This is a genomic window from Arthrobacter sp. lap29 (assembly GCF_032458965.1).
Lineage (GTDB): Bacteria > Actinomycetota > Actinomycetes > Actinomycetales > Micrococcaceae > Specibacter > Specibacter psychrochitiniphilus.
The window spans coordinates 1-56,568 of the sequence record NZ_JAUCEK010000007.1; the positions used below are offsets into that span (position 1 = coordinate 1).

General features: G+C 60.4%; 54 protein-coding genes and 1 riboswitch (1 of these 55 only partly in view). Of the genes, 22 read left to right on the forward strand and 32 right to left on the reverse strand.

Annotated elements, in window-relative coordinates:
• Positions 1-213 precede the first annotated feature (213 nt).
• The 4 genes from RY113_RS12605 to RY113_RS12620 form a co-directional block, all read right to left on the reverse strand.
• Entirely contained in the window at positions 214-2,979 is a 2,766-nt protein-coding gene (locus RY113_RS12605) for a molybdopterin cofactor-binding domain-containing protein (protein ID WP_315914838.1), read from the reverse strand.
• A gap of 3 nt (positions 2,980-2,982) precedes the next feature.
• Positions 2,983-3,915 (reverse strand): FAD binding domain-containing protein, encoded by a 933-nt coding sequence (locus RY113_RS12610; RefSeq protein WP_315914839.1) that lies wholly within the window; start codon positions 3,913-3,915, stop codon positions 2,983-2,985.
• Between the two features lie 103 nt (positions 3,916-4,018).
• Positions 4,019-4,507 carry a nucleoside deaminase gene (locus tag RY113_RS12615; protein WP_110107108.1) on the reverse strand — a complete coding sequence of 163 codons (489 nt, stop codon included), beginning with the start codon at positions 4,505-4,507 and terminating at the stop codon, positions 4,019-4,021.
• A 341-nt stretch (positions 4,508-4,848) separates the two neighbouring features.
• A complete protein-coding gene (locus RY113_RS12620) occupies positions 4,849-5,604 on the reverse strand; it encodes an IclR family transcriptional regulator (RefSeq protein ID WP_110107109.1) in 756 nt (251 codons plus the stop codon).
• A gap of 205 nt (positions 5,605-5,809) precedes the next feature.
• Between RY113_RS12620 and RY113_RS12625 the strand changes: the two genes are divergently transcribed.
• The 10 genes from RY113_RS12625 to sucB all read left to right on the forward strand — a co-directional run bounded on the left by RY113_RS12625 (position 5,810) and on the right by sucB (position 18,741).
• Positions 5,810-7,216: an NAD-dependent malic enzyme gene (locus tag RY113_RS12625; protein ID WP_110107110.1), complete on the forward strand. Its 1,407-nt coding sequence runs from the start codon at positions 5,810-5,812 to the stop codon at positions 7,214-7,216.
• Positions 7,213-8,820, forward strand: coding sequence for a malate synthase A (gene aceB / locus RY113_RS12630; RefSeq protein ID WP_315914840.1), 1,608 nt, complete (start codon positions 7,213-7,215; stop codon positions 8,818-8,820). The genes RY113_RS12625 and aceB overlap by 4 nt, the downstream gene beginning before the upstream one ends.
• Positions 8,821-8,822: 2 nt before the next feature.
• A complete protein-coding gene (locus RY113_RS12635) occupies positions 8,823-10,091 on the forward strand; it encodes a DUF6986 family protein (protein ID WP_315914841.1) in 1,269 nt (422 codons plus the stop codon).
• Positions 10,092-10,103: 12 nt separating this feature from the next.
• A complete protein-coding gene (locus RY113_RS12640) occupies positions 10,104-10,916 on the forward strand; it encodes a bifunctional allantoicase/(S)-ureidoglycine aminohydrolase (protein WP_315914842.1) in 813 nt (270 codons plus the stop codon).
• Between the two features lie 228 nt (positions 10,917-11,144).
• Positions 11,145-11,939: a TIM barrel protein gene (locus RY113_RS12645; protein WP_315914843.1), complete on the forward strand. Its 795-nt coding sequence runs from the start codon at positions 11,145-11,147 to the stop codon at positions 11,937-11,939.
• 49 nt (positions 11,940-11,988) lie between these two features.
• Positions 11,989-12,867, forward strand: a complete 879-nt coding sequence (locus tag RY113_RS12650) for a 2-hydroxy-3-oxopropionate reductase (protein ID WP_315914844.1) — start codon at positions 11,989-11,991, stop codon at positions 12,865-12,867.
• A 142-nt stretch (positions 12,868-13,009) separates the two neighbouring features.
• A complete protein-coding gene (gcl, locus tag RY113_RS12655; protein WP_110107115.1) occupies positions 13,010-14,788 on the forward strand; it encodes a glyoxylate carboligase in 1,779 nt (592 codons plus the stop codon).
• A 9-nt stretch (positions 14,789-14,797) separates the two neighbouring features.
• Positions 14,798-15,955 carry a glycerate kinase gene (locus RY113_RS12660; RefSeq protein ID WP_315914845.1) on the forward strand — a complete coding sequence of 386 codons (1,158 nt, stop codon included), beginning with the start codon at positions 14,798-14,800 and terminating at the stop codon, positions 15,953-15,955.
• Positions 15,948-17,339, forward strand: a complete 1,392-nt coding sequence (gene allB / locus RY113_RS12665) for an allantoinase AllB (RefSeq protein ID WP_315914846.1) — start codon at positions 15,948-15,950, stop codon at positions 17,337-17,339. The genes RY113_RS12660 and allB overlap by 8 nt, the downstream gene beginning before the upstream one ends.
• Positions 17,332-18,741: a 2-oxoglutarate dehydrogenase, E2 component, dihydrolipoamide succinyltransferase gene (sucB, locus tag RY113_RS12670; protein WP_315914847.1), complete on the forward strand. Its 1,410-nt coding sequence runs from the start codon at positions 17,332-17,334 to the stop codon at positions 18,739-18,741. Before allB ends, sucB begins: the two co-directional genes overlap by 8 nt.
• 159 nt (positions 18,742-18,900) lie before the next feature.
• Here the strand turns inward: sucB and RY113_RS12675 are convergent, their stop codons facing one another.
• From RY113_RS12675 to RY113_RS12685, 3 genes are read right to left on the reverse strand one after another with little or no spacing between them, the layout of a single operon-like run.
• Positions 18,901-19,704, reverse strand: coding sequence for an SDR family oxidoreductase (locus RY113_RS12675; RefSeq protein WP_315914848.1), 804 nt, complete (start codon positions 19,702-19,704; stop codon positions 18,901-18,903).
• A gap of 12 nt (positions 19,705-19,716) precedes the next feature.
• On the reverse strand, positions 19,717-20,256 hold the full coding sequence (locus RY113_RS12680) for a MarR family winged helix-turn-helix transcriptional regulator (RefSeq protein ID WP_315914849.1): 540 nt from the start codon (positions 20,254-20,256) through the stop codon (positions 19,717-19,719).
• Positions 20,249-20,992, reverse strand: a complete 744-nt coding sequence (locus RY113_RS12685) for an SDR family NAD(P)-dependent oxidoreductase (protein ID WP_179442354.1) — start codon at positions 20,990-20,992, stop codon at positions 20,249-20,251. The genes RY113_RS12680 and RY113_RS12685 overlap by 8 nt, the downstream gene beginning before the upstream one ends.
• A 257-nt stretch (positions 20,993-21,249) precedes the next feature.
• On the opposite strand from RY113_RS12685, the gene RY113_RS12690 reads away from it, so the two are divergent.
• Both RY113_RS12690 and RY113_RS12695 read left to right on the forward strand, forming a co-directional pair.
• On the forward strand, positions 21,250-22,104 hold the full coding sequence (locus RY113_RS12690; protein WP_315914850.1) for an HAD-IIB family hydrolase: 855 nt from the start codon (positions 21,250-21,252) through the stop codon (positions 22,102-22,104).
• A 45-nt stretch (positions 22,105-22,149) separates the two neighbouring features.
• Positions 22,150-22,608 carry a hypothetical protein gene (locus RY113_RS12695; RefSeq protein ID WP_315914851.1) on the forward strand — a complete coding sequence of 153 codons (459 nt, stop codon included), beginning with the start codon at positions 22,150-22,152 and terminating at the stop codon, positions 22,606-22,608.
• Between the two features lie 102 nt (positions 22,609-22,710).
• On the opposite strand, the gene RY113_RS12700 is transcribed toward RY113_RS12695, so the two are convergent.
• From RY113_RS12700 to RY113_RS12715, 4 genes are all read right to left on the reverse strand, one after another.
• Positions 22,711-24,015, reverse strand: coding sequence for an LLM class flavin-dependent oxidoreductase (locus tag RY113_RS12700; protein ID WP_315914852.1), 1,305 nt, complete (start codon positions 24,013-24,015; stop codon positions 22,711-22,713).
• 35 nt (positions 24,016-24,050) lie between these two features.
• Positions 24,051-24,815, reverse strand: coding sequence for a 3-oxoacyl-ACP reductase (locus RY113_RS12705; protein ID WP_315914853.1), 765 nt, complete (start codon positions 24,813-24,815; stop codon positions 24,051-24,053).
• Between the two features lie 75 nt (positions 24,816-24,890).
• Positions 24,891-24,984: riboswitch (TPP riboswitch) on the reverse strand.
• Positions 24,985-25,066: 82 nt separating this feature from the next.
• Positions 25,067-25,546: a hypothetical protein gene (locus RY113_RS12710; RefSeq protein WP_179442352.1), complete on the reverse strand. Its 480-nt coding sequence runs from the start codon at positions 25,544-25,546 to the stop codon at positions 25,067-25,069.
• A 131-nt stretch (positions 25,547-25,677) separates the two neighbouring features.
• Complete coding sequence (locus RY113_RS12715; protein ID WP_110107126.1) at positions 25,678-26,241, reverse strand: ferritin-like domain-containing protein; 564 nt, start codon at positions 26,239-26,241, stop codon at positions 25,678-25,680.
• Between the two features lie 433 nt (positions 26,242-26,674).
• On the opposite strand from RY113_RS12715, the gene RY113_RS12720 reads away from it, so the two are divergent.
• From RY113_RS12720 to RY113_RS12730, 3 genes are all read left to right on the forward strand, one after another.
• Positions 26,675-26,944 (forward strand): GlsB/YeaQ/YmgE family stress response membrane protein, encoded by a 270-nt coding sequence (locus RY113_RS12720; protein WP_110107127.1) that lies wholly within the window; start codon positions 26,675-26,677, stop codon positions 26,942-26,944.
• Between the two features lie 51 nt (positions 26,945-26,995).
• On the forward strand, positions 26,996-27,490 hold the full coding sequence (locus tag RY113_RS12725; protein WP_315914854.1) for a pyridoxamine 5'-phosphate oxidase family protein: 495 nt from the start codon (positions 26,996-26,998) through the stop codon (positions 27,488-27,490).
• An 87-nt stretch (positions 27,491-27,577) separates the two neighbouring features.
• Complete coding sequence (locus RY113_RS12730) at positions 27,578-27,862, forward strand: YtxH domain-containing protein (RefSeq protein ID WP_315914855.1); 285 nt, start codon at positions 27,578-27,580, stop codon at positions 27,860-27,862.
• A 99-nt stretch (positions 27,863-27,961) separates the two neighbouring features.
• On the opposite strand, the gene purU is transcribed toward RY113_RS12730, so the two are convergent.
• From purU to glyA, 7 genes are read right to left on the reverse strand one after another with little or no spacing between them, the layout of a single operon-like run.
• Positions 27,962-28,918: a formyltetrahydrofolate deformylase gene (purU, locus tag RY113_RS12735; RefSeq protein ID WP_315914856.1), complete on the reverse strand. Its 957-nt coding sequence runs from the start codon at positions 28,916-28,918 to the stop codon at positions 27,962-27,964.
• 3 nt (positions 28,919-28,921) lie between these two features.
• Positions 28,922-30,295 (reverse strand): L-serine ammonia-lyase, encoded by a 1,374-nt coding sequence (locus tag RY113_RS12740; protein WP_315914857.1) that lies wholly within the window; start codon positions 30,293-30,295, stop codon positions 28,922-28,924.
• Positions 30,286-30,924 carry a sarcosine oxidase subunit gamma family protein gene (locus tag RY113_RS12745; protein WP_315914858.1) on the reverse strand — a complete coding sequence of 213 codons (639 nt, stop codon included), beginning with the start codon at positions 30,922-30,924 and terminating at the stop codon, positions 30,286-30,288. Before RY113_RS12745 ends, RY113_RS12740 begins: the two co-directional genes overlap by 10 nt.
• Positions 30,917-33,889, reverse strand: a complete 2,973-nt coding sequence (locus RY113_RS12750) for a sarcosine oxidase subunit alpha family protein (protein ID WP_315914859.1) — start codon at positions 33,887-33,889, stop codon at positions 30,917-30,919. Before RY113_RS12750 ends, RY113_RS12745 begins: the two co-directional genes overlap by 8 nt.
• Before the next feature lie 2 nt (positions 33,890-33,891).
• Positions 33,892-34,257 (reverse strand): sarcosine oxidase subunit delta, encoded by a 366-nt coding sequence (locus RY113_RS12755; protein WP_315914860.1) that lies wholly within the window; start codon positions 34,255-34,257, stop codon positions 33,892-33,894.
• A 47-nt stretch (positions 34,258-34,304) separates the two neighbouring features.
• Positions 34,305-35,525: a sarcosine oxidase subunit beta family protein gene (locus RY113_RS12760; RefSeq protein WP_315914861.1), complete on the reverse strand. Its 1,221-nt coding sequence runs from the start codon at positions 35,523-35,525 to the stop codon at positions 34,305-34,307.
• Positions 35,522-36,847, reverse strand: a complete 1,326-nt coding sequence (glyA, locus tag RY113_RS12765) for a serine hydroxymethyltransferase (protein WP_315914862.1) — start codon at positions 36,845-36,847, stop codon at positions 35,522-35,524. Before glyA ends, RY113_RS12760 begins: the two co-directional genes overlap by 4 nt.
• Positions 36,848-37,086: 239 nt before the next feature.
• Here glyA and RY113_RS12770 point away from each other — a divergent pair, with 239 nt between their 5' ends.
• The 4 genes from RY113_RS12770 (at position 37,087) to RY113_RS12785 (ending at position 40,964) form a co-directional block, all read left to right on the forward strand.
• On the forward strand, positions 37,087-38,463 hold the full coding sequence (locus tag RY113_RS12770; RefSeq protein WP_315914863.1) for an MFS transporter: 1,377 nt from the start codon (positions 37,087-37,089) through the stop codon (positions 38,461-38,463).
• Between the two features lie 70 nt (positions 38,464-38,533).
• A complete protein-coding gene (locus RY113_RS12775) occupies positions 38,534-39,790 on the forward strand; it encodes an aminopeptidase P family protein (RefSeq protein ID WP_315914864.1) in 1,257 nt (418 codons plus the stop codon).
• Positions 39,791-39,908: 118 nt separating this feature from the next.
• Positions 39,909-40,718 (forward strand): IclR family transcriptional regulator, encoded by an 810-nt coding sequence (locus tag RY113_RS12780; RefSeq protein WP_315914865.1) that lies wholly within the window; start codon positions 39,909-39,911, stop codon positions 40,716-40,718.
• 6 nt (positions 40,719-40,724) lie between these two features.
• A complete protein-coding gene (locus RY113_RS12785) occupies positions 40,725-40,964 on the forward strand; it encodes a hypothetical protein (protein WP_315914866.1) in 240 nt (79 codons plus the stop codon).
• A 27-nt stretch (positions 40,965-40,991) separates the two neighbouring features.
• Here RY113_RS12785 and RY113_RS12790 read toward each other — a convergent pair whose 3' ends face one another.
• On the reverse strand, positions 40,992-41,564 hold the full coding sequence (locus tag RY113_RS12790; protein ID WP_110107188.1) for a MarR family winged helix-turn-helix transcriptional regulator: 573 nt from the start codon (positions 41,562-41,564) through the stop codon (positions 40,992-40,994).
• 106 nt (positions 41,565-41,670) lie between these two features.
• Between RY113_RS12790 and RY113_RS12795 the strand changes: the two genes are divergently transcribed.
• Positions 41,671-43,977, forward strand: a complete 2,307-nt coding sequence (locus RY113_RS12795) for an MMPL family transporter (protein WP_315914867.1) — start codon at positions 41,671-41,673, stop codon at positions 43,975-43,977.
• Between the two features lie 27 nt (positions 43,978-44,004).
• Here the strand turns inward: RY113_RS12795 and RY113_RS12800 are convergent, their stop codons facing one another.
• The 8 genes from RY113_RS12800 to RY113_RS12835 are packed head-to-tail and all read right to left on the reverse strand — an operon-like array spanning position 44,005 to position 51,411.
• The gene (locus RY113_RS12800; protein WP_315914868.1) at positions 44,005-45,534 is read right to left on the reverse strand and encodes a deoxyribodipyrimidine photo-lyase; all 1,530 of its coding nucleotides are present in this window, start codon (positions 45,532-45,534) and stop codon (positions 44,005-44,007) included.
• 37 nt (positions 45,535-45,571) lie between these two features.
• Entirely contained in the window at positions 45,572-46,429 is an 858-nt protein-coding gene (locus tag RY113_RS12805) for a prenyltransferase (RefSeq protein ID WP_315914869.1), read from the reverse strand.
• Positions 46,430-46,432: 3 nt separating this feature from the next.
• Positions 46,433-46,822 carry a lycopene cyclase domain-containing protein gene (locus RY113_RS12810; protein WP_315914870.1) on the reverse strand — a complete coding sequence of 130 codons (390 nt, stop codon included), beginning with the start codon at positions 46,820-46,822 and terminating at the stop codon, positions 46,433-46,435.
• Positions 46,819-47,202, reverse strand: coding sequence for a lycopene cyclase domain-containing protein (locus tag RY113_RS12815; protein ID WP_315914871.1), 384 nt, complete (start codon positions 47,200-47,202; stop codon positions 46,819-46,821). The genes RY113_RS12810 and RY113_RS12815 overlap by 4 nt, the downstream gene beginning before the upstream one ends.
• Positions 47,199-48,863, reverse strand: coding sequence for a phytoene desaturase family protein (crtI, locus tag RY113_RS12820; protein WP_315914872.1), 1,665 nt, complete (start codon positions 48,861-48,863; stop codon positions 47,199-47,201). Before crtI ends, RY113_RS12815 begins: the two co-directional genes overlap by 4 nt.
• Complete coding sequence (locus RY113_RS12825; protein ID WP_315914873.1) at positions 48,860-49,792, reverse strand: phytoene/squalene synthase family protein; 933 nt, start codon at positions 49,790-49,792, stop codon at positions 48,860-48,862. The genes crtI and RY113_RS12825 overlap by 4 nt, the downstream gene beginning before the upstream one ends.
• Positions 49,793-49,795: 3 nt before the next feature.
• Positions 49,796-50,923: a polyprenyl synthetase family protein gene (locus RY113_RS12830; protein ID WP_110107138.1), complete on the reverse strand. Its 1,128-nt coding sequence runs from the start codon at positions 50,921-50,923 to the stop codon at positions 49,796-49,798.
• On the reverse strand, positions 50,920-51,411 hold the full coding sequence (locus RY113_RS12835; RefSeq protein ID WP_110107139.1) for a MarR family winged helix-turn-helix transcriptional regulator: 492 nt from the start codon (positions 51,409-51,411) through the stop codon (positions 50,920-50,922). Before RY113_RS12835 ends, RY113_RS12830 begins: the two co-directional genes overlap by 4 nt.
• Before the next feature lie 83 nt (positions 51,412-51,494).
• Here RY113_RS12835 and RY113_RS12840 point away from each other — a divergent pair, with 83 nt between their 5' ends.
• A complete protein-coding gene (locus RY113_RS12840; RefSeq protein WP_315914874.1) occupies positions 51,495-52,967 on the forward strand; it encodes an SDR family oxidoreductase in 1,473 nt (490 codons plus the stop codon).
• Here the strand turns inward: RY113_RS12840 and RY113_RS12845 are convergent.
• From RY113_RS12845 to RY113_RS12860, 4 genes are read right to left on the reverse strand one after another with little or no spacing between them, the layout of a single operon-like run.
• Positions 52,964-53,623 carry an ABC transporter permease gene (locus RY113_RS12845; protein ID WP_315914997.1) on the reverse strand — a complete coding sequence of 220 codons (660 nt, stop codon included), beginning with the start codon at positions 53,621-53,623 and terminating at the stop codon, positions 52,964-52,966. The two genes, RY113_RS12840 and RY113_RS12845, sit on opposite strands and share 4 nt — an antisense overlap.
• 49 nt (positions 53,624-53,672) lie before the next feature.
• Positions 53,673-53,930, reverse strand: a complete 258-nt coding sequence (locus RY113_RS12850) for an ATP-binding cassette domain-containing protein (RefSeq protein ID WP_315914875.1) — start codon at positions 53,928-53,930, stop codon at positions 53,673-53,675.
• A 31-nt stretch (positions 53,931-53,961) separates the two neighbouring features.
• Complete coding sequence (locus RY113_RS12855; protein WP_110107143.1) at positions 53,962-54,327, reverse strand: DUF1048 domain-containing protein; 366 nt, start codon at positions 54,325-54,327, stop codon at positions 53,962-53,964.
• Positions 54,324-54,659, reverse strand: a complete 336-nt coding sequence (locus tag RY113_RS12860) for a PadR family transcriptional regulator (protein ID WP_110107189.1) — start codon at positions 54,657-54,659, stop codon at positions 54,324-54,326. Before RY113_RS12860 ends, RY113_RS12855 begins: the two co-directional genes overlap by 4 nt.
• Positions 54,660-54,933: 274 nt before the next feature.
• Between RY113_RS12860 and RY113_RS12865 the strand changes: the two genes are divergently transcribed.
• The gene (locus RY113_RS12865) at positions 54,934-56,082 is read left to right on the forward strand and encodes a PQQ-dependent sugar dehydrogenase (RefSeq protein ID WP_315914876.1); all 1,149 of its coding nucleotides are present in this window, start codon (positions 54,934-54,936) and stop codon (positions 56,080-56,082) included.
• A 156-nt stretch (positions 56,083-56,238) separates the two neighbouring features.
• Here the strand turns inward: RY113_RS12865 and RY113_RS12870 are convergent, their stop codons facing one another.
• Positions 56,239-56,568, reverse strand: the final stretch of a protein-coding gene (locus RY113_RS12870; RefSeq protein ID WP_315914877.1) for a PhzF family phenazine biosynthesis protein. The gene runs 507 nt beyond the window's last position; the window shows 330 of its 837 coding nt (coding positions 508-837); its start codon lies off the right edge, out of view; the stop codon is at positions 56,239-56,241.

A 56,568-nucleotide genomic window follows, 5' to 3' on the forward strand; every position in this document is an offset into this window, starting at 1 on the left:
GCCCTCCCGTTGTTTAGCTCGCAAGCGAGCTAAACAACGGGCCCCACGGGCGCGGGGCCCCACCCACCGACTCACCCTCGCCGGCGTGGGCCCACCCACACCCGCCCCACGGGCGCGGGGCCCCACCCACCGACTCACCCTCGCACTCCTCATAGAAGCAGCCGCCCGGTCTCACCAAAACGGTGGACCGGGCGGCTGCTTTTGTGCTTGCTACTATTCCACGCCCTGACTCTCTCTGGCTGCCTTCAACCCAAGATAAATCACGTCCCGGGCCAGCGGCAGCGAGGTGAAGCGCACACCCGTAGCATTGCGGATGGCGTTGGCCAGGGCCGGTGCCACAGGGTTAAACGGGCTTTCACTCATGGACTTCGCCCCGAGCGGGCCCACTGTGTCATGGGTTCTGGCGAAGTAGACTTCGCTGCGCGGCACGTCAGCAAAGGTAGGAATATGGTACTGACGCAGGATGTCTGAGGCCACCGACCCGTCGGGGCGAATCAATACCTCCTCATACAAGGCAGCGCCTAGAGCTTGGGCTATCCCGCCCTCGATCTGGCCTCGGCATTGCCTCGGGTTGACCACCACCCCTGCATCCGCTGCCTGCACGCTTTGAAGGATGCGTAATTCTCCCGTCCCGGTGTTGACGGCCACCCGGAAGCCTTGGACGTTGAAGGCCACCGAACGGGGTGTCCCACCCCAGCGCCCATCTGCGAGCAGTGTTTGCTTGTTGGACGCCGCCAACGAAAATACTCTGGTCAGGGGCAGCAGTGTCCCGCCGCAGTCCACACCATCTGGCACCAGCGTGCAATCAGCCGCGGCGGTTCCACTCATGGCTGCCGCCGCCTTGGTGATCTGCACCGCCAGCTCCTCGGCCGCCAACAGTGTGGCCTTGCCCGCCACCACGGTACCCGTGGAACCAAAGGCTCCTGTGTCATGTTCAGTCAGGTCAGTGTCAGATTGGCGAACAGAGACAAGGTCGGCGCGGCTGTTCAGCGCCGTCGCCGCTATTTGGGCATGGACTGTGGTGGTGCCGTTGCCGAATTCGGCCGTGCCCACCCTCACCTCAAAGCTGCCATCGGCCAACAGTTCCACCGCGGAGTGGGCAAAGTGTCCACGCGGCGGTACGGTGTCAATCATGCACAGCGCCGTACCCGTCCCAACGGCCCAATCGGGACCCAGATCATTTTGTCCGGCCTCTGCATACCGTTGTTCACCGCGGGCCAAGGCGTCGGCAACGAGTTCCACACACTCATCCAGTCCATAGCTGCCGTAGTGAACGTCTGCCTGCGGTTCTTCCGAGGCCGAAAGCATGGGCGTCCCATCCCGCACCATATTGCGACGGCGGAATTCCAGCGGGTCCATGCCCAGTGCAACGGCCAGCTCGTCCATAGCCGATTCCACGGCAAAAAACATCTGGCTCAGTCCGTAGCCGCGGAATGCTCCCGAGGGCAGGGTGTGCGTGTACACGGCACGGGCGTCGATCTTCTTATTGGGGCATTGATAGAGGGCCAAGGATTCCCCGCAGCCGTGGAACATGACCCCGGGGGCATGGTTGCCGTAGGCGCCGGTGTTCGTCACCACATCCACAGCGAGGGCGGTCAGTGTGCCGTCATTTCTGGCCCCGGCAGCGATCTTGATGGTGAAGGGGTGGCGTGTGGTGGAGGCTGTGAGCTGCTCGGTGCGTGTGTATTCAAGTTGCACGGGGCGGCGCAGAGCCAGCACCGCGAGCGCCACAATATCCTCCGTGAGCATCTCCTGCTTGCCGCCAAATCCGCCACCTACACGCCCCGCAACAACGCGCACATCCTCCTCGGGCAGACCGAACACACGGCACAGTGCCCGCCGGGTCAAAAAAGGGGTCTGCGTCGAGGACCGCACGTGGAGCCGCCCACCGGCGTCGAGGGTGCCAATGGCGGCGTGCGTCTCCAGCGCCGTGTGCTGCACCCGCTGAGTTGTGTAAATTTCCTCATGGAGCACGTCGGCGCCAGCCAGGCCCGCCGCCACATCGCCGAGCTCTGTGTGCAATTCCGCCACAATGTTCCGCACCGGGTCCCCAATACGGCTGGCTTTGGCGTCCTTGTCTCCGTGGACTGCCGCAGCTCCCGGACGCAGGGCCTCCTGCGGGTCAAAGACGGCGTTGCGTTCCTCATAGTTAACGACCAGGGCCCGGACGCCGGCTTCGGCCTCATGCACGGAATCGGCCACTACGGCGGCCACCCGTTGACCCACATAACGCATGATGGAATCCAGCACGAGGGTGTCATCCGGGTCATCGGTGAACAACTCGTGCTGGGCGGTGGAAAAAAGCTGTGCGGGTGAGTCGTGGTGAGTGAAGACGGCGCGCACGCCAGGCAGTGCCAGCGCTGCCGTGGTGTCGATGGAGAGTACCTTGGCGTGCGCGTGCGGGGAACGCAACAATTTCATGTGGAGCAGGCCGGGGTAGTCTGCGGGGTCCACATCGAGGGTGTACCGGGCTGCCCCTGTCACCACTGCTCGGCCGGCGGGAGCTCCCGGGCTGTCCCCCACATGCCCGCCGCAGCTTTGCTCTGTTTCCGTGGACACCCCGAGCACAGCGTCCTCTATGGCCCGGTAACCGGTGCAGCGGCACAGATTCCCCTTGAGGTTACGCGGTAGGTTCTCTTTTTGCTTCTGGTCGAAGGTGACTGCCGTCATGAGCATTCCCGCCGTGCAGAAACCGCATTGGAAGCCCTGTGCAGCCAGGAACTGTTCCTGGACGGGGTGCAAGGTGCCGCCGTCGGCCAGGCCTTCCACCGTGGTGATGGATTTACCCTGCGCACGCACGGCGGGATAAAGGCAGCTGTGGATGGGGGTGCCGTCCACGTGGACAGTACAGGCACCGCAGTCACCGCCGTCGCAACCCTTTTTGACGCCTAGCGCGCCTTCTTCGCGCAGGAAGGTGCGCAGGCATTGGCCGGGTCGTGGCTCATTACCGTGGTGTGTTCCGTTGATGTCCATAGCCATGGTTCAGTTTCCTTCCGGCAAGTAACCATCCGCCAGCGGCGCGTCCGGCAGGTGGCTCTGCAGCAATTCGATCCGTATTTCCTCGGCCAGCCGGTAAGTCATGTCGCGGCGCCAGAGCGGATCTCCGTGGACGTCGTCGTGGTACAGGGTCCCGGGGATGGCCTCGTCCAGAGCCCGCCGAAGCGCCGCTGCGTCCGGACGGGGATTCTGCGGGAAAAGATGGCCGTGCACCACGGCCGCACCGGGCAGCGGCTGCACTGCCGCCGCACCGAAGCGCAACTGAACGGGGTGCTTCGTTGAGGCGGTCACGGTGATGACCAGCCCGCCCTCGTCCCCCAGCCTGCCAATCAACAGCACCCCGGAGCGCCCCAGATTACTCAGGGAAAGCCTGCGGAAAGCCGTTGTGGCGCGCAGTGCCGCGGCCGGCAGGTGAATGCTACGTAGTAACTCCCCCGCGGCCAAGGAGGTGCTGGCATCCCCCACCACAAGATCGGCCACGGGTACCTGACGCTGCCCGCCGGCGGGCGTCATCACCGTCGCCACGCCGTCCAGTGCGGAGCAGAAGCTTGTCATGGGCCCGGCGGGCAGTGCCGTGCAGATGTTCCCGCCCACGGTGGAAACGTACCAGATTTTAAAGGACGCTACAAAGGCCTCGCAGCACTGGCGTACCAGTTCCAGTGCGGGCCAGTTGTTGGGCAGGCCCGCATGGGTGGGCAGTTCGTACAGTTCAGCAACAGTACAACTGGCGGCTAGATCCACCCCGTCCGGGGTGCTGGAGATCGCCACCCAGCCGGCCGTGGTGAGATCCAACAGGCGGCGTATGGAGACGCTGCCATAGGAAAATAACACCGTACCTCCTGCAAGCCAGGCATCACCCGCGCGCCATTGGGCGGGATCTGTTGTGGGGACCACCGCCTCAATCGTGTTCATATCCATGATTCACTCCTAGGAGAGCTGGGAAAATGTGGCCATGAGCGCCTTGCGAAAACGGATGCTGCATTCGCACACGGGCACCTTACCCCCGGTTCATGGAGCGGGCCTAGTAATCAATCCGGGTCTCAAGCGCGTTCCAGGCGTTGAAGGGCGCTAACGCGTCCACGGCCCCTGGCTCTAGCTGGCGCACGGGCAGGGGACGCAGTTCCACAGGCGTATCGAAGTACTCGTAGAAGGCGGCATCGTCAAAGCCGGCCCGGGCGGCGTCGTGCCTGTCAGCGGCAAAGTAGATCTTCTCCACGCGTGCCCACAACGATGAAGCCAGGCACATGGGGCAGGGCTCGCAACTGGTATACAGCGTGGCCCCGGAGAGGTCGAAGGTGCCCAAACTGGCGCACGCGTTGCGGATGGCGGTGACTTCGGCATGAGCGGTGGGATCATTATTGGCCGTCACCCGGTTGATGCCTTCGAATACCTGGCCGTCCGCTGTGACAACAATGGCACCAAAAGGCCCGCCCTTGCGCAGAACATTTGCCGTGGCTAAATCTACTGCCTGGGCCAGAAAATCCTGGCTGTTGCTCTCGTTGCTCTTCATGATGACTTCCCTTGTCATTGGGGCAACCGGCGGCGTTGGTCTTGGCGGATGCGCAAGCAAACAACAACGGACCGGTTTGCGCTTGGACGTATTCAAGACTCGGACATATTCAAGAACAGCCCGGTAGATAGCCACCTCGAAGGGCGCCCGCCATAGACATGGTCATGACACTAACATCGCACTGTGAGCTACGCAACAACATACGGGAAACCAATTTCATATGCCGGAAACAGCGGGTGGCCAAGGGCGCTAGCTCTGACGGAGCCTCACCTGCTCTGCAGCGGCCCTGCAGCGGCCCTGCTCTGCTTGCGCCTGTTTTGCAAGCGCCGCTTCGCTGCGCGTTAGTTTCGGTTGAGTTCGGCGGAAATGACCGCCGCAGCCCTGCGCAGCATGGGAACCGCCCGCTCGGCAAAGGACTCATCAACGCGTTGGACAGGTCCCGAAACGGAAATCGCCGTCGGTGTGGGTGCATCGGGAACAGCCATGGCGAAGCAGCGGACGCCAATTTCCTGCTCTTCCTCATCGATCGCGTAACCGCGCTCCCGGATAACATCCAAATCTGCCAGCAGGCTCTCAACGGTGCCGTGGCTCTTGATGGTGGGGGTGGGCATCCCGGTCCGTGTCACAATGTTTCGCACAACGTCATTCTCAAGCTGCGCCAGCAGCGCCTTGCCCACGCCGGTGTCGTGAGTATGCGCACGGCGTCCCACCTCCGTGAACATGCGCATGGAGTGAGGCGAGGGAACCTGGGCAATGTAGATGACCATGTCAGTGTCCAGCACAGCCATGTTGGCTGTCTCTCCCAATTGCTTTACCAAACTATCCAGCTGCGGCATGGCCATGGCGCCTAGTTGCTTCGTGGCGCCTTCGCCGAGGCGGATCAGGCGGGGCCCCAAAGCGTACCTGCGGCTGGGAAGCTGGCGGATGTAACCCAGAGACACAAGAGTGCGCAACAGCCTGTGGATGGTGGGAAGGGGTAGTTCCGTGGAGGAGGAGAGCTCGCTGAGGGTCACATTGCCACCAGCTTCAGTGATGAGCTCTAGCAGTTCAAAGACGCGCTCCACGGACTGGACGCCGCCGCTAGCTTTTGCCGCCATGGTCAGTCTCCTACTAAGGGGTATATTTCAACGATTAATTCGCATGATGGTATTCAAGTTCCAAATCCCCAACATACATCATTCCGCACAGCGGAAGATAAACGCGGGCAGGGCTTGAATTTCCACCAGATAGATAATAATATCCATTCTACGAGAACAATCGTAAATGTCGACCGCCCTCACGGGCCTACCTTAAGGACCTTCAATGGCGAATCCTAGCCCCGGCAACTCCATCACCCTTCGCGTTAGCGCTCCCTCCAACTTCACGGTCACCAGCGAGCTCGCAGCAGCAGCCGCTTCGGCCGGCGCCGCAGTCACAGCCCTGGACATCGTGGAGTCCCAGCATGAGAGCATCGTTGTCGACATCACGGCCAACACCACCGACGACGCCCACGCTGACCGAGTCAAGGATGCCTTGGAAGCACTTGACGGCGTTCATGTTCAGCACGTCTCGGACCGCACCTTCTTGATGCACCTCGGTGGCAAGCTTGAGGTCAACTCCAAGTTCGTCATCCGTAACCGCGATGACCTCTCCCGCGCCTACACCCCCGGTGTTGCCCGTGTCTGCATGGCCATCGCCGAGGATCCTTCCGCTGCCCGTAACCTTACGATCAAGCGCAACACCATCGCTGTTGTCACCGATGGCACCGCCGTCTTGGGCCTGGGCGATATTGGCCCCGCCGCAGCACTGCCCGTCATGGAAGGCAAGGCCGCACTGTTCAAGCAGTTCGCCAATGTCGATGCCTGGCCCGTATGCCTTGACACCAAGGACACTGAAGAGATCATCATGATCGTCAAGGCCATGGCCCCGGTCTACGGTGGCATCAACTTAGAAGATATCGCCGCCCCGCGCTGCTTTGAAATCGAGCGCCGCCTCAAGGAAGAACTGGACATCCCGGTCTTCCACGACGATCAGCACGGAACCGCGATCGTGACCCTCGCGGCACTGACCAACGCGCTGAAGGTCGTTGAGAAGAACATTTCAGACGTGAAGATTGTTGTGGCAGGCGTAGGCGCCGCCGGCAACGCCATCATCCAGCTGCTGCTGGCCCAGGGCGCAAAGAACATTGTGGCCTGTGGACGCAACGGCGCCGTCAACCGCAGCGAAGAATACACTGACGCACACCGCACCTGGCTGGCCAACAACACCAACCCGGATAACTTCACCGGCACCCTCCACGAGGCAGTGGTTGGCGCAGATGTGTTCATCGGTGTCAGCGGACCCAACGTCATCGGCGAAGCCGAAGTGGCTGCTATGGCCCCGAAGTCCATTGTCTTCGCCATGGCCAACCCCACCCCCGAGGTTGATCCTGTGATCGCCTCCAAGTACGCAGCCGTGGTTGCCACAGGCCGTAGCGACTTCCCGAACCAGATCAACAACGTCCTGGCGTTCCCCGGATTCTTCCGCGGATTGCTGGATGCGCACGTATCTGACATCTCGGATGAGATGCTTGTGGCAGCAGCTACGGCCATCGCCAACCGTGTCGATGCCTCCGAGCTGAACGCAAGCTTCATCATTCCTAGCGTCTTCGACCCGCACGTAGCCGGGGACGTAGCCGCCGCAGTGGCTTCCGCAGCCGCTTCAACACTCGCCGAGAGGGCCACCCTATGAGCACCCAGTCAGTAACCGTCACAGACCTCACACCCATCCCGCGGGCGGCTGAGATCCTCACGCCCGAGGCTCTGGAATTTGTGGGCGAACTCAACCGCCGGTTCAACCCTGTCCGTGAAGAACTCTTGGCTGCCCGCGGCACCAAGCGGGAAGTGGTTGCCGCCACCGGCAAGCTGGATTTCCTGCCGGAGACCGCCTCTGTGCGCGCAGGTGATTGGAAGGTTGCCCCCGCACCTGCCGCATTGACGGACCGCCGCGTGGAGATGACAGGACCTGCCTCACCGGCCAAAATGGCTATCAACGCGCTGAACTCAGGCGCCAAGGTATGGCTGGCAGATCTTGAAGATGCCTCCACCCCGCTCTGGGCCAACGTTGTTGACGCCGTCCTGAACCTCAAGGATGCCGCTGCCGGCACCTTGGAGTACACCTCCCCCGAGGGCAAGGAGTACCGGCTGCGCACCGACGCGCCGCTGGCCGTTGTTGTGGCCCGTCCCCGCGGCTGGCACCTGACGGAAAGCCATGTGCTGCTCGACGGCGCACCCACCTCGGGTGCACTCGTGGACTTTGGTCTGCTCTTCTTCCACACGGCCAAGGCACTCATTGCCAATGGTCAGGGCCCGTACTACTACCTGCCGAAGATGGAAAGCTACCTTGAGGCACGCCTCTGGAATGACATCTTCGTCTTTGCTCAGGACTACCTCGGAGTCCCCCAGGGCAGCATCCGCGCCACCGTGTTGATTGAAACCATCCCGGCCGCCTTTGAAATGGATGAGATCCTTTACGAACTGCGCGATCACGCATCAGGGCTCAACGCCGGGCGTTGGGACTACCTCTTCTCCATCATCAAGTACTTCCGTGATGCCGGCGAAGCTTTCACCCTCCCGGACCGTGCACAGGTAGCCATGACGGCCCCCTTCATGCGCGCCTACACCGAGTTGCTCGTGAAGACCTGCCACGCCCGCGGCGCCTTTGCCATGGGTGGCATGGCCGCGGTCATCCCCAACCGCCGCGAGCCCGAGGTAACGGCTGCAGCGTTTGAAAAGGTTCGCAATGATAAGACCCGTGAAGCCGGTGACGGCTTTGACGGTTCATGGGTTGCCCACCCGGACCTGGTTCCCGTGTGCCAGGAAGTCTTTGACGCTGTCTTGGGCGACCGCCCGAACCAGCTGGACAAGCAGCGCCCCGAGGTCAATGTCACCGCGGATCAGCTGCTGGATATTCCCTCCGCAGCAGGCACGGCAACAGAGGCGGGCCTGCGCCTGAACCTATATGTCGCCGTGGCTTACACCGCCGTCTGGATTTCAGGCAACGGTGCTGTGGCCATCCACAACCTCATGGAAGATGCCGCAACAGCGGAGATCTCCCGTTCACAGGTCTGGCAGCAGATCCGTAACAAGACCACCCTCGCCGATACCGGCAATGTTGTTACCAGGGAACTGGTCACCACCATCCTCGCCGAGGAAACGCAGAAGCTGCGCGGCGAAGTGGGCGAGGAGTCCTTCCAGAAGTTCTACAAGGATGCCAGCGCACTGATCAGCGATATCTGCCTCTCCGAGGACTACACGGACTTTTTGACCATTCCGGCCTACGAACTGGTGGGCTAAGAATGAGCGTTACCCCTTCACTAGACGCCGCCGATTTGGCGCACATCGAAGCTGCGTGCGCCGCAACGGATCAGTTGCTGGACCGCAACTACCCGGGCGACGATGGCAGCCGTCAGCCGGTTCACACTGTCTACGTTCCGGCAGATAAGTTCAACTCCACCTTTGCCGCCGACTGGGGCGCACAGGGCCTGGCCGCCATCGAGAACTATGGTGGTTTGGAAAAGCTCGGCACCTTGCTGGGCCAGGACGCCGAGCTGGCAGAGGCCGTGGCAACACGGGTGGCCGCCAAACTCACCAGTGAACCCATTGAAGATCTGCGCCTCGATTTTGAGGACGGCTTCGGGGATCGCGGCGACGAGGCAGAAGATGCTGCAGCAGTGGCAGCTGGCAAGGCTGTCAGTGCAGCAGTCAACGCCGGAACGGCACCGCCGTTCATCGGCATCCGTTTCAAGTGTTTTGAACTGGCTACCCGGGCCCGCGGCGTGCGCACCTTGGACCTGTTTGTCTCGGCCCTGGCCGAGGCAGGCGAGCTCCCCGACGGGCTCGTGCTGACACTGCCCAAGGTGACCACGGTGGACCAGGTCAAGGCCATGGACTTCGCGGTTAGCCGCCTAGAGGAAATTCATGCTCTGCCCGCAGGGCGTCTCCGTTTTGAGGTGCAGGTGGAAACCCCGCAGCTCATTCTTGGCCCGGAAGGCACCTCTCCCGTGGCCCAGTTGGCCCATGCAGTGCCCGGACGCATCAGCGGCCTGCACTACGGCACCTATGACTACAGCGCTTCGCTGGAAATCTCAGCGCAGTACCAGTCCATGGAGCACCCCGTGGCGGATTTCGCCAAGGAAGTCATGCAGTTGGCTGTCGCTGGCACGGGCATCCGCCTCTCCGACGGCTCCACCAACATCATGCCTGTGGGCGATGGCGCCGAGGCTGCTTGGGCCTTGCACGGGCGCCTGGTGCGCCGCTCCTTGGAGCGCGGCTACTACCAGGGCTGGGATCTGCACCCGGCCCAGCTGCCCAGCCGTTTCAGCGCAACCTACGCGTTCTACCGTCAGGGGCTGCCCGCAGCTGCTGTGCGGTTGCGCAACTATGTTGCGCAGACCCCCGGTGCCGTCATGGATGAACCGGCCACGGCACGCGCCCTGGCGAACTTCATCCTGCGCGGACTTATCTGTGGCGCTGCCAGCGCAGAGGAAGTACTCTCGCTGACCAGCCTGGACCAAAACCAACTTACGGCGCTGGCTCACCCCCGGCTCGCTACCGTCTCTCGCTAAAGGACTTGACTCATGAGTAAGTACTTCTCCCCCGCAGGCGGCCTGCCGCCGCAAACGCACCTGACCACAGAGCGCGCCATTGTCAAGGAGGCCTACACGGTCATCCCCAAGGGCGTCATGACGGATATTGTCACCAGCACCCTGCCGGGGTTCTCCAACACCCGCTCCTGGATTCTGGCCCGCCCCATCTCCGGCTTCGCCACCACCTTCTCCCAGCTCATTGTGGAGATTGCACCCGGCGGCGGCGCCCCGCGCGCCGAGTTCGAGCCCGGCGTCGAAGGCGTCATCTTTGTCACCAAGGGCAAGGTCAACCTCACCCTCGAAGGCGAACTTCACCAGCTTGAGGAGGGCGGCTACGCCTACCTCGCCGCCGGTGACATCTGGGGACTGGAAAACGTCTCCGACGGCGTTGTCACCTTCCAGTGGATCCGCAAGGCCTACGAGCGCCTTGAGGGCTATGAGGCCACCTCCTTCGTCACCAGTGACGCTGAAGTGGAACCCACTGCCATGCCGGATACCAACGGCGCATGGAAGACCACCCGCTTCACGGACTCTTCCGATCTGGCACATGACATGCAGGTCAACATCGTCACTTTCCAGCCCGGCGGCGTCATTCCGTTCCCCGAGACTCACGTCATGGAGCACGGCTTGTATGTCCTGGAGGGCAAGGCCATGTACCTGCTCAACAACGACTGGGTTGAGGTGGAAGCCGGCGACTTCATGTGGCTGCGTGCGTTCTGCCCGCAGGCATGTTACGCCGGCGGCCCGGGCGAATTCCGCTACCTGCTGTACAAGGACATGAACCGTCAAATCAAGCTGACTTAAGCTGCCGCTGCGGTTTATGCGCCCGCTTCCCATTTTTGCGCCCGGTCTACCGGGCGCGAGAACGGGGGGCGGGCGCATTTTTTTGGCTCTCCCTGCACTGGAGTGTGTCGAACCGGAGAAAACTCCCCTTGACGTGGGTCACATCATTCTCTAGACTTTTCATAAAGCAGAAACTAATTTCCACAATATGAAATGCATGGAATGAAGAATTCCTTGGAAGGACCTACAATGACGTACACCGTGAACTGCTCCATCCTCTTGACCGAACTGCCCTTGCTCGAACGCCCGGCCGCTGCAAAGGCAGCCGGATTTGATGCAGTTGAGTTCTGGTGGCCCTTCGAATCCAACGTTCCCGGCGATGCTGAACTCACCGCTTTTGAGCGCGCCATCACCGATGCCGGCGTCCAGCTCACAGGCCTGAACTTCAACGCCGGCAACATGCCCGGTGGTGACCGCGGTCTGGTCTCCTGGAAGGGCCGCTGCTCCGAGTTCAAGGACAACGTTGACTCCGTGGTCGGCATTGGCGAGCGCCTCGGAACCAAGGCTTTCAACGCCCTCTACGGCAACCGTCAAGACGATTACACCCCGGCGGAGCAGGACGAGCTCGCCGTGAAGAACCTGGTCTACGCAGCCCAGGGTGTAGCCAAGATTGGCGGCACCGTCCTTTTGGAACCCGTCTCCGGAACCCCGGCCTACCCGCTGAAGACCGCTGCTGACGTCCTGGCAGTCATCGCCAAGACCCAGGAAGCGGGCGTGGATAACGTCAAGCTGCTGGCAGATTTCTACCACCTGGCAGTCAACGGTGACGATGTCCCGGCAGTGATTGAAAACCATGCCAAGGACTTCGGCCACATCCAGATCGCCGACGATCCGGGCCGCGGAGCCCCCGGCACCGGCACCCTCCCGCTGGGCGAATGGATCACTCGCAGCCGCGAGCTCGGCTACGCGGGCCCCATCGGCTTGGAATACAAGTCCGCCGCAGCGGATGCGTTCAGCTGGACCATCCGCCAGCAGGCCAACTAATCCACGCCTCCTCCTTCTTCACCTCCACACTTCACGCAAAGGACACATTATGAGCAACGTTGCAGTAATCGGACTCGGCATCATGGGACTGCCCATGGCAGTCAACCTCGTCAAGGCCGGCCACACGGTTTCTGGCTTCAACCGCAGCCAGGGCGCCATTGACAAGCTCGTCGCAGCAGGTGGCAACGGTGCCACTTCCATCGCCGACGCCGTCAAGGATGCCGAATTCATCATCACCATGGTTCCGGACTCCCCCGACGTCGAAGGTGTTGTCAGCGGTAAGGACGGCCTTTTCGCCACTGCCCGCAAGGGTGCCATCTGGATCGATGCCAGCTCCATTCGCCCGGACGTGGCCAAGCGCCTCTCCGAAGATGCGCTTGCAGCCGGTATCCGCCCCTTGGACGCCCCGGTTTCCGGTGGCGAGCAGGGCGCCATTGACGGAGCTCTCTCCATCATGATTGGTGGTGCCGCAGAAGATTTCGCTGCTGCACAGGACGTTTTGAACGCCGTCGGCAAGACAATCGTCCACGTTGGCCCCTCCGGCTCCGGCCAGACAGTCAAGGCTGCGAACCAGCTCATTGTGGCCGTCAACATCCAGGCCCTCTCCGAAGCAATCGTCTTCCTTGAGGCCTACGGAGTAGATACCGACGCCGCATTGAAGGTCCTCGGTGGCGGCCTCGCCGGCTCCAAGGTCCTGGATCAGAAGGGTGCGAAGATGCTCGCCCGCAACTTCGACCCCGGCTTCCGCCTGGCCCTGCACAACAAGGACCTGGGCATTGTCACCTCAGCAGCCCGCGAAGCAGGCGTCACAGTTCCGCTTGGCAGTGCAGTTGCCCAGCTCGTCACCTCCATGGTGGCCCAGGGCGACGGCGCCTTGGATCACTCCGGATTGTTCAAGGCCGCACTGGCCTCCTCGGGCCGCAAGTAACCCCTTGCCCCACGGGTTCATCCCCACTAAACCTCCCGCCGTCGAGTGAGTGTCGAAGCGTTCGACGGCGGGAACCATCCCTTTCGCAGTACCGGCCGGCCCACAGCGGCTATGGCCCCACACATTTTGAAGGAGCAATACCATGGCAAAGATGCGCAGCGTAGATGCAGCCGTTTTGATTTTGGAAAAAGAAGGCGCCACCGAGATCTTTGGTCTCCCCGGAGCAGCCATCAACCCGTTCTACTCCGCCATGCGCGCCCATGGTGGATTGAACCACACCTTGGCACGCCACATGGAAGGTGCCTCACACATGGCTGACGGTTACTCCCGCGCAGCCGAAGGCAACATCGGCGTGTGCACCGGTACCTCCGGCCCCGCCGGCACCGATATGATCACCGGACTGTACGCAGCCCAGGCCGATTCCATCCCGATGCTGTGCATCACCGGCCAGGCCCCCGTTGCCAAGTTGCACAAGGAAGACTTCCAGGCTGTGGACATCGAGTCCATCGCAGCTCCCCTGACCAAGCTCTCCATGACCATCAAGGAGCCCGGCCAGGTTCCCGGTGCGTTCCAGAAGGCGTTCTACCTGATGCGCTCAGGGCGCCCCGGCCCGGTCCTGTTGGATCTGCCGATCGATGTGCAGATGGCCGAGATTGAGTTTGATATTGATGCCTACGAGCCCTTGGTGCCGAACAAGCCGGCCGCCACACGCAAGCAGGCTGGTAAAGCCTTGGATATCCTGCTGGCAGGCGAGAAGCCGCTGATCGTTGCCGGTGGCGGTGTCATCAACGCCAACGCATCAGAGAAGCTCGTCGAACTGGCTGAACTGCTGAACATTCCCGTCATCTCCACCCTCATGGGCTGGGGCACCATCCCGGATGATCACCCGCTGAGCGCCGGTATGGTGGGTCTGCAGACCTCGCACCGCTACGGCAACGCCACGTTCTTGGAGTCTGACACCGTCATTGGCATCGGCAACCGCTGGGCCAACCGTCACACAGGTGGCCTTGACACCTACCGCGGCAACCGCAAGTTCGTCCACGTAGACATTGAGCCCACCCAGATTGGCCGCGTATTCGCACCGGACTTGGGCATCGTCTCCGACGCTGGCGCAGCTCTGGACGTATTGCTGGAGGTCGCCCGTGAGCGTAAGGCAGATCTGAGCGTGCCGGACTACGGCCCCTGGTCCAAGGACTGCCAGGCTCGCAAGGGCTCGCTGCAGCGCAAGACCCACTTCGATAACGTGCCGATGAAGCCGCAGCGCGTGTATGAAGAAATGAATGCCGCCTTTGGCCCGGACACCACCTACGTCTCCACCATTGGTCTGTCACAGATTGCTGGCGCCCAGATGCTCCACGTCTTCGGCCCGCGCCAGTGGATCAACGCCGGACAGGCCGGCCCCTTGGGTTGGACCCTGCCTGCAGCCCTGGGTGTTGTCCGCGGCAAGCCGGGACAGACAGTTGTTGCCCTCTCCGGCGACTACGATTTCCAGTTCATGATTGAAGAATTGGCCGTTGGCGCGCAGTTCAACCTGCCGTACATCCACGTTGTGGTCAACAACTCCTACCTGGGCTTGATCCGTCAGTCCCAGCGCGGCTTCAAAATGGATTACCACGTCTCCTTGGCATTCGATAACATCAACTCCCCGGAGACCAACGGCTACGGCGTGGACCACATCAAGGTTGCCGAAGGCTTGGGCTGCAAGGCCATCCGCGTGGAGCGCCCCGAGGACATGGCTGCCGCCTTCGCCGAGGCCAAGCGCCTCATGGAAGAGCACAAGGTTCCTGTGGTTGTTGAAGCCATCCTGGAGCGCGTGACCAACATTTCCATGGGCACCGAGCTGGACAATGTCAACGAGATTGAAGACATTGCCGAGTACGCAGCTGACGCCCCCACCGCCATCTTGGCACTGCAGGGCTAGGGAGCAACCATGCGCGTCATCCTCGCCCCCGACAAGTTCAAGGGTTCCGTTTCCGCCCCTGAGGCTGCTCGGTTCCTGGCCGAAGGCCTGCGTTCAGTTGACCCTGGCCTGGACATTGTCCTGATGCCAGTGGCCGACGGCGGCGACGGCACCATTGACGCCGTCACAGCCTCAGGTTTCACCCGGGTCGTTGAGAGAGTTCAAGGACCCACCGGCGAATCAGTTCAGGCTGACTTCGCTGTCCGCGGAACGGTAGCCGTCATTGAGATGGCTGCCGCCTCCGGGCTGGCTGTCCTGCACAACGGCACGCCCTCACCCCTGCTGGCCAGTACGTACGGTACCGGCCAGCTGGTGAAGGCGGCCCTGGACCGGGGCTGCACCGAGATTGTCCTAGGTGTTGGCGGCAGCGCCACCACCGACGGTGGGGCCGGCATGCTTGCCGCGCTCGGCGCCACCTTCAAGGACTCCGCCGGGCGGCATCTGCCACCCGGCGGAGGGGCCTTGGCCACGGTGACCAACATTGAGCTGGGCGGATTGGATCGCCGCCTCGGCGGGGTGCAGTTCACGCTCGCCAGCGATGTGGATAACCCGCTACTGGGCCCCGATGGGGCCGCGGCCGTCTTTGCACCCCAAAAGGGTGCCTCAGAGGCACATGTGGCACATTTGGAAACTGCCCTGGAGCGTTACTTCCGCGTCATGGCCAATGCCTTGGGCACTGCCGCCGTAGATGCCATTGACGCCCCCGGTTCCGGTGCGGCTGGTGGCACCGGCTATGCGGCACTTGCCGTGCTCTCAGCCAAGCGCCGGCCCGGTATTGACGTGGTCCTGGAGCTGACAGGCCTGGCCGATAAGATTGGCACAGCAGATCTGGTCATCACGGGTGAAGGCAGCCTGGATGAGCAAAGCCTGTTCGGCAAGGCACCCATGGGAGTTGCCACAGCGGCACGCGCCGCAGGTATTCCCGTGGTAGCCGTGTGCGGACGGACCACCCTCACCCCCGAGGTTTTGCATGGGGCCGGATTCGCCCACTGCTACGCCCTGACAGATCTAAATGCCGACACGGAGCACTGCATGAAAAATGCGGGCGCCCTGCTGACACAAATTGGTGCCACGATTGGCGCCCGGCTTGCCACAAGAGGCAAGGAAGAGGAGAACTCGTATGTCTAATCCTGCAGGAAGCCACGAGACCGCGGATCTGTATGATCTCGTCATTCGTGGCAAGCGGGTGCTCACCACCGCCGGCATTGCCGCCCGCGAAGTGGGTGTCCGCAACGGCGTCGTCATAGCGTTGGAACCCTTGGGCAACGCGCTGCGCGGCCATACGGAAATTGATTTGGCTGATGATGAGACCCTCATCCCGGGCCTCGTGGACAGCCACGTGCACGTCAACGAGCCCGGCCGCACGGACTGGGAAGGCTTTGCCTCCGCAACCCGTGCCGCCGCAGCCGGTGGTGTCACCACCATCATTGACATGCCACTGAACTCCATCCCCGCCACCGTCAACGTTGACGCCCTGGAACTCAAGCGCAGCGTTGCGCTGGACCAGGCTTTTGTTGACGTGGGCTTCTGGGGCGGGGCCATCCCCGGCAACAAGGCCGATCTGCGCCCGCTGCATGACAACGGCGTTTTCGGCTTCAAATGCTTCCTGCTGCATTCAGGTGTGGACGAGTTCCCGCCGTTGGATCCAGATGAGATGGAAGAGGACATGCGGGAGCTCACTAACTATGACGCTCTGATGCTGGTCCACGCCGAGGATTCACGCACCATTGACCGTGCCCCCACAGCCCAAGGGGACCAGTACGGCAAGTTCCTGGCTTCGCGTCCCCGCGGCGCAGAGAACCTGGCCATTGCCGAGGTCATTGAACGGGCCCGCTGGACCGGTGCCCGAGCGCATATTCTGCACCTGAGCTCCTCCGACGCACTGCCCATGATTGCCAGCGCCCGCCGTGACGGTGTGAAGCTTACTGTGGAGACGTGCCCGCACTACCTCACGTTGATGGCCGAGGAAATCCCCGACGGCGCCACCTCCTACAAGTGCTGCCCGCCCATCCGCGAAGCCTCCAACCGGGAAAAGCTGTGGCAGGGACTCCGCGACGGTGTCATTGACTGCATTGTCTCTGACCACTCCCCCAGCACCCTTGACTTGAAGGACCTGGAAAACGGAGACTTCGCCGTTGCCTGGGGCGGTGTTTCCTCCCTCCAGCTGGGACTGTCACTGATCTGGACCGAGGCCCGCCACCGCGGCATCACCTTGGAGCAAGTGATCCACTGGATGTCCACGGCCCCGGCGGACCTCGTCGGTCTGCACAAGAAGGGCAAGCTTGCCCCCGGTTACGACGCCGACTTTGCCATCTTCGCCGCCGACGACGCCTTCATTGTTGACGTCACGAAGCTCAAGCACAAGAACCCCATCACCCCTTACGATGGCCGCGCCCTCTCCGGCGTGGTCCGGCGCACCTTCCTGCGCGGCCATGAACTCGATGGCATCACCCCCACCGGCAAGCTGCTGCGCCGCGGTGAAATCACAGTAGAACGGGCCACGAATGTCTGAGCCCTTGCTGTTGCCGGCACTCGGCGAGAGCGTCACCGAGGGAACGGTGACCCGCTGGCTCAAATCCGTTGGTGACCCTGTTGCCATCGATGAGCCACTGCTGGAAGTCTCCACCGACAAGGTAGATACAGAGATCCCCTCACCCTTCGAAGGAATCCTGCACAGCATCCTGGTCCAGGAGGACCAAACGGCAGAAGTTGGCGCAACACTGGCCATCATCGCGCCTGCAGACTCGGTGCCTGCGGCTGCGGCGGTACCTGTTGCTGCGGCACCTGCGGAGGCGGACCAGCATTTTCCGGCGACTTCCCGGCCGGCGGCCGTGGACGGCCTTGCGGCCTCCTTGACGTCGCCTACAAAAATGCCGGCTCCACCGCCGCTGGCCGTCCCTGTCGAAACCCCGGCTCCGCCGGTGGTTCAGGCTGTGGCTCAAACTAGCGCCGCCGACGTATCCGCAGGTTACGTCACTCCGCTGGTGCGCAAGCTTGCCCGCCAGCATGGGATTGACTTGTCCACGCTCACCGGCACCGGTGTTGGCGGGCGTATCCGCGGTGCTGATGTGAAGGATGCGGCAGCTGCCCAGGCTCCCGCCGCACCGGCAACGTCGGCACCCGTGGCAAGTCCCGCCGTCGTGCCTGTCCCTGCTGTCCCGGCAACGGCACCCGCAGCCGCGTCAGCAACGCTGCGTGGAACCACGGTGAAAGCGTCACGGATCCGTGCGGTCATTGCCAAGCGCATGCGTGAATCATTGGATACGGCCACGCAGCTGACGCAGGTGCATGAGGTGGATGTGAGTAACATTGTGCGTTTGCGCGGCCGGGCCAAGGCTTCCTTCGCTGCGGCGCACGGGGTGAACCTGACGTACCTTCCGTTCATCGCTTTGGCGGTGGCGGAGGCGCTGAAGACCTTCCCCATGCTCAACGCCTCCTTTGATGAGGCTGCCGGGACCATCAGTTACCACGACGCCGAGCACCTCGCCTTCGCGGTGGACGCCCCCAAGGGTCTGCTGGTTCCTGTGGTGCGGGGCGCCGGGGAGATGAATCTGGCCGGACTAGCCGCGGGCATTGCCGACGTGGCGTCGCGGACGCGTGACGGTTCCATCAAGGCCGATGAGTTGTCCGGGGGAACGTTCTCCATCACCAACATCGGCTCGGTGGGTGCACTCTTTGACACTCCCATCATCAATGCCCCGCAGGTGGGTATTCTCGGTGTGGGCGCCATTGTCAAGCGCCCCGTAGTGGTTACCGGACCGGACGGGGATGATGTACTGGCCATCCGCCACATGATGTACCTGTGCCTGACCTACGATCACAGGATTGTGGACGGCGCAGACGCCGGACGCTTCATGAGCCATGTGCGGGCACGGCTTGGCGCTGGCGCCTTTGAATCTGAACTGGGTTTGTAACCGGTTCGTTGAGACCCGGCGTGCCCAGCCACGCCGACGCCTTGGACTGCACCGCCACGTGGTCCGGGCAAAATAAAGGAGTCGCAGCAATGATGCTGCGGCTCCTTTATTTTTTTATTACAGAGCTAAGTTCCAGAGAGTCCGGACTCTCTGCGGGGCTTAGACCCAGATGTTGTCCCCGCGCAGCGAGGCATCGGCGCCGCCGTCAGTGTAAATGGTCTGACCCGTGGTGTGAGTGTTTTCCTCGCTCGTGAGCCACGCCAGCAGGCGGGAGATGACAACCGCTTCCGAGTGGTAGTTCAGCGGCATGGGCACGTGGGAATCCACCATGGCGCGGCCTTCCTCGGTGGCCAGCAGCTGGGTTGTCATGGGAGAAATAACGGTTCCGGGTGCCACGGCATTCAACGGGATACCGGCTCCGGCCCAGGTGGGGGTGATGCTTTCGCGGCGTACCCAGCGGCTCAAGGCGCGCTTGCTGGAGGGGTAGTTCAGGTAGCCGGCTTCGGGGCCCTGCTCAGCCAGTGCTGTGCCCACGGCCACCGCGGCGGCCTCGTCGCCGGAAAGCAGCGCGTCCACCAGTTCAGGTGAGTTGGCCTGCAGTGATGCCATGGAGCTGACGACGGCGGCACGCGGGCTGGCGCTCTTGGCCAGTTCCGGCGCGAGCAATTCCAGGAATTCGGTGACGCCGAAGTAGTTCACGCTCACGGTGAGCGGGATGGGTGCGGAGATTCCAGCGCAAGCGATGATGGCGTCGATCTTGCCACCGGCTGCGGCCAGGGCGTTCGCGGCAGCTTCCTTACGGCCGGCTGAAGTGCTGAGGTCTGCTTCTACATCGGCGCCGCGCAGGTCCACGCCCACCACGGTGGCACCGCGGTCACGCAGGAGGTTGGCGGTGGCCAGGCCAATACCGGATCCGGCACCGGTGACAATGTAGTTGCGGGAAGTTTCAGTTGCGTTAGTCATTATTTGCACTCCTCATGTTGTGATGTTGCGTGTTGTGGTGTTGCGCTCCGATGAACCGGAGGATGTCTTGTTCTGAAATTGTGCTGCCAGCGCCATGGTTGAGCGTTCCAGTTTTTGCAAGGATCGCAACAACTCATCGCGTTCAGTCGGGCTCCAGCCGTGGAGCAGGTCATCAACTAGTCCACTTCCTGCCCGGACAAAGGTGCTGGCCACCTGATAACCAGACTCTGTCAGGGCAAACTGGTGAGCCCTGGCGTCGTCCGGATCAGAGATTTTTTTGGCTAGGCCGGCAGCCATGAGCCGCTGGGCGATCTTGCTGACGTTCGAGGGCCCGGTGACCATGTTGCGGGAAAGCAGGGAGGGCCGTTGTGGTCCTTGGGTTGAGAGCATGGTGACCATTTTTATGGCCCCAGGATCCAACTCAACCCCTTCCCTGGCAACTACGCCAGTCAGAAAGTCCGGGGCTGACCATTCGCTGATGATGCGCGTGAGCGCTTCTATCAGAGCTGCCCTGTCCTCATCTCCGGGCGTGTGGCCTGCGCCATTAGGCATTTGTACCACCATCTACTGGCAGCACCACGCCCGTCACGAAGCTAGACTCTTCCGAGAGTAGCCAAACTACTGCGTTGGCGATTTCTTCAGGCTTACCGAGGCGGTGCATGGGGACTTCAGCGGCGTAGCCAGCCTTGGCCTCTTCCGGGAGCTCGGCCAGGGATGCCGTTTCAATTGCTCCGGGGGCCACTGCGTTGACCCGGATCCCCTGTTGGGCGTTTTCAAGAGCAGCGCTGCGGGTCAGGCTGATTACGCCGTGCTTGGCCGCACCGTAGGGCGTGAGCTGAGGCGTGGCGCGGATCCCGGCAATTGAGGCGATGTTGACAATGTTGCCACCGCCATTGGCCCGGAAGTGTGAGATCTCAGCCTGCATGGACAAGAACGTGCCGCGCAGGGTGACGTTGATGGTTCGGTCCCACTCAGGCAAGGTAAGGTCCTGCAGCTCCTTGGGCATGGATCCAATGCCGGCATTGTTTACTGCCAAGTGGAGTCCACCAAAAGTTTCCACCGCAAATTCTACGAGTGCGGTGACGTCCTCGGGAGAGCTGACATCGGCACGCTGGTAGGCGGCGTTGCCACCGGCTTCTACGATGAGCGCAACAGTTGCCGCACCGGCCTCGTCATTGACATCCGAGACAACAACAGCTGCCCCTTCGGCTGCCAAACGCTGAGCAATGGCACGGCCAATCCCGGCGCCGGAAGCGGTGACAAGAGCTACTTTGCTTTCGAAAAACATGATTTCTCCTTTTTCTCAACCAATTATTTACTGTCCTAAAGACAGCATACTCCTTTTTACTGTCTTTTCGACAGCAAATTTTTAAGTTGTTCCTGGATCTGCATGAGGGCCCGCACGCGCCAGGCGTGAGGGCCCTCATGATGTGGCTCTTTTATTGGCTAGTACTCTCCGAGCGCCACCATGGCCACCTCGCAAAGGATAGCTAACCGGTGCTGTTCTAGAGGCAACTGAAGCTAGCACGGGTAGACTCCCTCATCATGAGCCTCGAGAGTCCTGCCAGCACCAAGACCATTCAGGCCGTCTTCCTTGACGTGGACGGTACCTACGCAGATTATGGGGTTGTCCCAGCCGCGCATGAACAGGCCGTCAAGGATGCAAGGGCGGCCGGACATAAGGTCCTTATCTGCACGGGACGGCCTCTGCCAATGCTCCCCCCAAGTATCCTTGGCGCCGGATTCGACGGCGTGGTGGCAAGCGCCGGCGCGTACCTTGACGTTGGCGGTGAGGTACTCATTGATCGACGCTTTTGCGCTGACCTCGCAGCTCGTGCCCTCGCAGTATTGGACGCACACAACGCGGTTTACATCCTCGAGGCGCAAGACGCCATTTATGTCTGCGCTGCAGCCGAAGCCCGGCTCCGGGCACACATCGAAGCGCACTTTGCCAACGCACCGGCGCAGCTGAGCAAAGGTTCCGCCTCCATCTTGGACAAGCTTGTCCCGTTGGCTGATCTTAGTTCCGTGGTATTCGCCAAGATCTCCGTCTTTTCCTCCCCTGCGCCCATGACGGAACTTGTGGCCCAGATCGGTGCTGGCATTGACGTGGTGGAAAATTCCATCGCCGCAGAGGGGCTCCACGCCGGGGAATTATTCCAAGCTGGAATCAGTAAGGCTGACGGCGTTGCTGCCGCCATTGCGTACCTTGGTATCACGCGAGAAAACACCATCGCTTTTGGTGATGGGCACAACGATCTGGAAATGCTCGCTTTCGCAGGGCTCGGCGTTGCCATCGAGGGATCCCCTGCAGAATTGTTGACTATTGCAGATGCCACCGCCCCACCTCCACGTAAAAACGGTATCGCCACAGCTTTTGCCTTGCTCGGACTGAACTAATCTAAGCCAGTCCAGAACCAATCTAAGCCAGTCCAGTGTGCCGGGTTGCCCGGCCCACCGCGGACGGAAGCCAGCGCGTTGCGGCTGCTTCCTGCCTTTCTGGCACGCATCATTGAATCACAGCCGCTGTTCTGGCCCGGAGAGCATCTCATCCAAGCCCCAACCACTCGAAAGTTCACTATCAGCGCCTCACTCCTGAGCCACGCAAACAAGGTTCGAGTCATCGATTCTCAGGGTAAGGATTTGGCGCAGGGCTCCCCCACTCTCAGTGCTGAGGCACTAAAACACTCACTCGGGGCAGAGATACCCTGCGGTGAGTACAAGTCCCTGTACTGCAAGACGGGCACCCTCTATAGGATCGTCACCATGAGCAATACCGCTCAGTTCTCCCACCCCAAATCCGTGCGTTTAGCCCTTCTCTTAGCTGCCTCGGCCACGTCCTTAGCTCTGACTGGCTGCGGGTTCGCCAGTGGCCCCTCACACCAGAGCAAACGAGCTTCATGACGTCATCTCTGATGCGGGGGTATGAAAATGCAACCCAGGGAGGACGGTTTCATTGTTCCCGCCCAGGGTCAGAAAGCCGGAAATTCCACGGACGGTACGGGTTCACGGAATTTGGTGACGCGCGGGCCGTGCCAGGCCCAGGTTTTCACGCAGCGTACTTCCTTCATAGGACGTACGGAACAGCCCGCGTTCCTGCAGGATCGGAACCACCAAGTCAACAAAGTCCCGCAGTGAATCGGGGTACGCGGGGCACATCAGGTTGAATCCATCGCACGCCCCAGATTCAAACCAGGCCACCATTTCATCCGCCACCTCGGTGGGGGTGCCAATCATGGTGGCATGGCCTCCCCCGGCGGCCAGAAAACCCAGCAATTCGCGCAGTGTGGGCTGCTTGGTCTCGATAATGCGTGCCACGGTGAGGTACCGGCCTTGGGGGCCGGTAAAGGTGGAAGCTGGCGCCAAGGGCGCCACCAAATCATCCAGCCCATGAGTACGGTAATCCATGCCCGTGAAAATATTGAGCTGAGTGATGGCCGCGTCAATGTCCAAGTAGGCATCCAGCGCCCGTTTCTTCGCCAAGGCCTCTTCACGGCTTGCGCCCACATATGTCACAAGACCCGGGAGCACAGGAACCTGCGTCCCAGCACGGCCTGCAGCGTATAGGCGCCTTCTGATGTCTGTGGCGAACTCAAGTGCGGAGTCCTGATCCCAAGACACCGAGTAAATAGCTTCGGCAAATTGAGCAGCAAAGTCCCGCCCAGCCTCGGAGGAACCGGCTTGAAAGAGCACCGGGCGCCCCTGCGGAGAACGCGGCACGTTCAGTGGCCCAGCCACCTGGAAGTACTTGCCAACATGGTTAATGGGCTGGATCTGCTCCGGATCAAGGAACATTCCCTTCTCCCGGTCTCTTGGCAATGCCTCATCCGCCCAAGAGTCCCACAGTTGCCCTAGCACCCGCACAAATTCATTGGCCCGTTCATAACGTTCCGCGTGAGAGGGCAGGGCCGCAAAACCATGGTTTTGCGCCTCGGCATCAAACATGGAAGTCACAATGTTCGCACCCACCCGGCCCCCGCTGATGTGATCCAGTGATGCCAGCATGCGTGCTGCGTGAAAGGGCGTGTAGAAACTTGAGGAGACCGTGGTGACCAGGCCAATGTGCGTTGTGGCCCGGGCCATGGCGCTCAACGCCGTAATCGGCTCAAAAAGCCCGGGTACCCCGGCAGAATACTGGCGGTTGACGGCATGCCCGTCGGCGAAGAAAACCGCGTCAAGACAACCGGTTTCGGCCAGCTGGGCTAGTTCCTCGAAATACTGTATTTGCCCAACCCGGGCTGCACTGGACTCAGGATGCCGCCAGCCCATGGTGTGGTGTCCAGCCCCGAAAAGGAACGCGTTGATGTGCATCGCCCGAATTTTGGGGCAGGAGAGCGTTTCCATCCTTAGTTCATGACCAATCCGCCGTCGACTACAAGGTTCTGCCCCGTGACGGCTCGGGACCAGGGTGAGGCGAAGAATAGTGCTGCGTCAGCAAATTCCGCCGGGGTAGTCACCTTACGCAGTGGGGTACCACCGGCAATAAGCTCAAAGACTTCCTCTGGGGTGGCCGCTGAGGCGTCAGTGGTGCGCAGCAATCCCCCGGAGACCATGTTCACGCGAATATTGGACGGGCCTAGATCGGCAGCAAAGGTCCGGGTCAGTGCCAGCAACGCCGCTTTGGCGGAGGTGTAGTCGTGGTAGGGCACTACCGGGTTTTGAAACAGGTTGGTGCCGATGTTGATGATGGAGCCCCACCCGGCAAGAGCCATGCCAGGAAGCGCCGCCTGAATCGTGTTAAGCGCACCTCCCACAACACCGGAAAACTGTGCCGTGAACTCACCGTATTCAATGGCATGGGCTTTGGAACGGCCGTCCCCGTTGAAGGAAAAATCAGGCAAGGCATTGTTGATCACGGTGGTAATGGGTGCAGAGAAATACTCCGCAGCAGCTGCCACCATGTCCTGTACCTCTTGGGTGGTGGTGACATCTGCCCGCAGCGCAATAGCTTGCTCGGGACCGATTTCGGCGGCGAGCCTCTGGGCTGATTCCTCGCTGTTGCGGTAATTCAGCACCACTTTGGCGCCTTCCCGGGCAAAGGAACGTGCCACATCCGAGCCTAGGCCTCGGCCGGCTCCAGTGATCAGTACAATTTGGTCCTTGATTTGCATCGCGTGCACCCTTCAGTAGTTCGAAAGGATGCCAGGATTGCTCGAATACGCCACCTCAAGGGCTACGAATCGTCATTGCTGCAGGACCGGCATCCCTTCGCTCGGATTATCGAGATCAGGTTCAACGGGTCTAGCTCTCAGCCGCCAAGCGGCACCCCGTGTCGTGTCCACCGCCCAAGCTACCACGGTTACAACTCCGGGGCGCATCTGGGTCACAGGCTTTAGGCTTTAGGCTTTACGCTGTGGGCGGGTCACCCCTTGGCGGGGTCGACGTCCTCCACGTACGTTTTTCCATCTGCTCCCGTTTTGATCAGGTAATCATTACCGGCTTGTTCCACGGCGTTTTCCCCTGCTTGAACAGCGCGGTCAGTGGCGGGTTCGTCAATGGCGGAACGTTCCGCATCCCCAAGAATAGCGCCCAGACCTTGGGAGTCTTGGGTTGGTTCTCCGGGCGGAATCACTTCCCCATGTCCACGGGCGTCAGGTGCCTCGCTGACGGCGGTCTGACTCATGTCCGCGAAGGTTTGCTGGCCTTGGTGAGACCAACTGACGTGGACGGATGCCGAGCCGTCATCCGGTGTTTTCACCACCGTTTCGATGGCGTTTTCCGGTGCCCCCATTGCCTGCAGCTTCTGCTGGTAAGAGCCCACCAATTCTTTCAGGGATTCGGGCGTCCAATCGCCATCCTGGAGTCGGATGGAGATTTCTACTGGTTCAGCACTGTAATTCATTATTTCTCCTGGCAGTTGGGCAGATAGTGATTTGTTTAGACAGGGCATTGCTGGTCATGAAAGTAAGCGCGGCAACGCTTCCTTCGCGCGCTCACGGCCGGCGCACTCACGCCGGGAGTTAGGATCAGCAACTAGACGCTTCCAGGGGGCAGGTAGGGCGGAACCTCAATCACAGCATGGCCGGCACCGTTTGCACCATCTTGGTCTCTGGCATCCGCCTGGGCCAGAGTGTCCGCGGCTGCCCTCAGTTTTTCAAGGGCTAGCTGCTCCCGTGAGTAGTTTTGACTCAAGAGTGGGACTGCTTCGGTGACGTCCAGGGATTTTGCTTGTAGGAGGAGAGACTCGTACACGGCCACCTCATGGTGCTGGCTTTCCAGAGCACCGGCAACAACAACAGCGTCTACGAGTGTGTTGTCAGTTTTGGCCATAAAGGATTTCAATTCTTTGGCGAGCCCCTTGGTAGTGGGCGAGGGATGCTGGCTGTTTTCCTTACCCATCAATGCCAGGCACTGTTCCAGATTCTCAATGTTCAGCCGGGTTTCTTGGGCATGTTCGTCAAAGAACTCGGTGAGAACACTGCGCATCGCTGACTTTGACAACTCTTCCATCAAATCCAAAGAATCGTGTTCCATGGTCAGCGCAGTTCCAAGCTTGTAGCAAAAAATCTCATCAAGTGTTGTGAATCGTTCAAACATAGCGTTTCCTCCACAATCGTTTTGGCACGTAGTGAAACAAGTCTTCTTGCTGCGTCAGTTCTAGGACGCCCTCCTCGTTTCTAGACTCTAACCACCCAGTCAACAAATATCCAAGATCTTCCTGAGGCAATAGCCGCGAAAATTCAGCGTTATCCGTATGGATATCTCCGTTGGGACGGCTCCTTGCAGGAACCCCGGCAGGAATCAATGTCACTGCTTTCCAGCAACGCTCAGGGCCGGCCTTCCAGCGCAAATTTACGTATCTTGGCGTGCATTTAGTCCAAGAATGTGGTTAGGGTAGATGAGTCGATCCCGTTGGATCGATGGCAAAAACTCGAAATGCGTGCAGTAGTGATGCACTGAGAGCAGTGCATGGAGACCGTTCTCAATTACGCCATACGAGTAAAGACTTTCTTGCACTTTAGGAGTAACCATGGGTTTCATCGGATGGATTATCTTGGGTCTAATTGTCGGCGCCATTGTTAAGGCAGTTCTGCCAGGACGGGTTAACGGCGGTTGGATCACCAGCCTTGTATTGGGTGTGGTTGGCGCCATTGTTGGAGGATGGATCGGAGACCTTCTCTTCGGCGGCGGAAAAATGGAATTTTGGAGCCTAGGCTCGTGGCTCCTAGCCATTGTTGGCGGCCTGGTTGTTGCGGGCGTCTACGGAGCCATCACCGGCCGCAACAAGTCAGCAGCCTAGCCAGAGCAGCGTGCTAACCAAAGCAGCGTCCACTTCAGGAGGAATGTCCCCATGTTAACGAACGAAGATTCAGCAACCGAAGACCTCAACAAAGTCCTGACGATCATCAATTCGCACCGCATTTGCATGTTCACTACCCAAGGCCCTGACGGCTTGCTAAGTCATCCAATGACGGTTGCCAAGGTCGAGGACGGCGGTGAACTGTGGTTTCTCAGCTCTGCTGGCACCTCCCCTGTTGAACAGGCGCAGCTGGCACCAGAGGTTAACCTTTCCTTCGCGGGAAAAGACCAGTGGCTCTCACTTCACGGACAAGCCGCAGTGATCACCAGTGAAGCGAAAGCGCGGGAATTGTGGAATCCGGCAGCCGCTGCTTTCTACCCGGATGGCCCCGAGTCCAAGGAATTGGTCTTGATCCGGGTGCGCCCCGATGGTGCTCAATATTGGGAATCTCCCGGCGGCGTCTTGGCCACTGTGTTCAAGTGGGCCAAGGCACGCATCAGCGGGGAAAGAATTGATGCAGGAGAAAGCGGCACTGTGGATCTCTGAGCGGTAGATCTCTGAAAGGGTGCTTGCTTTCTTCACGAGCGCAATTTTTCCCTAAAAGAGAGCCAAAACAGGACGGATGGAGTACGTATGAAAGCTAAGTTGACGTTCATTGCAGGCCTTGGCGCTGGATATATTCTAGGAAGTAGGGCCGGGAGGGCTCACTACGATCAACTGAAATCCTCGGTGCAAAAGCTCTGGAATAGAGATGAAGTGCAGGGCACCGTGGCGAGTGTTCAAGAGAGCGTGAAAGCCCAAGCTGGCGAAGCTGTGAACAAGCTGGTTCACCAGGTTCTCCCAGCCAGGGAATCCGTTGCCGAAAATTCCGATGCGTTCCGAGATGCCGGACTCCACAGTGGACGCGGCAGAGGCTAAGCACCGCGGACCAGGTTGACCACTTTGCCAACTGCGAAGAGTTGGTGCTTGAGATGCGGGCACGCATCTCAAGCACCACACCCCTGAGCGCAGCACCAGTCAGCGCAGCACAACGGTCCGGTTACCGTGAAGAATAACGCGACCTTCACAATGCCACTGGACTGCGTTACTCAATGCCTTGCACTCGGTGTCCCTACCCGCCGCCACAAGATCATCGGGTCCGAAGGTGTGGTCAACTTCCACAATTTGTTGGGAAATGATGGGCCCTTCATCGAGCTCGCTGTTGACGTAGTGGGCAGTGGCCCCCACCGTTTTCACTCCCCGGGCGTAAGCCTGGTGGTAGGGTTTGGCGCCCTTGAAACTGGGCAGAAATGAGTGGTGGATATTGATGGCGCGCCCGTCCAGCTTCCGGGTCAAATCATCACTGAGCACCTGCATATAGCGGGCCAACACCACCAGCTCAACGTCCAGTTCATCTACCAATTCCAGTAACCGGGCCTCAGCAGCCGGCTTAGTCGCGGCGGAGATGGGGACATGGAAAAACGGTATGCCATGCCATTGCGCCAACCGCTCATGGTCCAAGTGGTTGGAGACCACAGCAACAATATCCACAGGCAGTTCCCCTGTCCTGGTCCTGAACAGCAAGTCATTGAGGCAGTGCTCAAACTTTGAGACCATGATCAACACCCGCCTTTTGGCGCCGTGGGGACGCAGTTGCCAGCGCATGCCCGCCTCTTGTGCCAGCGGCTGGAACTGCTCCCGCAGCATCGTCTCTGACTCGGCTCCGCCGGGCGCTTCAAAATGGATGCGCATGAAGAAGTGCCCCTTGGGTTCACCTTGGTGACCGCTGGCCCCCACAGCGCCTTGGTCAAGATGCCTACGGTCACTAAATTGCAGGTTGTCAATAATGTCCGCCCCGCGCTCCAGCAGGAATCCCGAGACGGTATGGACAAGCCCGGTGCTATCCGGGCAATCCAAGGTCAGGACGTACTGGCTGGACCGCTCCCCCGCTTCAGCACTGAACCATTGACCGGTTTTATGGTGTGTGGTGGTCATGGCTCAGCACTCAATCACGTTCACGGCCAGGCCCCCGCGGGAGGTTTCCTTGTACTTGCTCATCATGTCGGCACCTGTCTGACGCATCGTTTCGATCGCTTTGTCCAATGAAACTTTCTGGCTGCCGTCACCGTGCGTGGCTAAGCGCGCGGCATTGATTGCTTTGACACTGGCTATCGCGTTGCGTTCAATGCAGGGGATCTGCACTAGCCCGCCCACGGGATCGCACGTCAGGCCCAGGTTGTGCTCGATCCCGATTTCCGCCGCGTTCTCGGTTTGAACCGGGGTGCCACCCAAAGCTTCGCACAGTGCACCTGCCGCCATGGAACACGCGGAGCCCACCTCGCCTTGGCAGCCCACCTCGGCCCCAGAGATGGAGGCGTTGAGCTTGAAAAGAATGCCAATGGCGGCAGCTGTCAACAGGAACCGCACCACCCCGTCCTCATTGGCCCCGGGCACAAACTTCATGTAATAGTGCAACACCGCTGGGATGATGCCGGCCGCCCCATTAGTGGGTGCTGTGACAATCCGTCCGCCCGCCGCGTTCTCCTCATTGACGGCGAGCGCAAACAGATTGACCCATTCCATGGCGCGCAGCGGATCATCCGCGTTGCTGGGCTTTTTCAACGTGCGTAACAGTCCGGGTGCCCGGCGGGTCACTTTCAACCCGCCGGGCAGGATGCCATCCGCAGCACAGCCATTGTCAACGCAGTCCTGCATAACAGCCCAGATGTTCAGCAGCTTCTCCCGCAGCTGCGCCTCGGTGTGCCAGACCATCTCATTGGTCATCATGACCTCTGAAATACTCATACCCTCCCGGGCACAGATGGCCAGCAGCTCATCCGCTGTGGCGAAGGGGTGGGGCAGAACAGTGGTGTCTGTGACCACCCTATCCACGCCTACGGCTTCCTCATCCACCACAAAACCGCCTCCCACTGAGTAGTAGGTACGTTCGCGGACAACGGCGCCGTGATGGTTGGTGGCTTGAAATGTCATGCCGTTGGGGTGTGCCGGCAGCGACTTGCGCCGGTGCAGCAGGACATCGTCTGCAAAATTGAAGTCAACGCGGTGGGTTCCGCCCAGCATGAGCCGTGCTTCCAGTGCCGCCTCGGCCACCTGGTCATCCGCTGTGGCGGTGTCCACGGTTTCCGGGTCCTGGCCCTGCAAACCCAAAACCACTGCCTTGTCCGATCCATGGCCGCGCCCGGTGGCTCCCAAAGAGCCGAAGAGCTGGGTCTGCACACGTACGACGTCGACCAGCTCGCCGTCGTGCGCCAGCCCATCGGCAAAACGTTTAGCCGCCCGCATGGGGCCCACCGTGTGGGAGGACGAGGGCCCAATGCCCACAGTGAACAGGTCCAAGACACTCAGGGCCATGGTGTTTCCTCGCCTGCGAATTCGCTCATGGCATCCAGGAGCCAGCGGCCCAGATAATCGGCGAAGGAAGCCCTCGGGAAAAGCTGGAAGCCCTCATCGGCATTCTTGAACAACACCGTGGGAATTTTGCTGATTTCCGTGGTGATGGCTGTTCCGGTGGCGAAGGAGCGTGGGTGCAGGTCCGCAGCGCAGCTCTTCTCCAGCACCTCCCGCGCGCTGGGTCCGGCCAGTTCAAAGGTGGTGCGGTTACTGGAAAGGTCAATGACCTGCCCTGCGCCGTCACCCAAGGCCTCCACCAGTGACGCGGCAAGGGCGCCTGAGCCGGGTTCGCCGTCGTCCGGGGCAATGAGCAGGAATTCATCCGGGCCCAGCCAGAGGACCGACGAGCCGGCGGAACCCTGGGTGACGTTCCCGCATTTAAACGGCAGTCCGCCCGTGAGTTCCCCAATCCGGGTGCCGGCCTCTGAGAGCGGGTCCACACGGATGCCGATCATGCGTTGGAAGGGAACCTCACGAAGGGTGACCCCGCGCTCTCCCGCTACTGAACCAACAGTGAAGTCTGTCCACAGGTGGTGTGCGGGGCTGCGTCGGCGTGCCAATACTTCTGTGTTCTGTGCTGTGTTACCCATCTCGGCGCTTCCCTTCGGCATCAAAAAGTACTGTTTCTCCAACAACTACATCCACTAGCTCCGTCCCGACGGCGGCCACTAGGCGTTCACCGATCCGGTTGCGTCCGTTCTTGATCATGGCCAGAGCAAAGGAACGTCCCAAGGCTGCACTGTGGTAGCTGGAGGTGACGAATCCCTGCATCGGCACCGGACCGTAAGCCGGGTTTACGGTGATCCCGGCTTCCACCAGCTGTGTACCCTCCGGCAACCGGATGGTGCCGTCCACCGGCAGCACGCTGACCATGTGCTTGCGGTCCGCCCGGAGCGCATCGTTGCGCTGGTAGGAGCGCCTGCCAATGAAGTCCTTGACCTTGGAAACCACCCAATCCATGCCGGCATCCTGTGGGGTGACGGTGCCATCCGTGTCTTGGCCGACGATCGGGTAGCCCTTTTCGGCACGCAGCACGTGCATGGTTTCGGTGCCGTACGGAGTGATGTTGTACTCCGCTCCGGCGTCCGTCACTGCCTCCCACACTGACAGTCCATACCAGGACGGGATGTTGATCTCGTAGGCGAGTTCCCCGGAGAAGGAGATTCGGCAGACTCTGGCGGGAATGCCGGAGGCCAGCACCGTCTCGCGGAAAGTCATGAACGGGAAGGCCTCATTGGCTAGGTCAAGCTCCGGTGCCACCGTGGCCAGCACGGCGCGGGACTTGGGGCCTACTACGGCGATGGTGCTCCACTGCTCTGTCACGGAGGTGAACGTGACATCCAATTCAGGCCACTCGGTCTGCTGCCACTCCTCCAACCAGTCCAGGACCTTGGCTGCGCCGCCGGTGGTGGTGGTCATGAAGTAGCGGTCTTGATCCAGGCGCAGGGTCACGCCGTCGTCGAAGATCATGCCGTCTGGGGTGCACATGACTCCGTAACGGGCCGATCCGGGAGCCAGCTTCTTGAACGCGTTGGTGTAGATGCGGTTCAAAAATTCCCCGGCGTCTTTGCCACGGATCTCAATCTTGCCCAGGGTGCTGGCATCCATATAGCCCACTGATTCGCGAGTGGCGGCGCATTCGCGCAGCACAGCAGCGTCCATGTCCTCACCGTCCTGCGGGTAGAACCAGGGGCGCTTCCACTGGCCAACATCTTCGAACAGGGCGCCGTGGTCCTCGTGCCACGGGTGCATGGAGGTGCGCCGTGCGGCGTCAAAGAGTTCCCCGCGCTGGCGCCCTGCCAGGGCCACGAATGGTACGGGGGTGAAGGGCGCACGGTAGGTGGTGGTGCCGATCGAGCCGATATCCGGATCCACTACGGTCCCCTGCTGGCGGAATGCTGCGGCGATCACGCCAATGGCGTTCACCCCGGAGGTCTTGCCCTGGTCATTGGCGGTACTGATGGAGGTGTAGCGCTTGATGTGTTCTACGCTGCGCAACCCGGCACCGGTGGAACGCCACACATCAGCCACGGACTGATCGCGCTGGAAGTCCACAAAGTGGTGGTGCCAGTCCGACGCCGTCCCTTGTGTTCCGCCCACCAGCCAGAGTGCGCGAGTGGGACCCGTGGGCTGCGCCGGGCGGGCCGGACGGGCTGCTGCGGCGGTGGCGGCAGCAACGGTCTCAGACGTGGCATAGCCGGCATTCACGGCAGCCACGGCACCAGCTGTGGCACCTTCTGCCACTGCGTCAGTTAGGGCGTAGCTGCCACGGCAGGCTCCTACGTTCTGCTGGTTTTTTACCACGGTGGGGGGCACGAACCCGGCCAATTCAGCATCCCAACGCACCTTGCCCTGAGCCTGGCTGTGCAGGTGCACCACGGGGGACCAACCTCCGGAGACAGCGAGTAAGTCAGTCTCAATTTTCTCGGTCTCGCCCACAGGGCTGCCGTCGGCATCAATCGTGGAGACAGTGACGGAGTTGAGCCGGCCCTGGGAATCGGCTGCGGTGTTGACTATTGCACTTCCGGTGATGACATGAACGTCTTCGCTGAGCGCGGCGGCTGTAGCAAGCGCCGAGAACTGTGGGCGAGCATCCACCACGGCGGCTACCTCAATGCCCGCTTCGAGCAGGTCAGCAGCGAGCTGGTAGGCGCTGTCATTGGTGGTGCCAATAACTACACGGGAGCCTGCAGCCACGCCATAGCGGTTGAGGTAACTGCGGGCAGCCGAGGCGAGCATGATGCCTGGGCGGTCATTGTTTTCGAACACGATGGGGCGTTCGTGGGCGCCGGTGGCCAGAACCACCTGCTTGGCACGAATGTGCCAAATCCGCTGGCGGGAGACACCGGGGGCTGGCGCCGCCTCAAGGTGGTCGGTGCGGTTCTGCGCGGCAATCAGAAAGTTGCTGTCATAGGAGCCAAAAACAGTGGTGCGGTGCAGTACCGTGCACTCTGGGGCGCCTGCCAGTTCGGCAGCAATACCAGCAACCCAGTCAAGGGCGGGACGGCCTTCAATGAGTTCCTCACGGCCGGAGAGTAAGTCTCCGCCCAATTCGGGCTGGTCATCGATGAGCATAACGCGGGCGCCTGTCCGGGCGGCATTCCGGGCGGCAGCAAGCCCTGCAGGTCCGCCACCGATCACCACCACGTCAGCGTGGACGTACTTCTTGTCATATAGCGCCTCGTCCTCAGTGGGATCGAGCTTGCCGAGCCCGGAAAGGAGCTCCACGTTGAGCCCCTGAACCAGTGACACTGCCGTGGCCGGCAGCATGGACTCCGCTGCGTGGCCGGGGAAGCGGCCGGAGACTTTGATGAGGGCATTGGATTCCTCCACGCCTGCCGAGAGAATACCGCGGGGGCGGTCCTCGTACAGCGAGTTACCGGCGGCCAAGCGGCCGTTGGCGATCATGGCGGAGGCAACAGTGTCACCCGGGTGTCCGGTGAGTGTTGCGCCGTCCACGGTGAAGGTCAACGTGGTGCTGCGGTCGATTCGTCCGCCGCGTGCGAGCCGGTTCGGCTGCTGGTCCTTCTGATCCTGCTGGTTCTGGGTGGTCATCTCTATGCTCCTTCCAATGCTGTGGTGGGCCCGGCCTGGGCCGGGGCCAGCTGCTGGGGCTGCCCCGGGTGATTCGACGTGGCAATGCGTTCAAGGTTCTCTGGCCGCAGTTCACCGATCCGGTAAACAGCCTTCACCTCGTAGCTGACGGTGTCGCGGACCATGTTGAACCATTTGCGGCAGCCGGCGCTGTGTACCCACCGTTCGGCAAACAGCCCCTTGGTGTTTTCTCGGTAGAACAAGTACTCGGCCCATTCCCGGTCTGAGAGTTCGGCAGGGTTTTCGGGATAGGCCACGTGGGCCTGGCCGCCGTAGTGGAATTCGGTTTCGTTGCGGGCCCCGCAGTTGGGGCAGGAAAACAACAACATCTGGTGATCCTTCGTCTCTGGTGGGGCCGGTCTCTGGTGGGGCCGGTTTAGTGGGCCACGGCGGCGGCGCCGTGCTCGTCAATGAGTGCACCTGTTTCAAAGCGCTCCATGGCAAAGGGCTTGTTCAGTGCGTGCGCAGACCCGGTGGCGATGGTGTGTGCAAACGTTAACCCGGCGGCGGGTGTGCCTTTGAAACCGCCGGTTCCCCAACCGCAATTCACAAACATATTCTCCACCGGGGTGGTGCCTACAATGGGTGAGGCGTCCATGGTGGTGTCCACGATCCCACCCCACGTACGCAGTACGTGGGCTCTGGCAAAGATGGGGAAAAGCTCCACGGCTGCGGCCATCTGTTCCTCGATCACGTGGAAGGAGCCGCGCTGGCCGTACCCGTTGTAGGAGTCCACGCCGGCGCCCATGACAAGTTCACCCTTGTGAGCCTGGGAGACGTAGACGTGTACGTGATTGGACATGACCACCGTGGGATGTACTGGTTCGTGCAGTTCTGAGACCAGAGCCTGCAGCGGGTGTGACTGGATAGGAATGCGGAAACCTGCCATCTCCGCTAGCACCGAGGTGTGCCCGGCTGCGCAGAGCCCCACCTTTTCGGTGCTGATGGTTCCGCGAGTCGTTTTGACTCCGGTGACCTTATTCCCGTCCTTAATGAATCCGGTGACCTCACAGTTCTGGATGATGTCAACGCCGAGCTCATCGCACTTGCGGGCAAAGGCCCAGGCCACGTGGTCATGCTTGGCGATTCCGGCCCGTGGCTGGTACGTGGCACCCATGACGGGGTAGCGGATATTGTCATTGATGTTCAGGATGGGGCACAATTCCTTGACCTGCTTCGGGTCCAGCCATTCTGCGTCCACACCGTTGAGCTGGTTCGCGCCTACGCGGCGCATGCTTTCACGCACGTCACCAAGGGTGTGGGCCAGGTTCATGACGCCGCGCTGGCTAAACAGGAAGTCGTACTCGAGTTCCTCGGGCAGGATCTCCCACAATTTCAGGGAGTGCTCGTAGATCGCTGCGCTTTCATCCCAAAGGTAGTTGGAACGGATAATGGTGGTGTTACGCGCCATGTTCCCGCCGGCCAGCCACCCCTTTTCCAAGATGGCGATGTTGGTCATGCCGTGGTTTTTGGCCAGGAAGTAGGCGGTGGCCAGCCCGTGCCCGCCGCCGCCAACAATGACTGCGTCATAGGACTTCTTGGGGTCCGGATTACGCCACAAAAATTCCGGGTGCTCGGGCAGTTGTGCGGTGCTCACAGGCTTTCTCCGTTCTGGGTGTTTCCGGCGGCAGGCGAAACGCCGGTGCCGTTCAGCGAGGGGTAAAGCGGGAACTTCTCGGCCAAGACGGTCACCCGATCACGCAACAGCACGGCAGATTCTTCGCTAAGCTCGCCCTTGATGGCCTCAGCAATGATGTCAGCCACCTCGGTGAACTCGGCTGCCCCGAAACCGCGGGTGGCCAGCGCCGGGGTACCAATGCGCAAACCTGAGGAGACCATGGGCGGGCGGGGATCGAAGGGGACGGCGTTGCGGTTGACGGTGATGCCAATCCTATGAAGCCGGTCTTCTCCCTGTTGGCCGTCCAGCGCAGAGTTGCGCAGGTCCACCAAAACCAGGTGCACGTCCGTGCCGCCGCCAACTACGGAAATGCCGTGCTCGGCAACGTCCGGTGCCAGTAGCCGCTCGGCCAGAATCTTCGCACCGTCAAGGGTGCGCTGTTGACGCTCTTTGAATCCTTCCGAAGCGGCAATTTTGAACGAGACCGCCTTTGCGGCGATCACGTGCTCCAGCGGCCCGCCCTGCTGGCCGGGGAACACTGCACTGTTGATTTTGCGTGCCAGTTCGGCCTTACTGAGGATCACGCCACCACGTGGTCCGCCCAGAGTTTTGTGCGTGGTGGTGGTGACAACGTCGGCGTACGGCACCGGGTTCGGGTGCAGTCCGGCCGCAACCAGACCGGCGAAGTGTGCCATGTCCACCATGAGGTAGGCGCCCACCAGATCGGCGATGCGGCGGAACGCAGCAAAGTCCAGGTGGCCTGTGTAGGCGGACCAGCCTGCAACAATCAGTTTGGGCCGGTGTTCTAAAGTCAGCGCCTCCACCTCTGCCATATCTACCTTCATGTCCGATTCGTTCACGTGGTACGGGACCACGTTGTACAACTTCCCAGAGAAGTTAATGCGCATGCCATGAGTGAGGTGGCCTCCGTGGGCCAGATCCAAGCCCAGAATGGTATCTCCCGGATCCAGCAGTGCAAACATGGCGGCCGCGTTAGCCTGGGCCCCGGAGTGCGGCTGGACGTTGGCCGCTTCGGCACCGAATAAGGCCTTGACCCGGTCAATGGCGAGCTGCTCAATGACGTCAACGTGTTCACAACCACCGTAGTATCGCTTGCCCGGGAGGCCTTCTGCGTACTTGTTGGTCAGCACCGAACCCTGTGCGCTCATCACTGCCTGCGGGGCAAAGTTCTCCGAGGCGATCATCTCCAGCGTTGATTGCTGGCGTTGGAGTTCGGCGGCGATGGCTGCGTCAACTTCGCTGTCAACAGCTGCCAGGGAACCTTCAAGGATGGACGTCATCGTAATTCCTTCATCTAGTCGCTTTCAGTGCAACTCAGTTGCAATGAATGAAACAATAGGGCCAAATGTGACGTAGGTCAATAGATCGCGACTCGTGGCACCACTTACCCACCGAGTTCTCTTAGATCGAATTAATAAACATCAACATCCATAAAAAGCGTTGACAGTGACTCAACTCACTCATAGTCTGGTGCAACAGCGTTGCGTAAGACGCAACCCCAAACTTTTTGGTGGATTCCATGACAAACAGCAAATCCCCTGTTTCTGCAAGGACGGCAACGTTGCCAAGTTCAGACGGAAACCTCAGCTTGAGTGGCCAGCCCCGTCCCAATGACGGCAGCGGGCCCGACAAGAAGACCTTGCAAAAAGTTGTTGCCGCCAGCTTCATCGGCAACTTTGTTGAATGGTTTGACTATGCCGTGTACGGCTATTTGGCAGTCACCATTTCCCACGTATTCTTCCCCGAGGCAGACAGCCAGACGGCACTGTTGCTCACCTTTGGCCTCTTCGCCATCTCCTTCTTTGTCCGCCCCCTCGGCGGTTTTATCTGGGGGCATATTGGCGACCGGGTTGGCCGTAAGAACGCCCTCTCCCTCTCAATCCTGATCATGTCTGCCGCAACCTTCGCCATTGCACTCATCCCGGACTACAACATCATCGGCATTTGGGCGCCGATCCTGCTGCTGATCATCCGCGTAGTACAGGGCTTCTCAGCTGCCGGCGAATATGCTGGTGCCTCCGCATTCTTGGTGGAGTACGCACCGCCGAACCGCCGTGGCCTTTACGCCGCTGTTGTGCCGGCCAGTACGGCCACCGGCCTCCTGCTGGGTTCGCTGATCGCCCTGTTGCTCTCCGTGAGCATGTCACCAGACCAGCTGACCTCCTGGGGCTGGCGCCTGCCGTTCCTGCTAGCAGCTCCGATGGGCTTGATTGGGCGGTACATTCGCGTCAAGCTGGAGGACACCCCCGCGTTCCTCGCCTTGGAGAAGGAAGACGAAGCCATCAAGGCCCCCGTCATGTCCATGTTCCGCGATCACTGGCGGACCCTCCTGATCGCCGTCGGCGCCGTGGTCCTGAACGCCGTCGGCTTCTACGTCATCCTCAGCTACATGCCCACTTATCTTCATGATGTGATTGGACTGGACGCTTCCCTCTCCTTCCTAGCCACCACGGTTGCCCTCGCCACCTACATTGGCTTCATCTTCCTCACCGGCCTGGCCTCGGACCGGTTTGGTCGCAAGCGCGTGCTGATCACGGCTTCGATCCTGTTTGTGGTTCTGACTGTCCCGGCATTCATGCTCTTGTCCACAGGCAACTTCGTGGTGATTCTGCTAGTCCAGATCCTTCTTGGCGCCATGCTGACCCTCAATGACGGCACCCTGCCAAGCTTCTTGGCAGAGCTGTTCCCCACCAAGGTTCGCTACACCGGATTCGCCGTGAGCTTCAATCTCTCCAACGCGCTCTTTGGCGGCACGGCATTGTTTGTTTCAACGCTGCTGATCAACGTCACCGGCTCACACATTGCACCGGGCTGGTACCTGATGGGGGCAGCTGTGGTGTCCCTGATCGCCGTTTCGCTGGCCAAGGAATCCTCCAAGGAACCCCTGCTGAAGTAAGCGTCACAGCAACCTCACATCACACTTTTCACGTCCAATTTTTCATCCGCAATTGATTCAAGGAGCAACAATGAGCATCAGCCTCTCCAACAACGCCACTTCCGTCTCCGAACTGGAGCGTTTGAAGGTCCTGCACAACGGCACCAAGGTGCCGTTGACCTTCTCGGACGCCGAACTGGAGCGCCGCATTGCCGGTCTGCGCGAGATCATGGAGGCGAAGGATCTGGACGCTGTTCTCCTGACCAGCTACCACTCCATCAAGTACTACTCCGACTTCCTGTTCACGTACTTTGGCCGCTCCTACGCCATGATCATCACCGCCAATGACACCGTCACCGTGACCGCCAACATCGACGCCGGCATGCCCTGGCGCCGCAGCTACGGCGAGAACGTGGTGTACACGGATTGGCGCCGAGACAACTTCATCTTTGCCATCCAGGAATCGCTGCGTACCCGCGGGGTCTCCGTACGCCGCCTCGGCGTTGAGGATGACACCTTGCCGTTGGATAACCGCAACAAGATCCAGGCCGCGTTCCCCGGCGCAACACTGGTGGACGTTGCTCAGGCAGCCATGCGCCAGCGCATGATCAAGTCTGCTGAAGAAATCGAAGTCATCAAGCACAGCGCCCGCATTGGTGATTTGGGTGGAGAAGCAATCCGCAACGCCATCAAGGTTGGTATCTCCGAATACGAGGTGGCGTTGATCGGCACCGAGGCCATGGTGCATGAGATTGCCAAGACCTTCCCCGACTCGGAAATCCGCGATACCTGGGTGTGGTTCCAGTCAGGCATCAACACGGATGGCGCACACAACTGGGCCACCACCCGCAAACTCCAAGAGCATGACATCCTCTCACTGAACTGCTTCCCCATGACCAGCGGCTACTACACAGCATTGGAGCGCACCCTGTTCTTGGGTGAACCCGACGCCCGCTCGCTGGAACTGTGGAACGTCAACGTTGAGGTCCACCGCCGCGGTTTGGAACTGATCAAGCCCGGTGCCGTGTGCAAGGACATTGCTGCCGAGCTCAACGAGATCTACATTGACCGCGGCCTGCTCGCCAACCGCACCTTCGGCTACGGCCACTCCTTCGGGGTCCTCTCCCATTACTACGGCCGCGAAGCCGGGCTGGAACTGCGCGAGGACATTGACACAGTCCTGGAACCGGGCATGGTGGTCTCCATGGAGCCCATGATCACCGTCATGGACGGTCAGCCCGGAGCTGGCGGTTACCGTGAGCACGACATCTTGGTAGTGGGCGAGGACGGTGCGGAGAACATCACCAAGTTCGGCTTTGGCCCGGAGCGCAACATCATCGACGTATAACGAGGGAAAGGTTCGCAGTGCCGTGGCGCCCCGGCGGGTGCCACGGCACTGTGTTTTTGAACCGCGTTGACCCGCGTTGACCCGCTGTGAACCGTTTTGAGCGGTTCCATAAGGAAAGATGGTCTCCATGAGCACTCCAACAGCTAAGTCCGACGCCGGCAACGGCACCCCCGATGCGCGCGGCACGTCCGTGATTGAAAATGCCATCGCTGTGCTGCGCTGCTTTTCCGCTGCCGAACCGCTGCTGGGAGTCACCGAGATCGCCCAAAGGGTTGGCATGCACAAGAGCACGGTCTCTCGAATCCTTGCCGCCTTGGAACAGGAAGAGCTGGTTGAACGGGGATCAGATAACCGGCGCTACAAGCTGGGTCTGGGTCTGATCGCCGTGGCCGGGCCGCTCCTGGCGGAACTGGATGAACGCCGCGTGGCCTACCCCATGCTCCAGGCCTTGACCGAGCGCACAGGGGAAACCAGTGCTCTGATGGTGTGGAACGGGCGCGAATCCATGTGTGTGGAACAAATCCCCAGCACCCAGCAGGTCAAGCACACCGCACCCTTAGGCGCCCGGTACAGTGACGCAATGAGCGCCTCTGTCCAAGTATTTTTGGCTCTGGAGCCGGAAGAACGGGTACGGGAACTGATAATTAACGGCACCATTCGCTTCGCTGGTTTAGATGAAGCCGGGCTGGAGGCCTACGCAGTCCGGCTCGGAGACGCAGCAAAACGCGGATATGCCACCAACTATGGGGAGTCGGCCTTGGACGAGGTGGGTGTGGCCGCCCCCGTCTTTGACCACCGCGGTCATCTGGTGGCCGCCGTACTCATCCCCGCGCCACGGTTCCGCGTCTCCCCCGAACAATTGGCAAATTTGGGCGAGGCCGCCAAAAAGTGCGCCCGCGCGATCACCTTGCGGCTGGGTGGCTCCTGAGCGGGCATGAAAAAGTTTTACCGACTGACGGCGGCGCGGCTAAGCCCGTGGGCCGATGACGTCACTGAGAAGTTAGCGAACGTGTCACTTTCCTCCGAAGAGCCGGCTGAACCAGCCGCCGGCAAGGCTCTAGACCGGGCGGGGTTTGGACTGGTCGCTGGGAGCCTGAAGGAATGTCTGGCCTCAGGCCACAGCGAAGACCTGGACAGCGGCAAACTGGAGAAGCTGTTCCTGTCCTTGTCGTAAAACGTGGCGCACCTTCACTGCGGCGGTTCAGCCCTGTTGCGCCCAGGCCACACCATTGAGGGAAATTTCTTGGCTCATGTCATCAAGGAAACGGATCACCACATCGCGTTCTGCCTGACTCAACCGCGCCGCCGCATAGAATCGCTTGGCTTGTTGGCGCCCCACCGTGTCCATGGCCGCTTGCCGGGTTTTCGCAGTGATGGTGATCGCCAGCGCCCGGCGGTCGGTGGGATGGGCCTGACGGATGATGTGTCCCGCACTTTCGAGCCGGTCCAGCAGCTTGGTGGTGGACGCCGTCGAGATTTTCAGGTGAGCGGCAATGGCACCGGGGGTGGCAATGTCTTGGGTGTTCGCCGCTACGATCAAGTAGTGCAGCGCCCGCATATCGGATTGGTTGAGTTTCATGTACCGCAGCGAGGCGTCCGAGAGCTCCTTCTCGGCAACGCGCAGCCTACCCAGCGCAGCCATAAGCTGGCCAATGCTCTCAATTTCGGCCGGGGCCATTGCCGCCCGGTCAATGAGCTGACTGTCGGGGTCGGCAGCATTGACATCGTAGAGGTTTCTCGGCAATGGAGCTTCATTTTCCTTGATACTTGCCATGAACATAATTCTATCCCAGCTCCTATATAAAGAGCTCCACTTGTTGCAAGCTTTAGTATTTACTAGCTAAACTAGATTAAAATTTGTTAGCGATGGAGAACTGAATATGAGCAGGCACAAAGCCATCCCTCACGCCGGGACAAATCCCGGCAAACCACAGCACAAACCCCGAAAATGGCTGAGGACACTGCTGCCGGCGCTGATCATCATCGCTTGGTTTGTTGGCGGCTCCATTGGCGGACCCTACTTTGGAAAGGTCAGCGAGGTCTCATCTAATGATCCAACCACCTACCTGCCGTCCTCCTCTGACGCCACCCAAGTACAAAAACTGCTGAGTGATTTCCGTGACTCTGACGAGATTCCCGCCGTCCTGGTCTTCTCCAGCACCGACACCCTGAGCCCAAATGACATAGCGGCGGTGTCTGAGCAAGTTTCAGAACTGACCAAGATTGCCGGCGTGGGCCAGGACGTATCCCCCGCCATCCCCTCAAAAGACGGCCGGGCACTCCAGGCTTTCGTTCCCATCCAATCCGATGCCGACATTGGCGAGATCGTCACCACCATTGGCACTACTCTGCGAGCATCAGCACCTGAGGGCGTTTCAGTTCATGTCACCGGCCCAGCCGGATTCACGGCAGATTTGATCGAAGGTTTCTCCGGGATCGACGGGATCCTGCTCGGCGTGGCTCTTTTGGCTGTGTTCGTCATCTTGATTGCCGTCTACCGCTCCCTGTTGCTCCCGGTGGCCGTGCTGGCCACCAGCCTGTTTGCCCTGTGCGTGGCCCTACTGAGTGTCTGGTGGCTGGCGAAAGCTGGAATCCTGCTGCTGAGCGGCCAAACCCAGGGCATCTTGTTCATTCTGGTCATTGGCGCCGCCACGGACTACTCACTGCTCTACGTTTCTCGTTACCGGGAAGAGTTGCGTATCTCCACGGATAAATGGTCCGCGAGCATGGCGGCCATCCGCAAGTCCGCAGAACCGATTGCCGCTTCCGGCGGGACAGTTATTGTGGGCTTGCTTTGTCTGCTGCTCAGCGATTTGAAATCCAACAGTTCACTAGGACCAGTAGCTGCGATAGGCATTGTCTTTGCCATGCTTTCTGCCCTGACTCTCCTACCGGCACTGTTGTTCGCTTTTGGCCGCAACGCGTTCTGGCCGCGCCGGCCCAAATATGAACCAAACGTTGTGGCAGCAGAACATGGAGTGCACGCCACGGGCGTCTGGGCCAAGCTGTCCCGAACCATCAAACGCCGTCCGCGCTTGATCTGGATGGTGACCACCGCCGTCCTGCTGATAGGCGTCTTTGGCGCCACCACGCTCAATGCCAGTGGCGTTCCGCAATCGGAGCTGGTACTGGGCTCCTCCGAGGCACGTGATGGCCAAGCCATCTTAGGCCAGCATTTCCCGGGCGGCACCGGCAGTCCCGTGCTTGTTGTTGTGCCACAGGCGCAGTTGCAGGATGCGGCGGATGTGCTGTTGGCGCAGGAGGGTGTTGACTCTGTCTCAGTTGTTGCGGCAGATGCCCCCGGCGGCAGCGCCACTGTCACAGCCCAAGGCATTGGAGCCATGGGCGCACCCGGGGCAGCAGCTCCCCAACCCACCGTGGCCAACGGGGACATCATGCTCCAAGGCACACTCGCTGATGCCGCGGATTCTGACGCTGCCTCCTCCGTGGTGCGCGAGCTACGGACCGGCCTCTCCGGCGTTGTCCCGCAGGCTCTGGTGGGCGGTGTCACGGCCACCTCGATTGACACTAACGACGCCTCCATCCATGACCGCAACTTGATCATCCCCGTGGTTCTGGTGGTCATTCTGCTCATCCTTATGATGCTTCTGCGTTCTGTCCTGGCACCGGTGCTGTTGGTCCTGACCACCGTGCTGTCCTTTGGCACGGCCTTGGGAGTGGCGGCCTTTTTCTTCAACCACGTGTTCCACTTCCCCGGCGCAGATCCCGCGGTCCCGCTCTTCGGATTCATCTTCCTTGTAGCCCTGGGCATTGACTACAACATCTTCTTGATGACTCGAGTGCGGGAGGAATCACTCAAACATGGCACCCATGACGGGATCATCCGCGGGCTGGTCATTACTGGTGGCGTGATCACCTCGGCAGGGCTGGTTCTGGCCGCTACTTTCTCGGCTCTTGGTGTAATTCCCATCCTCTTCTTGGCCCAGATTGCCTTCATCGTGGCGTTCGGGGTGCTGCTGGATACCTTTGTGGTCAGGTCATTGCTGGTCCCGGCCCTCAGCTACGATCTGGGCAAAGTCATCTGGTGGCCCTCCAAGCTCTCCCGGGCAGCCACGCACGCCAGCGGCCATGGTGACGGAGGCGCCGACGGTGAGGCTGACGGAGCTGGCGCCGGAGACGGGGCTCACGGCGGCCAGCTAGATACATTGTCCGCTCACCGAAGCTAAGACAGCAGCTCGAGGCGGTGAGGCGCGCTAGAGCGGCGCCTCACCGCTTCGAGCGCTTTGCTTCATATGCTCATAGGCTGCAAGCGCAGCTGCACGTGATTCCTTGAGGTCTACAACAGGCTCGTGACTAAGTGTCGGGGCAAACTGTGCCTGGTACCGGCCGTGTGGATCGAATTTTTTGGCTTGCAGTACAGGGTTGAAGACCCTGAAATAGGGTGCGGCGTCAGTACCACACCCAGCTACCCACTGCCAGTTCGCCGGATTGGATGCCGCATCAGCATCCACGAGGGTGTCCCAGAACCAAGCCTCGCCGGCTCGCCAATGGATACCCAAATTCTTCACCAGCAAACTGGCAACAACCATGCGCACGCGGTTATGCATCCACCCGATCTGCCATAGTTGGCGCATGCCGGCATCCACCAATGGGAACCCGCTCTCGCCTCGGCACCAGGCAGTGTAAAGCTCATCGATGATTGCTTGGCCGGGCTCGCTCTCACCGGATCCGCTCACAGATGGTCCGATCGAAGCGCCCGCGCTACCGGGTACGGGCAGCACCGTGGTGGGCCAAGACCAATCAAAGCCGTCGAACTCTGGGCGAAGATTCTGTTGGTGTAAGTGCGGCTGGTGGTAGAGCTGGTTCCAGCAAAAGTCCCGCCAGGCCAGTTGGCGCATGATGGCCCGGGCGCCGTCGGCGGCTTCTCGGTTCGCCGCGGCCAAGGCGCCCAATGCTTCCCATACTTGGACAGGGCTCAGATGCCCCCAGCGCAGTGCGGGCGAAAGCCGGGAGGTTTCATCAGAGCCGGGCCGGTCCCGTCCTGTGAGGTACCCGGCGGCCACCTCATCCAAGACCAGCGCTAGCCTTTCATGGGCGGCACCCTCACCCGGTGTCCAAGCCTTGGCTAGCCCTAGGGACCAATCCGGAGCCTTGGGCAGCAGTTCCCAACTTTCTAGATCGTCGCTGCTGCTTCCCGGCCTAAGCCCATCAAGGTCCAGATGTTCTTGGGCCCTCTCTGGTGCGGGAAGTTCGGGGCGCAGCGGGAGGGCAAGCAGCGCGTTATAGAACGGTGTGAACACCTTGTAGTGCCGTTCTTCCTTGGTCTTAACAACCCAAGGTTCGTGCAACAAGGTGCCGGAGTAGCTACTGACGGAACAGCCAAGTTCCCGCAGGGCTGCCTTGATTTCGGTATCAACGCTGCGTTCTCCCCCACCGTACCGGCGGTTCCAGTGCATGGACAGCCCGTTGGCGGGCAGCCCGAACAGTGTACACAGCTTGCTAACCAACTCAGTGACCAGCGGCGCTGCCGGCCCCTTCAACAGCACCAGCGGAACGTTCAGCGCCGCGAGATCCTTGGATAAGTCCACCAGACTGTGGTGCAGCCACCACTTTGCACCAGCACCCAACGGGCGGATGCCCTCAGACTCTTCATCAAGAACGAACACTGCCACGGTAGGCACGTGAGTATCCGCCATGGCTGCACTGAGTGCGGGGTGATCGGCTAGACGAAGGTCGTCACGGAACCACACAACGTTAATGGCGCTCAGAGCAGTTTTTCTCATGTCGATGCTATTCCTTCTCTCAGGCAGGTGGTGGGCGTCATCGGATAAAGGCGTACCAAATAAGAATCATGGTGATGAAGAAACCGGTCATGTAGTTGAGCCATAAGAAACGTACCCAGCCAGCATGCGCCCGGCCAGAATCCTGCTCCTGTAAAAACAGATAAGGCAACACATTCAAGATGTAGGGCAGTGCCAACACCGCGGCTAAGGGGCCTGGCCAATCAGTGAACAACAACAAAATGCCGCCTACCGCATAGGCGCCAGCCGCAAACCCCACAGTCAACCGGGCACCCAGCACCGTGCCAATGGAACTTAGCGAGGCCGCCCGGTCAGGAACAATGTCTTGAACCGCGCCGAAGGCCTGGGATGCAACCCCCCAAAGGAAAAATGCAGCAGTCACGGCAACCAATTCGCTGTTGAAATGAGCTCCCGCTAGAACTAGCCCATACACCATGGGAGAAACAAAGTGGATGCTGGAAGTCACGGAATCAAGAAAGGGGCGTTCCTTGAACCGCAGATGCGGGGCGCTGTAGGCCACCACCGCCGCCATGGAGAACAGCAACACCAGGTTTGCCTGCCAAGAGCCCACCACAGCCAACACAATAAGGAAGGGAAGCAGCCCTAAAACGCACGCAAAGAGTATTCTGCGGTGTTTGCTCGGATCCACCAACGCACCCTCCGCGCCCCCCTTGCGCGGGTTGAGCAGATCGGATTCGTAGTCAAAAACATCGTTGATTCCGTACATGGCCAAGTTGTAGGGAATGAGGAAAAATACTGTGCCCACCACAAAGATCCAGTCAATGGCACCCGTGCTCAATAAATACGCGGCAGCAAACGGGTAAGCGGTATTGACCCACGAGACCGGGCGGGAGGTGGCGAAGAGTTCACGCAGCAAAATTCAGAGCCCTTTCCTTGTTGTCTTGGCCGCTGTTGTCTTGGCCGCCGGCTGCTGTTCCACAGACCTCGCAGGTGCGGGCGCTCCCGGAGGGCGGCCGCCGGCAAGCCACCACAGCGCCGGGGCGAAAAACACCACACTCACCGGATAGCTGAAGTCTTCCAAGGGGGCCAGCCCCACCCGCACGCCCAGTAGGGTCTTTTCAGCATAGGCAAAAAGACCTGAGCCAATCATGACATTGTCAAAAATAGCCGTCAGTAACACCAGGGCTAGCAAGGCAATGCCCAGCGCTGGCGCTACACTGCGCAAACTGATGCGCCGCACCCAAAGCGCTATAAAAAGCAACAACACCGAACCGGCCAAGAAATACAGCGAAAGCAAGGCAAAACTCACAGCTCCCCCTGATCTGCGCGCTGGGACTGAGCCGGGCCATTGGAACCATCTGAGTGTTCTAGTTTAAGCAGTTTCCGGTATCCGCTCCAGCGCAGAAATCCTAGCACTGCCAACATGCTCTGGTAGCAGAGGAAAAAAAGAAAAAACGCTTCTTCCATCGGTAGCGCATTGCCCAGCATGATCCCCGTCATGAGAGGAGAATCAAGGTGCAAAAAGATGCCCTTTTCTATGGCGATGACATCCCAGAGCAGAAAAATGCCGGTCCCACCCAGCAGTGAGATCACTGCCGGCAATGGTTGGGAAAAGAGGAACAGGCGGTATCTGGCATCCAGTAACGTCAGGCAAACAATGAGTACCAACAGAATCAGTAAATACGTCACCGCTCTGCCCGCCTCTTCGCAGCGCTTTGAATGGCGGGCTCAAATTCCAGCGGACCGGGTTTCTTGATCCCGTTGATGCGTTTGGTGACAAGTTCGGCACTGATTAGGCACATGGGTATACCAATCCCAGGGCGCACCGAACTGCCAGCATAATGCAGGCCAGCAACCTTGGGGTTGTGGTTTGCTGGCCGAAAAAATGCGCTCTGACGCAGTGTGTGGGCCAACCCCAAGGCTCCACCTTGCCAAGCGTTAACGGTGTTGAGGAAGTCAGCAGGTCCGTAGCTTTGACGCACCACAATACGTTCGCGCAAGTCAGGGATCCCGGCCCAGGACGCAATCTGATCAATCGCGGCGTCTGCTACTTCCTCCACTTGCGCGGCGCCCGTGCCGTCTGGTCCGCCGCCTCCCCACGCGGGCAGTGCCGGTGCGGGGACTAGGACAAAGAGGTTCTCGTGGCCGGCGGGTGCCACCGAAGGGTCAGTGTGGCTGGGCATGCAGACGTACACACTGGTTTCCGGTTCGAGGTCTCGGCCTTGATGGATCCGCGCAAAATTCTCCTCCCAGTCTTTGGTGAAGAAAAGATTGTGGTGATCTAACTGTGGAATTTTCCCCTTAATACCTAAGCACAGCAGCACGGCGCTGGGGCCGGGGTCCCGGCGTTTCCACGAGGCTTGCGAATGTGCACGGAATTCCGGTTGCAGCAAGTCCGCTTCGATATGGTGCAGATCGGCTGCGCCCACGACAACGTCAGCTTCTTGAACATTGTGCTTTATCCCGGACCTGGCGGTATTGATCCACCGCACAGCCTGGACCTGGGGTTTGCCCGTGGTAGCAACATCTATGCCTTCAACCTGAGCCTCGGTGATGATCTCCACACCCGCTTGAAGACAGATCTGCTCCATAGCATCAACCAGGGCGGCAAAGCCTCCCATGGGGTACCCAACACCTTGGGTGAGGTCCAGATGACTCATCAAGTGATACAGGGCGGGGGTTCGCTGCGGGCTGGATCCTAGAAAAACTGCCGGATACCCCAAGATCTGGCGGAGCCTACCGTCGGTGAACCGCTTGGCTACATGCTTCTCCAAGGAGGTGCCCAGAAGCGGCGCAAGTTGTGGCAGCAGCTTCAACGTCTGGGGGTTGATGAAGGATTTAATGGAAGAGAAATCGTCGTAGAGGAAATGTTGCAGGGCAAGGTTGTAGCTTTCCTTGGCCTGTTCACGGTATTGGCTCAGTGCTGCACCGCCCCCGGGCGCCAAGCCTTCAAAGACGGCGTCGGCGTGCTCTCCAGTGGAAAGGTCCACGGGCCCGGACTCTCCGGCAAACCACACTCTGTAACCGGGGTCCAGCGCCACCAGGTCCAAGGCTTCCTGCGTAGAACTGCCCATCAGCTCAAACCAGTGTTCAATGACCTCCGGCATCAGATACCAAGAGGGGCCGGTGTCAAAACTGAACCCGTCTCGGTGCAGGCGCCCGGCACGTCCACCTAGGTGCTTTTGTTGCTCTAACAAGGTGACCTTGTGGCCCGAGGCCGCCAATAGGCCCGCGGTGGCCAGCCCGGAAAAGCCTCCCCCGATCACCACCACCTGCTGTGGCCCCGCCGCAGGAGTCTTTTTCTTGTTGGTCTTCACCGTGCTCTGTGCTCCTTGTTTGTTCTGGCTCATCGGCGCAGCCGTGTCAGTGTCTGCGCGGACAGCGCCCGAACCGCGATGGCTGCTTTGTGCAATGGCGCTACTGACACACGCCGCCCCAGCAGCTCTGCTGCGCTGGTGCGGTCCAGCTGAGTGTTGAGCTCACTGAACAACCCATGAGCCACGGACACTGCCACAGCTGCACGTAACGGCAAAAGGGGTATCCCCTGTGCTGCGGCGTTGAGGTCCGCACGGATTTCAGCCACCAGTTGATCTTTGTGTTCTTCAGAGAAGTCTTGAGGGTCCAGCCCGGGGAAATAGCTGCGGCCCAGTTCGCTTGTATCCGAGGCCAGGTCACGCAGGAAGTTGACCTTTTGAAAGGCAGCTCCGAGCCGTCTAGCGGCAGCTTCCACTTCGGCGTTCTGGCCAGCGTTTGCCGTGGGAGAGGAGAGGAAAACCTTCAAACACATCAGCCCCACCACTTCGGCGGATCCGTAGATGTAGGTATCAAGTGAAGCCTCATCATGGTCAGAGACAGTCAAATCCTTGCGCATCGAGGCAAAAAATGGGCGCGTCAAGGTGGAATCAATGCCGCACTGCCTTGCTGTGCACGCAAAAGCGTGCACAATCATGTTGGTGCTGTATCCGCTAAGCAGAGCCGCCTCAGTCTCCGCTTCCAGCCGGTCCAGCGCTTCCTCCGTGGCGGCAACGCTCAGCCCGGCTTCCCTGGCCACGCCATCCACCACTTCATCAACAAGTCTCACCAAGGCATAGACGTTGGCAATATGTGTCCGTGACGCCTGCCCCAGCATCCGGCAAGCCAGCGAAAAGGATGTTGAGTAGGCACTGATGACCACCCCGGCGCTGCGTCTTGCTGTGGCTGAGTACAGCTCCAACGGCGTCAGACGTTCTGTGCGCGGACCTGTTTTTGCCGATGAATGCTCTGTTGTGTCATGACTCATGATTTAGGCCCCCCTGTTCAAAATGAGTAGCGCGAAGTCCTGGAATTGTTCGCTCACGTGTTCCGGTAACCGCATTTGCTGTGCAGACACGATCGCCTTCTCACACAAGTCTTGAGCAAGAGCCCGCGCCTGGGCTTCCACATCCGCAGCTTCCAAAACCGAACGAAGCGATTCCACGGAGTCCGTGTGGGCGCGCAGCATGCTCAGGCTCGCCCCGAATTCGGGCTGTTGGGCTACGAGCGCGGTCAAGATGGTACTTTTCCCCTCACGCAAGTCGGAGTCTATTGACTTTCCGGTCCGGGCTGGGTCCCCAAAAGTTCCCAAAACGTCATCGATCAGCTGATACGCCACCCCGAGCTGGCCGCCAATACTAGCCAGTGCCTCAGCCGCCTCCATGCTCGCACCGGCCAACAACGCACCTGTGTGCAGTGGGAATTTGAAGGAATACGAGGCCGTTTTGAGCTCCTCCATGAGCAACACGTCCCGAACCTTTGCGGGGGTTCGGCCCAGCGAATACAGCAGGTCCTCCAGCTCCCCAGCGCCTGCGTGATGGATGGCCCGCTGAAAGGAACTCTCCAAGGCTGCCGCGTGCGGATGGGAGCCGCCGGCGCGCAGCGCCAGTGAAATGGAGGCAGAGAGCAGCAAGTCTCCGGCGATGATTGCGGCACTGTGACCTGCATGTTCGGCATCAATCAAGCTCTCGCCGGTGTGGAGGGCATCATCACGGTACAGGGCGGAAAGGGTGGGACGCCCTCTGCGCGTGAAGTCCCTATCAATCACATCGTCATGAAGGAGCAACGAGGTGTGCAGCAGTTCAAAAGCGCAACCCATACTGACGATCCGGTCATTGCTTGGCCTGCTCCCGCGCAACGCTGCAGACCCTTCTCGCGCAAAGGCGTCATGGCCAAGTTTTACTAGGCGGGGACGGGTCAGTTTGCCGCCGTGCAGCGATCCACCAATCCGTGACCATAAAACTTCTGTTGCCGGCGAATACTGTGCGGCGTCTGTTGTGTAGTTTTGCACTATCTGGGAAAGTTCTCCGCGCACACTAGCGTCAAAGGCCGCTTCCTGCTCGGTGCTAAAACCAGCTGGCTGCGGCGTGGTGGTGGTGGTCCAGGTCGACAAGCTCATAATTGTGTTCCCCTTTTCGCCGTCGCGGCCGCTGCCAAGGTGTCAATGCGGCCATGAATTGCTGCCAGTACGTGTTCTAGATAGCTTGTCACTATCTGCTGCTCATGAGCGGAGATGTTGTTCATTGATTCACTGGAAGCGTCAAAAAGCGGACGCATGGCAGCCACTACCAGTTCCACTGTGCCGGTACTGGGACGAATCAAGATACTTCTTCGGTCTGCGGGGTTGGGTGTGCGAACAACCCTGCCGCGGGCGCTGAGCCTGTCAATCAGTGCGGTGGTGGCTGCAGTGGATACCCGCAGTTTTGCGGCCAACTCGCTCGGTGTCAGCGGCGTTCCAAAGGTGAGGTGTTGCAGCGCGTCAAAATCTGTTTCGTTGATTTCGAGCTCGCGGCACAAGGAGTGCTTCAGCGAATCATTAAAGAGAAGAACCTCATGTAGCAGCCGTGATGCGCCCTCTTTGGCGGGATCTTGGAAAGTTTCTGACATTTTTTACCTCGATGGGTTGATTGCTCTCCTATCTAGATACATTATGGGGTAAGTAACTAACAACTGTCGAGTAGGTGAACCTTATGAGTAACATTGCTGTCACGGGCGCCACGGGATACATTGGCGGGCGTCTGATTCCCATTCTGCTCCAACAAGGTCATGATGTGCGTGTATTGACGCGACGGGCCAATGCCCTACGGGACGTGCCGTGGAGTAATCAGGTCAAAGTGGTTGTCGGTGATCTGGCAGATCCGCACGCGGTGGAAGAACTCTGTGATGGTACGGAGGTTCTGTACTATCTGGCGCATTCCATGAGCGGAAGCCAAGATTTTGGCCCGGTCGAGGAACGCTGCGCGAAGGTCGTAGCAGCCGCAGCGAAGGAAAAAGGGCTCAAGCGGCTGATTTACCTTTCCGGCCTGCACCCACAGGGTCCGCTGAGCAGGCACCTGAGCTCCAGGGTCAAGGTGGGCGAGATTCTAGAATCTAGCTCCATCCCTACCCTGACATTACAGGCAGGGCTAATCATCGGTTCCGGTTCGGCTAGTTTTGAAATGGTCCGGCACCTCACAGACGTGCTTCCTGTAATGCCCGCCCCCAAATGGGTACTCAACCGAGTCCAGCCCATCGCGGTCCGGGACGCCCTGCACTACCTGACCAAAGCCGCTGCACTCCCGCCTGAGGTTTTTGGGCGATTCGATATTGGCGGCCCGGAGGCGCATAGCTATGGAGATCTCATGCGCCTTTATGCTGATGCTGCCCATATTCGGCGTCCCCAGATAGTCCCGTTGCCAGTCCTGACGCCGTGGCTGGCCGCACAATGGGTGAACTTGGTAACCCCCATTCCGCGATCCTTGGCCATTCCGCTGGTCGAATCCTTGCAGCATGACTGTGTCATGGAGAACCGTGACATTGACACTATTATTGACCGCCCGGAAGGCGGGCTGATGGACTATTCACAGGCGGTGGAGTTGGCGCTGACCAAGTTGCGGGAGGACACCGTGGAGACCACTTGGGTCACAGCCCACGCGTTGGAAGCTCCTGCGGATCCATTGCCCTCAGATCCTCAATGGACGGGGCATACTGTCCTGACTGACGTGCGCAAACGCGAAACGAAGGCCAGCCCCGCCAGCGTTTTCAAGGTCATTCAAGGCATCGGCGGGGAAACTGGCTATTACTCCCTACCGAGCGCATGGGCACTGCGCGGCATCATGGATAAATTAATGGGCGGAGTCGGGTTGCGCCGTGGCCGGCGTAGCCGCGAGAATCTGGCCCTTGGCGACGCTGTGGATTGGTGGCGGGTTGAGGAGATAGTCCCCAACCAGCTCTTGCGCCTGCGCGCCGAAATGCGAGCCCCGGGGCGTGCTTGGCTGGAATTCTCGGTGGAACCTGCTGGTACCGGAAGCCACTACATCCAGCGCGCTGTGTTCTTCCCCCACGGCCTCGCCGGGCGCCTGTACTGGCTGGCCATTCTCCCCTTTCACGGCCAGATCTTTTCTTCCATGTCCAAGCGCATCACCGCGGCTGCAGAGGAGCTAGAACGCCAGCCGCGGCCTTAAAGAAACTTCCTGCGGTAGGCCACCAAGGCAAAGGTGTACGCCACCATCAGGATGCCCACGCACCAAGCAAGCGCAACCCAGATGGTGCCACCCACCGGTGCCTGCGCCAGCAGTTCCCGGATCGCTCTAACAATGGAGGTGACAAGCCGATGCTCCGCGAACCACTGGACCGCTCCAGTCATGGACGCAGCGGGCACAAACGCCGAGCTGATGAAGGGCAGAAACATCAGCGGATAGGAAAAAGCGCTGGCACCATCAACTGTTGTTGCGGACAGTCCGGCAAAGACGGCCAGCCACGTCAGAGCCAAGGTAAATAACACCAGAATCCCGGTAATAGCCAGCCAGGCCAATACGCTGGCTCCTGATCTAAAGCCCATGATCAGGGCCACGACCACCACCACAATAACGGAGACCAGGTTGGCCACCAAGGACGTCGTGACGTGCGCCCACAGGACGGATGGGCGGGCAATCGGCATGGATTGGAAACGCCCAAAGATGCCACCCTTTAAGTCATGGAAGAGCCGGTAAGCGGTGTAGGCCCCACCAGAGGCGACCGGCATCACAGTGGTGGTGATGATGGTGTCCGGGCAGCGGGTGATGTGCCGCAGGGAACGGCCAAGCAGCACGGGGGCCCCTTGGACAGCAAGTTCCTTCACAGCCGCCCACACTTCCAGGCGTGCCTGCGGGTCAAGGCCCGAGTGGATCTCATCCACGGCGCGAACTGGCCGGTGAGGCTAATTGACTCGTGTACCTGATTGACTCGTGTACCTGGGCCGGCGCGGTGGTGACGGAAAAGCCATTGACGGCGCCAGCTCCGGCGTCGGGCTTCAACAGGGTGGCAAGGATCTTGATGAGAGTGGTTTTGCCGGCACCGTTGGCGCCAAGCAGGGCGAGAATGCTGCCTGTGGCAACCTCACGGTTGACACCGCGCAACCCCTTCGCGCTCTTGTAAGACTTGTGCATGCCCGCACGTGGATCATGGGGGCCGGGGCGTTCATGGCTCCTGCCCCTGCGCCACCGCCCGCTCGATCGATGTACTCAGCCGGGCCCGCTCCTTCCTGATCCAGCTGCCGCCACCGTAGTTGTCCATAAATAGCTCCGCGAACTCCACAGGATTGGCCCCGAGCACATCGCGGACGGGGGTACCGGCCGCCGCGCTCTGTTCAAGCAGCTCAACCAGGTCATCCAGCATTGCGATGAGAGATTTTCCGTCATTGCTGGGCCCCATGAACATAAGGTAGCGCTCCAGTGCGGCCGCCGCCTGGCGATACCCGCCGGGCAGAGCCTTCACCCGCGCCTTGTAGTCCCGGTACGCCTTCTTTTGCTCGAGCGGTCCGGTAACTTTTTCAATCCAGCTCATGCTTCATTCCTTCCATGGTGGAGCGTCTCGAGCCGCTGCGAGAGGAAGCTCCAGGTTTTCCAAAATTCCGCCAGGTAGTCCCGCCCCTGAGCGTTCAAGGCGTACACCTTGCGTGGCGGCCCTTTCTCGGAGGGCACCTTTTCGACCTCAACCAGGCCGTTTTTTTCAATTCTCACCAAGAGCGCGTAGACGGTTCCCTCGGCAATATCCGTAAAGCCTTGCTCACGTAACCTCGCCGTCATGTCATACCCGTAGGCGGGTTTCACGGCGAGCGTGGCTAAAACAATCCCCTCGAGCGTTCCCTTGAGCATCTCGGTCATTTGCTTGCCCACAGGCAACATCCCCTTGCTACTAAGTAGTATTGACTACCACTACATAGTAACACCAGCTAGTGGGCGCGGAAGGGCTTTTGCTCGCGTTATTTGCCCGCCTTATTTACAGCGCTATTTACCCGCGGGCGACGCCGTCTGCGAACCTACCGCCGCACGCTCACCTGCGCAGGGCGGGCCCGTCCTGCGCCGTCGGGTGCGTCCCACAGGCAATTGCCTGCTGGTGGGTCAGATAGTGTGGGCAAAACACGGGACAGACCACTATGAGGAGTCCACCATGAGCTGGATGCGTGCCCTGCGAGCCATCATGGCCGCACTGATTTCCTGCCTGCTGATGGCCTCCTGCGCCAGCGAACCACCTACTCCCACGCGGTCCGCCTCGGCCCAGTCCACGCCCACACAGTCCACGCCCACACAGTCCACGCCTATACAGCCCACGGCCACCCAGCCCGCACCTTGGGGCCGTGTTTCACAGGTGGCGTCAGGACTGGAAGCACCCTGGTCCATTACGTTTCTGGACGGCGCCGCTCTGGTCAGCGAACGGGACAGCGGACGTATTATGGAACTCTCCGCCGACGGCACACCACGCACCATCGGCACTGTCCCTGGAGTGCTGCACGGGGGCGAGGGTGGCTTGCTCGGTTTGACGGTTGATTCCCAGAACCGCTTATACGCATACTCCACGGGCGCGGGAGGCAACCGCATCCAACGCTTCGCGGTTACAGGCACGGCAGGGTCGCTGGCACTGGGCGCGCCGCAGAGCCTCCTCGAGGGGATCCCAGCAGCCGGGAATCACAACGGCGGCCGCCTCGCCTTTGGTCCGGATGGGCTCCTTTATGCAACTACTGGGGACGCCGGCCAACGCTCACTGGCCCAGAATCTTCACTCGCTGGGCGGCAAGATCCTGCGGATGAGCCCCGACGGCGGTGTGCCTCCAGATAATCCCTTTCCCGGCTCCTACGTGTACAGCTACGGGCACCGCAACCCGCAGGGCCTGGCGTGGACAGAGGATGGGACGTTATTCGCCACAGAATTCGGCCAAAACACGTGGGATGAGCTCAATATCATCACGGCAGGGAACAATTATGGCTGGCCCACAGTGGAAGGAATCGCCAGGACTGAAGCGTTCACCGATCCAGTGCAGCAGTGGCGCCCCGAGGAGGCGAGCCCCAGCGGCATCGCCTACGCCAACGGCGCACTGTACGTTGCCAATTTACGCGGGGAGGTGCTGCGCAGGATCCCCGCTACTGATCCCACAACGGCCAAGGATTGGTTTACCGGTAAGTATGGACGCATCCGGGACAGCGCCCTGGCCCCGGACGGTTCCCTGTGGCTGCTGACCAACAATACCGACGGCCGAGGCAATCCGGGACAGGGCGACGACAGAATCATTGCGCTGAACCTCAACGGGGCTAGTGAAAAATGAAATATCTGAAGGTAGAGCCATTTTCTCCCAGAAAGGTGCAGCCGTTGACCTGCGGTTCTGTGGTTCTACGGTTCTACGGTTCTGCGGTTGTACGGAGCAGGGTTGAATTCTCTGGCGAACGGTCATTACCGTTCCGGGACCTCACCCCATAGCCAGCTACAGCCTGACGCTTCCCTCAACGCAGCTCGTGACATGGCCACCAACCCAGATTGCCCCGTCATTGAGGCTCACACGCACTCGGCCCTGGCGCCCCAGTACCGTTCCCTGCGACGCAACGTAATGGTCGGCTGCTGCCCCGGTGTCGATCATCCAGCGGGCCAGGCCAGCATTGACGCTTCCTGTCACGGGGTCCTCCCATACGGGATCTCCTCCGATGAAGGCACGTACTTCGAACTGGGATTCTTCCCCGGGTCCGTACGGGCCCACCACTCCTATCTCAAGATCACCAGCCTTCCCCGGATCGGGCCGTAGACCAAGAACTTCCCG

Excerpts from the sequence above, each read along its gene's own strand:
- RY113_RS12605 (WP_315914838.1), bottom strand. The coding sequence starts at position 2,979 with ATGGCTATGGACATCAACGGAACACACCACGGTAATGAGCCACGACCC.
- RY113_RS12610 (WP_315914839.1), bottom strand. The coding sequence starts at position 3,915 with ATGGATATGAACACGATTGAGGCGGTGGTCCCCACAACAGATCCCGCC.
- RY113_RS12615 (WP_110107108.1), bottom strand. The coding sequence starts at position 4,507 with ATGAAGAGCAACGAGAGCAACAGCCAGGATTTTCTGGCCCAGGCAGTA.
- RY113_RS12620 (WP_110107109.1), bottom strand. The coding sequence starts at position 5,604 with ATGGCGGCAAAAGCTAGCGGCGGCGTCCAGTCCGTGGAGCGCGTCTTT.
- RY113_RS12625 (WP_110107110.1), top strand. The coding sequence starts at position 5,810 with ATGGCGAATCCTAGCCCCGGCAACTCCATCACCCTTCGCGTTAGCGCT.
- aceB (WP_315914840.1), top strand. The coding sequence starts at position 7,213 with ATGAGCACCCAGTCAGTAACCGTCACAGACCTCACACCCATCCCGCGG.
- RY113_RS12635 (WP_315914841.1), top strand. The coding sequence starts at position 8,823 with ATGAGCGTTACCCCTTCACTAGACGCCGCCGATTTGGCGCACATCGAA.
- RY113_RS12640 (WP_315914842.1), top strand. The coding sequence starts at position 10,104 with ATGAGTAAGTACTTCTCCCCCGCAGGCGGCCTGCCGCCGCAAACGCAC.
- RY113_RS12645 (WP_315914843.1), top strand. The coding sequence starts at position 11,145 with ATGACGTACACCGTGAACTGCTCCATCCTCTTGACCGAACTGCCCTTG.
- RY113_RS12650 (WP_315914844.1), top strand. The coding sequence starts at position 11,989 with ATGAGCAACGTTGCAGTAATCGGACTCGGCATCATGGGACTGCCCATG.
- gcl (WP_110107115.1), top strand. The coding sequence starts at position 13,010 with ATGGCAAAGATGCGCAGCGTAGATGCAGCCGTTTTGATTTTGGAAAAA.
- RY113_RS12660 (WP_315914845.1), top strand. The coding sequence starts at position 14,798 with ATGCGCGTCATCCTCGCCCCCGACAAGTTCAAGGGTTCCGTTTCCGCC.
- allB (WP_315914846.1), top strand. The coding sequence starts at position 15,948 with ATGTCTAATCCTGCAGGAAGCCACGAGACCGCGGATCTGTATGATCTC.
- sucB (WP_315914847.1), top strand. The coding sequence starts at position 17,332 with ATGTCTGAGCCCTTGCTGTTGCCGGCACTCGGCGAGAGCGTCACCGAG.
- RY113_RS12675 (WP_315914848.1), bottom strand. The coding sequence starts at position 19,704 with ATGACTAACGCAACTGAAACTTCCCGCAACTACATTGTCACCGGTGCC.
- RY113_RS12680 (WP_315914849.1), bottom strand. The coding sequence starts at position 20,256 with ATGCCTAATGGCGCAGGCCACACGCCCGGAGATGAGGACAGGGCAGCT.
- RY113_RS12685 (WP_179442354.1), bottom strand. The coding sequence starts at position 20,992 with ATGTTTTTCGAAAGCAAAGTAGCTCTTGTCACCGCTTCCGGCGCCGGG.
- RY113_RS12690 (WP_315914850.1), top strand. The coding sequence starts at position 21,250 with ATGAGCCTCGAGAGTCCTGCCAGCACCAAGACCATTCAGGCCGTCTTC.
- RY113_RS12700 (WP_315914852.1), bottom strand. The coding sequence starts at position 24,015 with ATGCACATCAACGCGTTCCTTTTCGGGGCTGGACACCACACCATGGGC.
- RY113_RS12705 (WP_315914853.1), bottom strand. The coding sequence starts at position 24,815 with ATGCAAATCAAGGACCAAATTGTACTGATCACTGGAGCCGGCCGAGGC.
- RY113_RS12710 (WP_179442352.1), bottom strand. The coding sequence starts at position 25,546 with ATGAATTACAGTGCTGAACCAGTAGAAATCTCCATCCGACTCCAGGAT.
- RY113_RS12715 (WP_110107126.1), bottom strand. The coding sequence starts at position 26,241 with ATGTTTGAACGATTCACAACACTTGATGAGATTTTTTGCTACAAGCTT.
- RY113_RS12720 (WP_110107127.1), top strand. The coding sequence starts at position 26,675 with ATGGGTTTCATCGGATGGATTATCTTGGGTCTAATTGTCGGCGCCATT.
- RY113_RS12725 (WP_315914854.1), top strand. The coding sequence starts at position 26,996 with ATGTTAACGAACGAAGATTCAGCAACCGAAGACCTCAACAAAGTCCTG.
- RY113_RS12730 (WP_315914855.1), top strand. The coding sequence starts at position 27,578 with ATGAAAGCTAAGTTGACGTTCATTGCAGGCCTTGGCGCTGGATATATT.
- purU (WP_315914856.1), bottom strand. The coding sequence starts at position 28,918 with ATGACCACCACACACCATAAAACCGGTCAATGGTTCAGTGCTGAAGCG.
- RY113_RS12740 (WP_315914857.1), bottom strand. The coding sequence starts at position 30,295 with ATGGCCCTGAGTGTCTTGGACCTGTTCACTGTGGGCATTGGGCCCTCG.
- RY113_RS12745 (WP_315914858.1), bottom strand. The coding sequence starts at position 30,924 with ATGGGTAACACAGCACAGAACACAGAAGTATTGGCACGCCGACGCAGC.
- RY113_RS12750 (WP_315914859.1), bottom strand. The coding sequence starts at position 33,889 with ATGACCACCCAGAACCAGCAGGATCAGAAGGACCAGCAGCCGAACCGG.
- RY113_RS12755 (WP_315914860.1), bottom strand. The coding sequence starts at position 34,257 with ATGTTGTTGTTTTCCTGCCCCAACTGCGGGGCCCGCAACGAAACCGAA.
- glyA (WP_315914862.1), bottom strand. The coding sequence starts at position 36,847 with ATGACGTCCATCCTTGAAGGTTCCCTGGCAGCTGTTGACAGCGAAGTT.
- RY113_RS12770 (WP_315914863.1), top strand. The coding sequence starts at position 37,087 with ATGACAAACAGCAAATCCCCTGTTTCTGCAAGGACGGCAACGTTGCCA.
- RY113_RS12775 (WP_315914864.1), top strand. The coding sequence starts at position 38,534 with ATGAGCATCAGCCTCTCCAACAACGCCACTTCCGTCTCCGAACTGGAG.
- RY113_RS12780 (WP_315914865.1), top strand. The coding sequence starts at position 39,909 with ATGGTCTCCATGAGCACTCCAACAGCTAAGTCCGACGCCGGCAACGGC.
- RY113_RS12785 (WP_315914866.1), top strand. The coding sequence starts at position 40,725 with ATGAAAAAGTTTTACCGACTGACGGCGGCGCGGCTAAGCCCGTGGGCC.
- RY113_RS12790 (WP_110107188.1), bottom strand. The coding sequence starts at position 41,564 with ATGGCAAGTATCAAGGAAAATGAAGCTCCATTGCCGAGAAACCTCTAC.
- RY113_RS12795 (WP_315914867.1), top strand. The coding sequence starts at position 41,671 with ATGAGCAGGCACAAAGCCATCCCTCACGCCGGGACAAATCCCGGCAAA.
- RY113_RS12800 (WP_315914868.1), bottom strand. The coding sequence starts at position 45,534 with ATGAGAAAAACTGCTCTGAGCGCCATTAACGTTGTGTGGTTCCGTGAC.
- crtI (WP_315914872.1), bottom strand. The coding sequence starts at position 48,863 with ATGAGCCAGAACAAACAAGGAGCACAGAGCACGGTGAAGACCAACAAG.
- RY113_RS12825 (WP_315914873.1), bottom strand. The coding sequence starts at position 49,792 with ATGAGTCATGACACAACAGAGCATTCATCGGCAAAAACAGGTCCGCGC.
- RY113_RS12830 (WP_110107138.1), bottom strand. The coding sequence starts at position 50,923 with ATGAGCTTGTCGACCTGGACCACCACCACCACGCCGCAGCCAGCTGGT.
- RY113_RS12835 (WP_110107139.1), bottom strand. The coding sequence starts at position 51,411 with ATGTCAGAAACTTTCCAAGATCCCGCCAAAGAGGGCGCATCACGGCTG.
- RY113_RS12840 (WP_315914874.1), top strand. The coding sequence starts at position 51,495 with ATGAGTAACATTGCTGTCACGGGCGCCACGGGATACATTGGCGGGCGT.
- RY113_RS12850 (WP_315914875.1), bottom strand. The coding sequence starts at position 53,930 with ATGCACAAGTCTTACAAGAGCGCGAAGGGGTTGCGCGGTGTCAACCGT.
- RY113_RS12855 (WP_110107143.1), bottom strand. The coding sequence starts at position 54,327 with ATGAGCTGGATTGAAAAAGTTACCGGACCGCTCGAGCAAAAGAAGGCG.
- RY113_RS12865 (WP_315914876.1), top strand. The coding sequence starts at position 54,934 with ATGAGCTGGATGCGTGCCCTGCGAGCCATCATGGCCGCACTGATTTCC.